The sequence below is a fragment of the Stenotrophomonas sp. Steno-C17 genome (assembly GCF_056393165.1).
The window spans coordinates 57672-115342 of sequence record NZ_JBWJPD010000007.1; the positions used below are offsets into that span (position 1 = coordinate 57672).

Sequence of the window (57671 nt, forward strand, 5' to 3'; positions counted from 1 at the left end):
CGGCCGCATCGATGCCGACGGCAAGGAAGGTTTCTTCCTGCAGCTGGCCCAGCAGATCAACGGCCTGCTGGACGCCAACGCCGGCAGCATCGAGCAGATTTCCGGCCTGCTGGCCGCGCTGTCGCAGGGCGACCTGACCGTGCGCATGCACGGCGACTACCAGGGCGTGTTCGCCCGCATGCGTGACGATGCCAACGCCACCGCCGCGCAGCTGAGCGAAATCGTCACCCGCATCAAGCAGTCCAGCCGCGCGATCAGCTCGGCCGCCGGCGAAATCGCCTCGGGCAACAGCGACCTGTCGCGCCGTACCGAGCAGCAGGCCGCCAACCTGGAAGAAACCGCCGCCTCGATGGAGGAACTGACCTCCACCGTGCGCCAGAACGCCGAACACGCCCGCCAGGCCAACCAGCTGGCCATCGGCGCGCACGGCGTTGCTTCGCAGGGCGGTGAAGTGGTCGGCCAGGTGGTCACCACCATGTCGGCCATCGAAGCCTCGTCGAAGAAGATCGCCGAGATCATCAGCGTCATCGACGGCATCGCGTTCCAGACCAACATCCTGGCACTGAACGCCGCCGTGGAAGCCGCGCGTGCCGGTGAACAGGGCCGTGGTTTCGCCGTGGTCGCCAGCGAAGTGCGCACCCTGGCCCAGCGTTCGGCCGCTGCCGCCAAGGAAATCAAGGGCCTGATCGATGACTCGGTCGGCAAGGTCAGCGACGGTTCGGCACTGGTGCACAAGGCAGGCGCCACCATGGGCGAGATCGTCGCCTCGGTGCAGCGCGTGACCGACATCATGGCCGAGATCTCCGCAGCGTCGCAGGAACAGAGCGCCGGCATCGAGCAGGTCAACCAGACCGTGGTGCAGATGGACGAAACCACCCAGCAGAACGCCGCGCTGGTGGAAGAAGCCACGGCCGCTGCCCGCGCCATGGAAGAACAGGCCGGTCACCTGAGCGAAGCCGTCTCGATCTTCGTGCTGGACGAATCCGAAGCCGTGGCCGCCCCGCGCGCCCCGGCACCGCGTGCAGCAGCACCGGCCGCACCGGTCGCAGCCGCCGCACCGGCCCGTCGCAGCACCGGCGGTCGCCCGATGGCCACCGAGCTGGCCGACGGTGACTGGCAGGAGTTCTGATTCCTGCCCGGGGTCGGATCCCTCTTCCACCGAAAAAGGGCGCTGACCCCAGCATTCCGAAGACGCCCTGGCCCGTGCCGGGGCGTTTTCGTTTGCGGGGTATCCATAGATCCAGCCAACGGCGAAGCCCCTCGGGGTGGACGCTCTTGTGCTGGGCTTCGTGGGGTGGCCGGGTGGGTGGGCCGCGCAGGGGACGCTGCAAGTACGTCCATGTAAGCTCGTAGGCGCCATCCATGGCGCCTGCGCCCCTGCGCAACCCACCCACCCGGCCTCGGACAGTTCCCCGCGCGTCCACCCCGGATTGAAGAAAGAAGAGCAAGAGCAACAGCTGCACGCTGCGGGGTCTCTGAGGGGTCAGAGCCCTTTTCCGCTGGAAAAGGGATCTGACCCCACCCAGCCTGCATCCCGCCCCGGGGGTCGGATCCCTTTTCCAAAGGAAATGGGCTCTGACCCCAATTCCCCACCCGATAACAACAAACGCTCCTGCCGTCCGCCGCCGCGATGCATGAAGAGGCGGGTCGGGGTGGGCAGGCGGGACCGCAGGCGCCATGGATGGCGCCTACGAGCCCCCATGGATGGGTTAACGGCGTGTTCCGCCTGCCCACCCCGACCCGCCTCCCCCAAACCAACAAACAGCCGACCAACCGCTGTTGCTGTTGCTGTTGCTTAAAAAGCCTGCCGCAGGCAGCGAAGCAGCCGCCGCTGCAGGGGAACCTGAATACGCTCATAGCGCCACCCTCAAATCTCCCCGCCCCCGGCCGATAACCGTTCTGTCACGGCCGGTCGCGCCGTGGCCGGTACTGGCGCCGCCCGCCCGTCTCGACCTGGTCCCGCTTCATGAACCTCCTGCATCGCTGGCAACACTACTTCAGCAACCTCTCCGTCCGGCGCAAGCTCAACCTGCTCACGCTGATGATCGCGATCGGCGTGATCGCGCTGTCGGTGATCGCCGCCCGCATGCAGTACCTGGACCTGACCGAGACCCGCAAGGACGCCCTGCGCACCCAGGTCGAACTGACCTACGGCGTGCTGGACCACTACAAGCGCCTGGCCGGTACCGGCGAACTCACCGAAGAAGCCGCCAAGGCCGCCGCGCTGCAGGCGCTGGAAGTCATGCGCGCCAACAACGATGCCGACTACTACAACGTGCTGGACACCCAGTACCGCGTGCTGATGCACCCGTTCGCGCCCAAGCGCGTGGGCACCGTGCAGAAGGACTACACCTCCGATGACGGCGTGCCGATCTACTACCTGCAGGTCGGCATGGCCCGCCTCGGCGGCGGCTACACCTACTACCAGACCACCAAGCCCGGCAAGGAAGGCCTGATCGACAAGATCACCTACGCCGGCATGTACGAGCCGTGGAAGTGGGTGGTCACCACCGGCGTCTACATGGACGACGTGCAGAGCGACGCCTGGGCCTTCACCGGCGTGATGGCGCTGTCCGGCGGCCTGCTGGTGCTGATCGTGCTCGGTCTGAGCTGGATCATCGGCAACCGCATCGCCCTGCCGCTGAAGCAGGCCACCGCCGTGGCCGAAGGCATCGCACGCGGCAAGCTGGACAGCCATATCGGCCCGCAGCCGCACGACGAACCGGGCCGCCTGCTCGAATCGATGTCGCGCATGCAGCAGCAGTTGCACGCGGTCATCACCGCCCAGCGCGAAATGGCCCGCCGCCACGATGGCGGTGAGCTGAGCTACCGCATCGACGCCGCCGCCTTCCCCGGCGAATACGGCCTGATGGTGCAGGAAACCAACACCCTGGTCGGCAGCCACGTGCAGACCCTGCACGATGTGCTGGACGTGGTGCAGCAGTACGCCGTGGGCGACCTCAGCCGCGACGTGGCGCGCTATCCGGGCGAAAAGGCCGCCATGACCACCACCGTCGATACGGTCAAGGCCAACCTGGGCCGCATCAACGCCGAGATCAAGCAGCTGGCCGCCGCCGCCGCCGCCGGCGACTTCAGCCAGCGCGGCGACGCGCAGCGTTTCAACCACGATTTCCGCGTGATGCTGGAAAACCTCAACGCCATGATGGCGGTGAGCGATGACAACCTGGGCAAGCTCTCGCAGCTGCTCTCTGCCATTGCCGAAGGTGATCTGACCACCCGCATGCACGGCGACTACCAGGGCGTGTTCGCGCGCATGCGTGACGATGCCAACAGCACTGTCGCCCAGCTGACCCAGATCGTCGGCCAGATCCAGGCCAGCACCTCCAGCATCACCCTGGCCGCCGGCGAGATCGCCTCCGGCAACAGCGACCTGTCGCGCCGTACCGAGCAGCAGGCCGCCAACCTGGAAGAGACCGCCGCCTCGATGGAGGAACTGACCTCCACCGTGCGCCAGAACGCCGAACACGCCCGCCAGGCCAACCAGCTGGCCATCGGTGCACACGGTGTCGCCTCGCAGGGCGGTGAAGTGGTCGGCCAGGTGGTCACCACCATGTCGGCCATCGAAGCCTCGTCGAAGAAGATCGCCGAAATCATCAGCGTCATCGACGGCATCGCCTTCCAGACCAACATCCTGGCGCTGAACGCTGCCGTGGAAGCCGCGCGTGCCGGTGAACAGGGCCGTGGTTTCGCCGTGGTGGCCAGCGAAGTGCGCACCCTGGCCCAGCGTTCGGCCGCTGCGGCCAAGGAGATCAAGGGCCTGATCGATGACTCGGTCGGCAAGGTCAACGAAGGCTCGGCACTGGTCCACCAGGCCGGTGCCACCATGGGCGAGATCGTGGCCTCGGTGCAGCGCGTGACCGACATCATGGCCGAGATTTCCGCGGCCTCGCAGGAACAGAGCGCCGGCATCGAACAGGTCAACCAGACCGTGGTGCAGATGGACGAAACCACCCAGCAGAACGCCGCGCTGGTGGAAGAAGCCACCGCCGCCGCGCGTGCCATGGAAGACCAGGCCGCACAGCTGGCCGATGCGGTAGCCATCTTCCGCCTGGACAACCAGGTATCGGCAGCGGTGAAGGCCGTGGCCGCCCGCGTCGCACCGCCCGCACACACCATCGTGCGCGCCCCTGCCCGCCCGCAGGCCGTGCGCACCGCGGCACCGCGCACGCCCTCCAGCCCGGTCGCGTCCAGCGACGGTGACTGGCAGGAATTCTGATCCCCCGCGGCGGCTTCGGCCGCCGCCCACCCGATGGACACCTCCCCCGTGCAGAGCCCAACCCCCATCGTGACCGGCCCCCGCGAATTCGAGTTCGCCGACCGTGATTTCCGCCGCGTCTGCGACCTGATCTACCAGCGCGTGGGCATCGCCCTCGCCCCCGCCAAGCGGGACATGGTCTACGGGCGCCTGTCGCGGCGCCTGCGCGCACTGGGCATGCGCAGCTTCCAGCAGTACCTGGACCACCTGGAACAGGGCGAAGGCGAGGAATGGCAGGCGTTCACCAACGCGCTCACCACCAACCTCACCTCGTTCTTCCGCGAGCCCCACCACTTCGACAAGCTGCGCGAAGAACTGCAGAAGCGCACCGGTCGCGGTCCGCTGCTGCTGTGGTCGTGCGCGGCGTCCACCGGTGAAGAGCCCTATTCCATGGCCATCACCGCGTGCGAGGCGTTCGGCACATTGAAGCCGCCGGTGCGCATCATCGCCACCGACGTCGACACCCAGGTGCTGGCCACCGCCGGCCGTGGCGTCTACAACATCGACCGCGTCGCCAGCCTCGACCCCGAGCTGCGCCGCCGCTACTTCCAGCGCGGCAGCGGCCCCAACGAAGGCCAGTGCCGGGTCCTGCCGGCCCTGCGCGAACTGATCGAGTACCGCCCGCTGAACCTGCTGGCACCCCGCTACGACGTGGGCGGTCCGTTCGATGCGCTGTTCTGCCGCAACGTGATGATCTACTTCGACAAGCCGACCCAGCGCGGCATCCTCGGCCGCCTGGTGAACCACCTGGCCGACGATGGCCTGCTCTACACCGGACACTCGGAGAACTACCTGCACGCGGCCGACCTGATCCAGCCGTGTGGCCGCACGCTGTACCGACGCGCACAGGGAGCCGGCGCATGAATGCTTCACTGCGTACCGATGATGTGATGCGCTACCAGGATGCGCGCTTCAAGACCGTGGCCGCCAAGCTGCTGCCCACCCAGTACCTGGTGGTGGACGACACCACGGCACTGACCACCACGCTGGGTTCCTGCGTGGCGGCCTGCCTGCGTGACCCGGTACTGAAGATCGGCGGCATGAACCACTTCCTGCTGCCCGAGGGCAATGCCGGCGATGGCGCCCCGGCGCGCTACGGCAGCTACGCCATGGAACTGCTGATCAACGACATGCTCAAGCGCGGCGCGCACCGCAAGCGCATCGAGGCCAAGGTGTTCGGCGGCGCCAACGTGCTCAAGGGCTTCACCAGCAATCCGGTTGGCACCCGCAATGCCGAGTTCGTGCGCCAGTACCTGCAGGCCGAACACATTCCGATCATTGCCGAAGACCTCTGCGGCATCCATCCACGCAAGATCTGGTTCTTCGCCGATACCGGCCGCGTGGTGGTGCAGCGCCTGCCGCACGCGCACGAGGCCGAAGTGGCCGCCACCGAATCGGCCGTGCGGGCCCGCCTGTCCAAGGCCCCGGTCACCGGCGGCGTGGAGCTGTTCGAATGAACGCGCCCGGCAACGCCCCCTGCCGGGTCCTGATCGTCGACGATTCTGCCGTGGTCCGGCAGATGCTCACCGAAATCCTGTCCAGCGACCCCGGCATCGACGTGGTCGGCACCGCCGCCGACCCGTTGCTGGCGCGCGAGAAGATCAAGCGCCTGGCCCCGGATGTGATCACCCTGGACGTGGAAATGCCGCGCATGGATGGCCTGGCGTTCCTGGAAAACCTGATGCGGCTGCACCCGCTGCCGGTGGTGATGATTTCCTCGCTCACCGAGCGCGGCGCCGACACCACGCTGCAGGCGCTGGCCCTGGGCGCGGTGGACTTTGTCTCCAAGCCCAAGCTGGACGTGGCGCGCGGGCTGCAGGGCTATGCCGAGGAAATCATCGGCAAGGTGAAGATGGCCGCGCGTTCGCGCGTGCGCCCGCTGGTGCGCGCCGCCGCCCCCAAGCTGCAGCTCGACGCTGCACCCTCGCTGCGCCCGGCCGCGCCGCAGTTCCGTACCACCGACCGGCTGATTGCCATCGGTTCGTCGGCCGGCGGCACCGAAGCCCTGCGCGTGGTGCTGGAAGGCATGCCGGCCGACGCCCCGGCGGTGGTGATGACCCAGCACCTGCCGGCCAGTTTCAGCACTGCGTTTGCCGAACGCCTGGACCGCCATTCGGCCATGGCCGTGCGCGAAGCCACGGATGGTGAAGCCGTGCTGCCCGGCCACGCCTACCTGCCGCCCGGCGGCAAGCACCTGCGTATCATCCGCGATGGTGCGCGCTGGCGCTGCCGCATCGACGACGGCCCGGCGGTGAACCGGCACAAGCCCGCCGTCGATGTGCTGTTCCGATCGGTGGCACAGAGTGCCGGCGGCAACGCCATCGGCGCCATCCTCACCGGCATGGGCGACGACGGTGCGCGCGGCCTGCTGGAGATGCGCCAGGCCGGCGCGCCGACACTGGTGCAGGACGAGGCCACCAGCGTGGTCTGGGGCATGCCCGGCGCGGCGTTCAAGCTGGGCGCGGCCGAAGAGCAGGTGCCGCTGGAACGCATCGCCGAGCGCCTGCTGGCACTGGCCCGGGGCTGACCGCGCAGGCGAGTTCACCCACATAACCCAACGTCATCCGCAGGCGGCCCGATCAGGGCCGTCTGCGTTGTTTCGCTTTTCAAGGAGTTTCACCATGGCATTACGCCTGATTCCACTGCGCGGCGTGCTTGCCGCCGCCAGCCTGCTGCCGGCGCTGGCCAGCGGCACCGTTCGCACCGATGCCCCGCCAGTGGCACCCACGCCGGCCCCCGCCCGCTGGACCGAACACGTGGCGATCAGCGCCGGCGCCGGTCAGCATATTCACGATCATCACCCCGATGTCGTACTGCGCATCGTCACCCCCGAAGACGGCGAGCGCATCACCGGCGCGGCCAAAACCGGGCAGTTCGTGCGCCAGGTCTTCGGCGCCAGCGCCACTACCCGGCTGGATCCCAAGCATCTGCGCGGGACCGAAATACACGCTGTGCCCAGCCCAGCCATGGAGCTCATGCCCAGCTTGTTCAATGACTGGCTGCAGCAGTACTTCACCCTGTTCCCCGGTGCAATTCCGCAGGGTCGAACGCTGTTGAGGATCGAGGCGAATGAGTGGGCGCTGATCTACCAGAAGCCCAAGGCAGGGCAACAGCGCTACCAGCTCAATCACTTCACCCGTCTGCGCCTGCAACAACCCGACGGCAGTACGGTGGATGCAGCGTACTGCAACGATCCCGGGCGCGATGCCACGCTTGAAGAGTGGCAGGCCAACGACTACGCGCGACTTCGCGCCAGTGCCCGCGAACTGGCCGCCTCCTGCGTCCAGCGCTTCGTCAGCAAGCTGCCACAGTTCTTCCCGCAGCCGCTACCCACAGCGGGCAGCGGTGGCGGCACGGCACGCGTGCGCGTCATCAACTCGGCAACGGAACGGGTCACCATGCTCGGCGATGCCTACTGCCTGGCCGACGGCAGCCGGCGCTTCGATGACCCGCGTTGGCCGACCTCAAGCAACGCCGACACGCAGGACAGCGAGGCAGGCAACCTCAGCCTTGGCATCGCCGAAACCGAAACCCTGCGCACTCTGAAGTCGCCGAAGTATCGCGAATATGCCGTGCAGGCCGGGCAGCCGTTGATCTTCGATGCGGACGTCCGCCACCGCGGCGCGTTCTGCACCGGCACGCTGGCTGTACAGATCGTGCCGGTTACCGGTGTGGATTACGAAGTGAAGATGGATATCGTCGGCCAGGTCTGCAGGCTGAACGTCCACAGCGTCGATGCCGAAGGTGTCCGGCTCGTGGTGCCGGCCAGGCGCGCGCCGGAGACGTGCACGCGTCCTGACGTGGACTACACCACCCTCACAGCGAAGACCCCGCGTGAACCGCTGGACGCCATGGGCGTCTTTTTGTTCACCGACGGCGCGTTGCAGGTACAGCCTGCGGACAGGAACAGTCCCTCACTGCAGCTGGCCGACGGCCCTGCCGATGCTGCGCGGCTGCAGACGCTGTTGCAGCAGATGCTGGCCACGCCGGGAACCCGCGCCTGCGTGATCGTGCCTGCGCAGGACCACGCCAGCCCATTGAACACGCTGCTGCGCGACCATGTGCTGGAGCACGGGGCGGCATCGCCTGGCCTGTGGGAGGCCGCCGGGACGGTCAATCTGGCGCGCCAGGCAGACCCGGCCGCTCCGCTGGATCTGCAGGCCGCCGTACAGCATTGCCAGACCCTGCCCCGCCTGGACTTCCGCGTGCAGTAGCGCATCGTCTGACACGGTTCTGCCGGCCCCGGACGGGCCGGCGTGGCTGTTTCTGTTTTTCAAGGAGCTTGACCATGGCCCTGCGCCACTTCCCCTCCCGCACCCCGCTGCTGGCAGCGGCCCTGCTTGCACCGCTGCTGGCCACCGCGGCAGCCCAGCCGACATCGCCACAGGCGCCCTCTTCGCCCGCCACCGACGGTGCCGATGCGTGGAGCGAACGCGTTCAGATACTCAGCGGTCCGGATACCGCCGCCAAGCCGCTGCATGCACCGGACGTGGCGCTGCGCATCGTCTCCCCCGACGACAGCGAGGCACTGACGCCGAAGGGACTGTCCCTGCTGTTCAGTGGCAACGAGCCCGACTACAGCCGGCGCAACCAGCTGCCCGGCACCATCATCGAAGGCCAGGCCAGCCCGGCCATCACGCTGATGCCGAACGTTGCCAAGGCGCTGGTGGGCGGTTATTTCCGCTATGCGCCCGACGCACTGCCGACCCAGACCAGCACCCTGCGCTTCAGTGCCGACACCTGGGCGCTGGTGCACCAGGGCAACACGCGCAAGGATCCGCTGTATCGCCTGAACCACACCAGCACCATCGAGCAGCGCCGCGCCGATGGCAGCCTGGCCGAGATCATCCGCTGCAGCGACAGCGACGACCGCGCGACCCTGGCGGCGTGGCAGGCCGAGGACTACGCCCGGCTGAAGAGCGCCGCGCAGATGATCACCATGAAGTGCATCGAAAAGCTGGTGAAGCGCATTCCGGCCATGTACCCGCGACCGTTGGCGGCCGAAGACCTCAGTGCCTACGCCGGCGGCGCGGTCCCGTCGGCACGCGTGCGCGTCTACGCCGGCTTCGGGCGGACCACCACGTTGTTCACCGATGCCTCCTGCCGCACCGACTACCGTGACCGGATCGACGTCAAGTACAACAACGCCGGTGACAAGGGCCTGCTGGGCATTCCCAGTACCGAGGCACTGCGCAGCAGACAGAACGAGCGATTTTCCACCCTCAGCTACCAGGAATACGAAGTCCCCGGTGGCAAGCCGCTGATCTTCGAGGCCGCCTTTGACCCGACAAGCGGCCTCTACTGCACGGGCACGCTGTCGGGCCAGTTCGTGGCCAAGCCTGGGCAGGATTACGAAGTGGAATTTGAAGTGGCCGACAAGATGTGCCGACTGCATATCCGCCAGGTGCATGCCGATGGCAGCGTGACCCCGCAGCAGGCGCGGGCCACCCCCACCATCTGTGAAGGCGCCCGCGCGCCGGTCCGCGTCGAACCGCGCCAGGACATGCAGGTCCTGCTGTTCAGCCCCGGCCAGCTGCAGATCCAGGATGCAGCACTTGAAAGCGCTCCCCAGCAGCTCAGCGACACGGCCAGCAGCAGCGACGCCCTGCAACAGCTGCTGCAACAGGCCAGCAGCCAACCCGGCACCCGCCTGTGCGTGGTGGTACCGGCATCGGATTACCGCAGCGTCCTGCACGATGCCGTGCGCGAACGCGTGCTGGACGCACCGCAGGTCCTGCCCAGCCTCTGGGAAGAAACCGCGTCGGTGAACCAGCGCCGCAGTGCCGCCGCCCATGCCCCGGTTGATATCACCGCCGCCGTCGAACGCTGCAAGGCCTTCCCGATCAAGGAGTTCGCTGGGCAATAAGCCGCAGCGCACCTCCGTCCCGCTTTCCCAAGGAGTACCACCATGGCATTACGCCCCACAGGCCTTACCGCCACGCTGGCGGCCAGCCTGCTGCTGGCCACCGCCGCCCGCGCCAGCGACGAACCACCCGCGCCCGAACCCGCAACCGAAGCCATGGCGGAACCGGCCGCCGAGCAGAGTGCCGTGGCGGTTACGGTCCCCGTGCCGGACTACGGCAGCCTGCAGCGCATCAAGATCACCTCGGGGCTGGGCATCGGGCCCGACGGCAACCGCTACGGCGATCCTGCCCTGCGCCTGGTGATGCGCGGTGACACCGCCGGCGCAACCGCCGCCAAGGTCGGTCTGTTTGCGCTGGGCACGCTGGCCGGCATCGGCGGCCACACCAGCACCTTCAGCAAGAACAACGTGCGCGGCGACAGCATCGGCGCCGTGCCCAGCCCGTCGTATGGGCTGTTGCCCGGCATGATCCGCGAACAGCTGGCGATCTACTTCGCCGCCCATCCCGGCGCCATTCCCAGCGACGAGCGCACCATCGAAGCCAGCGCCGGCCAGTGGTCGCTGGTGTACCAGACGCTCAGTGATGCGCAAACGCCGTACGAGCTGCGCCACGACGCCACCATCGGCTTCCCGGTGGTGCGCAAGCTGTTCCGCAGCGCAAGCGGCGGCCAGGGCGTGCATTGCCAGGACGAGGCGCGTGTGGCCTCGCTGCAGGATTGGCAGGCCGACGACTATGCCAAGGCGAAGGCCGCCTCGCGCGACTTCGCCGAGGCCTGCATCGCCCGCTTCGTCGCCGAACTGCCGCGCCTGTTCCCCGACCATGGCGCGTTGCCGGAAACCGCCGCAGAACCGGAGCCGCCGGCAGACGCACCCGACGTCACCGAGGTCTGATACCCGCCCGGGGTCGGATCCCTTGCCGCAGGCAAGGGCTCTGACCCCAGATGCATCCTGCCGGCCATGGGGTCGGATCCCTTGCCGCAGGCAAGGGCTCTGACCCCAGACGCATCACGCGCGCCGCCATCCACGCATGGCGTGGATCTACTGCCCGGGGTCAGACCCCTTGCCGCAGGCAGGGGCTCTGACCCCGGATGCATCGCGCGCGCCGCCATCCACGCATGGCGTGGATCTACTGCCATGGGGTCAGACCCCTTGCCGCAGGCAAGGGCTCTGACCCCAGATGCATCACGCGCGCCGCCATCCACGCATGGCGTGGATCTACCCGCCCCAGTACAACCGCATCGGGTTGTCCACCAGCAGCCTGCGCTGCAACTCGGGCGTCGGCGCGATGTGCGGAATCACGTCCACCAGATGCCCATCATCGGGCATATGGTCCTTCATGTTCGGGTGCGGCCAGTCGGTCCCCCACAGCACCCGGTCCGGGAACTGCTGCACCAGATGCCGGGCGAACGGCACCACATCGGCGTAGCCGGGCGGCCCCACCCGCGACAGTCGCTCCGGGCAGCTGACCTTGCTCCACACGTTGCCGTGCTCGGCCATCAGTCGAACGAAGCGCTGGAACTCCGGCCCGTCCACTGGTTGGCTGACATCCGGACGGCCCATGTGGTCCACCACCACGGTGGTTGGCAGCGTGGTGAAGAAGTTCCAGCGCTCGGCCAGATCGGCCGCCTCGAAGTACACCACCACATGCCAGCCCAGCGGCGCGATGCGATCGATGATCGCGTGGTAATAGGCATCTGGCTTCGGATCCACCAGGCGGCGCACGAAGTTGAATCGCACGCCACGCACACCGGCGGCATGCAGCTGCTGCAGTTCTTCATCGCTGACGGTATCGCGCACGGTCGCCACGCCCCGGGCCAGGCCGCCGCTGGCCTGCAGCGCGTCCACCAGGGCGCGGTTGTCGGCGCCATGGCAGGTGGCCTGCACGATCACGTTGCGGCTGAATCCCAGGAAATCGCGCAGCGCGAACAACTGCGCCTTGCCCGCGTCGCACGGCGTGTACTTGCGCTCGGGCGCATACGGGAACACATCGCCCGGCCCGAACACATGGCAGTGCGCGTCCACCGCACCGGGCGGCGGCACAAACTGCGGGCGGCTCGGCTGGGCGCAGTAGTCCAGCCAATCAGCATCGTTCTGGAACGCGGCCATCACAGCCCCCTGGCCTTCAGCTGCGCATCCAGCCGCGGGTAGACCCGGCGCGCATTGCCTTCGAAGACCTTGTAACGGTCGCCATCGGACAGCGCCAGGGCATCGACGTAGCGGCGGGTGTCATCGAAGAAGTGACCCGTCTGCGGGTCGATGCCGCGCACGGCGCCAACCATTTCCGAGCCGAACAGGATGTTGTCGATGTCGATCACCTCGAACAGCAGGTCGATGCCCGGCTGGTGGTAGACGCAGGTATCGAAGTAGACGTTTCGCATCACATGCTCGGCCAGCGGCGGCTTGCCCAGCATGTCCGCCAGGCCACGGAAACGCCCCCAATGGTACGGCACCGCACCACCGCCATGCGGGATGATGAAGCGCAGCGTGGGGAAGTCACGGAACAGGTCACCCTGCAGGAACTGCATGAAGGCCGTGGTATCGGCGTTCAGGTAGTGCGCGCCAGTCGCGTGGAAGTTGGCGTTGCAGCTGCCCGACACATGCACCATGGCCGGCACGTCCAGCTCCACCATCTTCTCGAAGAACGGATACCAGGAACGGTCGGTCAGCGGCAGGCCATCCCAATGGCCGCCGGACGGATCGGGGTTCAGATTGCAGCCGACGAAGCCGAGTTCGTTCACGCAGCGCTCCAGCTCGGCCACCGCGTGGGCGATCGGCACACCCGGCGACTGCGGCAGCTGGCAGACGCCGATGAACTGCTGCGGATACAACTGCACCACCCGCGCGATCAGGTCGTTGCAGTGCCGCGTCCATTCGGCACTCACCTGTTCATCGCCGATGTGGTGGGCCATGGTGCTGGCACGCGGCGAGAAGATGGTCATGTCCGCACCGCGCTCGCGCAGCAGGCGCAGCTGGTTGGCTTCCACGCTGTCGCGCAGTTCGTCGTCGCTGATGGTCGGATAGACCGCCGCCGGCAGCGAGCGGTCGTTGAAGTGGGCCACCTGCGCCTTGCGGAACGCATCGTGGCCGGCGGGGGCCGTGGTGTAGTGGCCGTGGCAGTCGATGATCATGGGGGATCTCCTGGGGCGATGGATCACCAGCCAAACAGCTGGGCGAAATGCACATCCACGCGCAGGCCAACAATCAGCGCATCGGGGATGTTGGTCGTGCGCGTGGGCGCGTAGATCGGGTCGGGGTTGAGGACGTACTGCAGGTTGGGCATCAGGCGGATGCCTTTCTTCACCGCCCAGCCGTAGCTGAGCTCGGTGATGATTTCATCGGCGTGCGGCGCACCCGTGCCGCCATGGCGGCTGCGGCGGTCACGCAGGAAGCCGATCTGTTCATCGCTGAAGTGGGTGTTGGACACGAACAGGGCCAGGGTGTCCTGGTCCCGGCCGGCGAACGTGCCGGTCTTGACGAAGCCGGCCGACACGAAATGATCGACCGGCGCCTCGTTGCCGGTGTTGAGGTAGACACGCCCGAACACCGCCAGGTTGCGCTTGCCGTCGCCGCGCCACACGGTCTGGTCGCCCATCGCGTACCAGCCCATGCGTGCGCCATCCTGCGCCGCGGTCGGCTTGCCGCTCAGCGCGGCCGAGTTGCCGTTGGCATCGAAGTACGGGCTCTTGCCACCATCGCTGTTGCGGTACATGCCCAGCCGGTAGGTGCGCGGCAACCGGTCGTTGGCAAACGTGGTCTGGTAGCCCACTTCGTAGGCGCTGATGGTGCCGGTGCCCTCGCCCACCGAGAAATCCAGGCCGTTCTTGCCCGCCTCGTTCAGCGTGTTGTTGTAATCGAACACGCCCGCCTGGGCGTACCAGCGATCATCCACGTCGTAGCGCACGATGCCCGCCCACGAGGAATTCGGGTAGGCGGTAATGCCCAGGTCGGTGATCGCACCGTAGGGGGTCAGGCACATCGCATTGCTCATGAACACGCAGTTGAGCGGCGAGTTGTTGAAGTAGCTGTTCACCGGCGCGCGGCCAGCAGTGATGCTCAGCCCGTTGTCGAAGCGGTGGCGCACGGTCAGCCGGGTCAGGCGGCCACCGGCCACCGGCCGCCAGGTCTGCTGTGCGCTGATCGAATTACCGATCTTCTCGCGCGCCAGGTTGCGCCCGGCAAACCAGGCCCATTGCGCGTCGACGTCGGTGCCGTGCACGCCGAACAGTTTGTCCAGGTCGAACTTCGACTGGGCCATTACCCAGTACGAACCTTCGGTGCCCTGTTCGACACCGCCCACCGGGTTGTGCGCCACGTTGCCGACCAGGTCCAGGGTCAGGTCGATGCCCTCGGGCACGCTGCGTTCAGCGGCGAAGGCCGGTGTGGCCAGCACACTGGCCAGCAGCAGGTACAGCGGGGTGCGCAGGAACTGCGACATGTTCTCTCCCTTCCCGGCGCCGCCGGCGCCAGGTCGATGCATTCAATGGAGGCCACCGGTGGTGGCCGTCAGGACTCAGGCCATCGCCTCAGGCAGGCTGTGCGCCCAGCAGGCGCTGGCGCGTGCGGCGGGTGCCGATCTGCGCCGCCATGGTCTTCTCATCAAGCTTGCCTTCCCACTTGGCGATCACCAGTACCGCAATCGCGTTGCCGATCAGGTTCACGAAGGTCAGCCCTTCGGCCAGGATGCGGTGGATGCCGAGGATCAAGGCAATGCTGGCCACGGGAATGGTGCCGGTGGTGCCCAACGTGGCCGCCAGCACCACGAACGCCGCACCGGCCACGCCGGCCGCGCCCTTGGAGGTCAACAGCAGCACCGCGATCAGCCCCAGCTGGTGCCACACGGTCAGTTCGGTGTTGGTGGCCTGGGCCAGGAAGATCGCCACCGTGGTCAGGTACAGGCAGGTGCCATCCAGATTGAACGAGTAGCCGGCGGGAATCACGAAACCGACCACCCCTTCCTCGCAGCCCAGCTTCTTCATCTTTTCGATCAGGCGCGGCAGCACGGTCTCGGTGCTGGTGGTGGCCGCCACGATGATGATCTCATCGCGCAGGTAGCCCAGCAGGCGCCACAGGCTGGCCCCGGTCCACCAGCACACTGTACCCAGCACCAGTACGGTGAACAGCCCGCAGACCACGAAGAACTCGATGATCAGCTCGCCGAGTGACAGCAGCGAGGCGGCGCCGAACTGCCCCACGGTGAAGGCGATGGCGCCGAACGCACCGATGGGCGCCACATACATGATGTAGCCGATGATCTTGAACAGCGCGCCGGAAGCACTCTCGATCACGTCCATCACCGGCTTGCCGCGTTCGCCGACGGCGGCCAGGGCCACACCGAACAGGACCGCCACGAACAGCACCTGCAGCACGTGCGCTTCGGTGAACGCACTGACCAGCGTGTTGGGGATGATGGCCATGATGTAGGCCACGATCGACTGGTCGTGGGCGGTGTGAACGTAGCCCTGGATGCTGGCCATGTCGATGGTCGCCGCATCGATGTTCATGCCGGCGCCGGGCTTCCACAGATCCACCGCCACCAGGCCGACGATCAGCGCCAGGATGGTGATCACCTCGAAATAGATCAGCGACTTCAGCGCCAGCCGGCCCACGCTGCGCATGTCACGCATGCCGGCGATGCCGTGCACCACGGTGACGAAGATGATCGGCCCGATCATCATCCGGATCAGCTTGATGAAACCATCGCCCAGCGGCTTCATCGCCGAACCAAGGTCCGGCTGCAGCCAGCCCAGCAACACGCCGATCACGGTGCCGGCCAACACCTGGAACCACAACTGGCCCAATATTCCAAAGCGGCCCGGCCGCTTCCCTACCACTGTCATAACAACCCTCCCAGGTCGCAGAGAATAGAAAGGCGTCGCCTGTTCAGTCGAACAGTTCGCCGTCGAACAGCTTCCGTGCGGTGCGCAGCATGGCCGCGCGGGCCACCTGCCCGTCCTCATCCAGTTCAATCACGCAGGCGGTCGCCCCGCTGGGGTGCTCCACCGCCAGCGTCTGCACCGGCCCACCCGGCAAGCGGGCCAGGGCATGGGCCGGCGAGCCCGGCAACAGGCAGGCGGTGGCCACCGTCACCGCGCCCAGCACGCCGATGGAGGCGTGGCAGCGGTGCGGGATGAAGGAGCGCACGCAGATCGCCCCACCGTCGGCCGGCGCGGCCACCAGCATCATCTTCGGCACGGATTTCTCGGCCACGTCGCCCAGGTTCATCTTCGGCCCGGCCTGCAGGCGGATCGCCTCCAGGCGGGTCTTCAGTGCATCGTCGGCATCCAGGGTGGCGCGGTCCTCATGCCCGCTGATGCCCAGATCCGATGCCTGCAGCACCACGCAGGGCATGCCGTTGTCGATCAGGGTGGCCTGCACGCCGTCGATCACATCCACGGCGTTGCCGGTCGGCAGCAGCGCGCCGCAGCTGGAACCGGCCGTGTCCTCGAACGCCAGCGGCACCGGCGCGGCGGTGCCCGGTACGCCGTCGATGCGCGCGTCACCGGCGTAGCTCACCACGCCCCCCGGTGTCTGCACGCTGGCGGTGGCCAGGGTGCCGGTGTTGGCCATGAAGATGCGCACCGCGGTCACGCCATCTCGCGCTGGCAGCAGCCCGCGTTCAATCGCGAACGGGCCCACGCCGGCCAGCATGTTGCCGCAGTTCTGCGCGTCGCTTACCAGCGCCTGGTCGACGAAGACCTGCAGGAACAGGTAATCGACATCGGCGTCTTCGCGCTGCGAGGGCGCCACCACAGCCACCTTGGAGGTGAGCGGGTCACCGCCGCCCATGCCGTCGATCTGCCGCACGTCCGGCGAACCGTAGGCGCGCAGCAGGAAGGCATCGCGCGCGGCGGCGTCGGTCGGCAGGTCCTGGGCCAGGAAGAACCCGCCCTTGGACGTGCCGCCGCGCATCCACATCGCGCGCACGCCCTTACTCATAGCGCAGGCCCTTGGCTGCCAGGCGCTCACGCATCGCGTAGATGTCCAGGCCCAGTTCGCCACGGGCCAGGCGCTCGCGCTTGTCGGCCTCGCGTGCCTCGCGTGCCTGCGCCTCGGCCGCCACCCGTGCCGCTTCGGCACGCGGCACGATGCAGACACCATCGTCGTCGGCGATCACCACATCGCCGGCATTCACCAGGGCGCCGCCGCAGACCAGCGGCACATTCACCGAACCCAGCGTTTCCTTCACCGTGCCCTGCGCATGGATCGCACGGCTCCAGACCGGAAAGCCCATCGCGGTCAGTTCGCGCACATCGCGCACACCCGCATCAATGACCAGACCGCGGCAACCGCGCGCCTGCGCCGAGGTGGCCAGCAGGTCGCCGAAGTAGCCATCGCTGCAGTCGCTGGTCGGCGCCACCACCAGGATGTCGCCCTCGCCAAGCTGTTCGATGGCCACGTGCATCATCCAGTTGTCGCCCGGCGGCACCGACACGGTGACCGCGCTGCCGGCGATGCGCGCGCCGCTGTAGATCGGGCGCAACCGCGGGTGCAGCAGGCCGCTGCGGCCCTGCGCCTCGTGCACGGTGGCCACGCCGGCCTCGGCCAGCGACTGGATCAGCGCCGGTGCGGCGCGCTCGATGCGGGTGATGACGCGGGACATCCATCCATCCTTCGTTGGCGATGGCGCAGTCTGTTCCGCCGCGTGCGGACCCCTCAAGATCGTTTTTCGTCCATGCCATTCAATCTGGTTATAGTTGTGCCATGAACGCGCTGCCCGAGCTGAACCTGAAGCATCTGCACGCGCTGCTGGCGGTGCATACCCATGGCGGCATCAGCGCGGCGGCACCGCACATCAACCTGTCGCAGCCGGCGCTCACCCAGGCCATCGCCCGGCTGGAGCGGCAACTGGATGCGGCGCTGTTCGACCGGCAGCCCGGCGGCATGGTCGCCACCGGGGCCACGGTGCTGCTGGTGCCACGCATCGAGCGCGCCCTGGCCTACCTGGCCCGCGGCGTGCGCGCCGCCCGGCGCGCCGCGCGGCTGCCGGCACTGGCTGCGGTCGAGCGCCGGCTGACCCTCAGCCAGCTGCGCGCGCTCACTGCGGTCGACAGCGCCGGCAGCTTCACCCTGGCTGCAGCGCGCGCGGGGATCTCGCAACCGGCCATGCATCGCGCCGTGCGCGAGCTGGAAGCGGTGATTGAAGTGCCGCTTCTGCAGCGGCGCGGCAAGGCCCTGCTGGCCACGCCGGCCGCCACACGCCTGCTGCGCTGGGTGCGGCTGGCGCTGTCCGAACTGTCCACCGGCGTGGACGAGCTGGCCGCCCTGCGCGACCAGCATGGCGGGCGCCTGGCTATCGGGGTGATGCCGCTGGCCCGCGCACTGCTGCTGCCGCAGGCACTGGCACGCTTCGCCCGGGCCTGGCCGGCCGCCACGGTGAACGTCGTGGAAGGGCCGTTCTCGGAACTGCTGTCCGACCTTCGCCAGGGCAGCCTGGACCTGCTGGTCGGCGCCATGCGTGATCTCAGCGCGGTGCCCGACGTGGTGCAGGAAGGCCTGTTCGACGATGACCCGGTCATCGTCGGTCGCGCAGATCATCCGCTGGCCGCCCAGCAATCCTGGCGTTTCAAGCAGCTGCTGGACTACCCGTGGGTGATCCCCGCCACCGGCGCACCGGTACGGGCGCGCTGGGAAAAGATGTTCCGCGACAACGGCCACGAACCGCCGGTGCTGCGCATCGAATGCGGATCGCTGGTGATCACCCGCGGCCTGCTGCTGGAAGACGACTGGCTGACCCTGATGTCACGCGACCAGTTCCTGATCGAGCGCCAGGCCGGTCTGCTGGCCGAACTGGGCCTGGCCGGGCAGGCCCTGCGCCGCCGCATCGGTCTGACCACCCGCGCCGACTGGCACCCCACGCGACCGCAGCAGGCCTTCCTGCAGGTCTTCCGCGAGGTGTGCGCCGAACGCAGCAGCGATGGCCCTGACGCCTGGCCATTCCGCTACCGCTGAGACGACGGGGGTCAGATCCGTTTTCCAAGGGAAAACGGCTCTGACCCCAATTGAACGACCACAAAAAACCCCCGGCTCGCACCGGGGGTTCTTCGTTTACCGCATCAACCGATCAGCAGGATCAGGCAGCGACCGTCTTGGCCACGTCCTGGTATTCCTCGATCTGGTCGAAGTTCATGTAGCGGTAGATTTCCGCACCGCTCTTGGCGATCACGCCAATATCGGCCATGTACTCTTCCTTGGTCGGGATGCGGCCCAGACGCGAGCAGATCGCGGCCAGTTCGGCCGAACCCAGGTACACGTTGGTGTTGCGGCCCAGACGGTTCGGGAAGTTGCGGGTCGAGGTCGACATCGCGGTGGAACCTTCGCGGATCTGCGCCTGGTTGCCCATGCACAGCGAGCAGCCCGGCATTTCCATGCGAGCGCCGGTGGCGCCGAAGGTGCCGTACACGCCTTCCTTGGTCAGCTCCGAAGCATCCATCTTGGTCGGCGGGGCCACCCACAGGCGGGTCGGCAGGTCACGCTTGCCGTCCAGCAGCTTGGCCGCGGCGCGGAAGTGGCCGATGTTGGTCATGCACGAACCGATGAACACTTCGTCGATCTTGGCGCCGGCCACTTCGGACAGGGTCTTCACGTCGTCCGGATCGTTCGGGCAGGCCACGATCGGCTCGTGGATGTCGGCCAGGTCGATCTCGATGACGGCAGCGTATTCGGCGTCGGCATCCGGCTCCAGCAGCTCCGGGTTGGCCAGCCACGCTTCCATCTTTTCGATACGGCGCTGCAGCGAACGCGGATCCTGGTAACCCTCGGCAATCATCCACTTCAGCAGGGTGATGTTGCTGGTCAGGTACTCGATGATCGGTTCCTTGTTCAGGCGCACCGAGCAACCGGCAGCCGAACGCTCGGCCGAGGCATCGGACAGTTCGAAGGCCTGTTCGACCTTCAGTTCCGGCAGACCTTCGATTTCCAGGATGCGACCGGAGAAGATGTTCTTCTTGCCGGCCTTGGCCACGGTCAGCAGGCCCGACTTGATGGCGTACAGCGGAATGGCATTGACCAGGTCACGCAGGGTCACGCCCGGCTGCATCTGGCCCTTGAAGCGCACCAGCACCGATTCCGGCATGTCCAGCGGCATCACGCCGGTGGCGGCGGCGAAGGCGACCAGGCCCGAACCGGCCGGGAACGAAATGCCCACCGGGAAACGGGTGTGCGAGTCACCACCGGTACCGACGGTGTCCGGCAGCAGCATGCGGTTCAGCCAGCTGTGGATCACGCCGTCGCCCGGGCGCAGCGAGATGCCGCCACGGGTGGAGATGAACTCCGGCAGGGTGTGGTGGGTCTTCACGTCCACCGGCTTCGGGTAAGCGGCGGTGTGGCAGAACGACTGCATCACCAGGTCGGCCGAGAAGCCCAGGCAGGCCAGGTCCTTCAGCTCGTCGCGGGTCATCGGGCCGGTGGTGTCCTGCGAGCCGACCGAAGTCATCTTCGGTTCGCAGTAGGTGCCCGGGCGCATGCCCTGGCCTTCCGGCAGGCCACAGGCGCGGCCAACCATCTTCTGTGCCAGCGAGAAGCCCTTGCCGGTGTCGACCGGCTGCACCGGCAGGCGGAACAGATCGGTCGGGGCCAGGCCCAGCGCTTCACGCGCCTTGCCGGTCAGGCCGCGGCCGATGATCAGCGGAATGCGGCCACCGGCGCGCACTTCGTCGAACAGCACTTCGGACTTCACCTGGAACTCGGCGATCACTTCGCCGTTCTTCAGCGCCTTGCCTTCGTACGGACGCAGCTCGACCACATCGCCGTGCTCCATCTTCGACACGTCCAGCTCGATCGGCAGTGCGCCGGCATCTTCCATGGTGTTGTAGAAGATCGGGGCGATCTTCGAACCCAGGCAGACGCCACCGGCGCGCTTGTTCGGGATGAACGGAATGTCATCGCCGGTCCACCACAGCACGCTGTTGGTGGCCGACTTGCGCGAGGAACCGGTACCGACCACGTCGCCCACGTAGGCCACCAGGTGGCCCTTGTCCTTCAGGTCCAGGATCTGCTGGATCGGACCGCGCTTGCCGTCTTCTTCCGGGGTGAACGGCGCGTCGTCGCGCTTGTTCTTCAGCATCGCCAGGGCGTGCATCGGAATGTCCGGGCGGGTGGTCGCATCCGGTGCCGGCGACAGGTCGTCGGTGTTGGTTTCGCCCGGCACCTTGAACACGGTGACGGTCAGGCTCTGCGGCACTTCCGGGTTGTTGGTGAACCACTCGGCGTCGGCCCAGCTCTGCAGCACGGCCTGGGCGTTGGCGTTGCCGGCCTTGGCCTTTTCCTGCACATCGTGGAAGGCATCGAAGACCAGCAGGGTCTTCTTCAGGCCGTCAGCGGCCAGGGTGCCAACGCTGGCGTCGTCCAGCAGCTGCACCAGCGGGGCCACGTTGTAACCGCCCAGCATGGTGCCCAGCAGTTCGGTGGCGCGCTCGCGGCTGATCAGCGGGTTCTGCTCGCTGCCCAGCGCAATGGCGGCCAGGTACGAGGCCTTGACCTTGGCAGCGTCATCCACGCCGGCCGGCACGCGGTGGGTCAGCAGGTCGAGCAGGAACTCGGCCTCGCCCTGCGGCGGGTTCTTCAGCAGTTCGATGACATCGGCCGTCTGCTGTGCGCTCAGCGGCAGCGGCGGGATGCCAAGCGCAGCGCGCTCGGCGACGTGGTGGCGGTAGGCTTCCAACATGACAACTCCCGGGTAATGCGTAGGTTGAAAAAACAAAGTGGGCTCAGGCTTGCGGCACGATCAGCTTCAGGCCCTTGAAGTAGTCGCGGTAAAACGTGTCGTTCCAGGTGATCAGGCCATCGCACTGCAGCAGTGCATGGGCCCCGACCATGAATTCGTCCAGGCTGCGGCGGCTGCCGCTGCGCTGGCGGTGGCGGCGGTGCATCTCGCCGGCGCGCAGGGCGGACTTGGCTTCCATCGGGTTGAAGTGCACGCCCATTTCTTCCAGCGCTTCCAGCACTTCGGCACCGCCGCGCAGCGATGCGCAGACCTCGGCCAGAGTGGCGCCGCAGACCACCACGCGGCCACCCACCAGGCTCTGCCGCAGGATCGCTTCGACCGCATCGGCCTGCGGGCCGTTGCTCAGCAGTTCCACCAGCACCGGTGAATCGACGGCAATCATCACGCCTTATTCCTCGTCGCGCACCGCGCGTACCGCCGATTCGGCCGACTCGAAGCTGTCCAGCGCGAACTTGCCGCGGGCGCGCGAGATCGCATCGTCCACGCTCTTGCGCAGGATGATACGGCTGCCGTCCAGCTCGACCTTCAGCTGAGTGCCCTTGGTCAGGCCCAGGGCATCACGCACCGCCTTGGGCAGGGTGATCTGTCCGCGCTCTGCAACAGTGGCTTCCATCGGTAGGCCCTCTTCGGTATGCACAAATTATACATACTTTGCCGGGCATACTTCCACCCCGAACCCGGCCGGGCCCGCCCCGGCCCCTACAGCCGCAAAGGATCCGCCACATTCATGACATACGCCATACACCTGCCGCTGTAGTCTGGACCCGATGCCGCAGGCCGGCCCGCGCCCAGGTGAATGCGTTCATACTGGGGCGCACCGGGGCCAGCAGGTCCGCGGCGACCGCAAGCAGGCCCGTGTACGCACGGGCCAAAGCAAGCCATCCGCAAGAGGAGTCATCCGCATGAGCGATTCGTTCTCCACCCGCAGCCAGCTCGATGTTGGCGGCAAGGCCTACGATTACTTCAGCCTGCCCAAGCTGGGCCAGCGCTTCGACATCTCCCACCTGCCCTATTCCATGAAGATCCTGCTGGAGAACCTGCTCCGGCACGAGGATGGTGGCGCCACCGTGGGGCCTGAGCACATCGAAGCCGTGGCCCGCTGGCAGCCCACCGCCGAGCCGGACACCGAAATCGCCTTCATGCCTGCGCGCGTCGTGCTGCAGGATTTCACCGGCGTGCCCTGCGTGGTCGACCTGGCCGCCATGCGCGACGCGGTGGTCAAGCTGGGCGGCAAGCCCGAACAGATCAACCCGCAGATCCCCTCCGAACTGGTCATCGACCACTCGGTGCAGGTGGATGTATTCGGCAAGCCCGACGCGCTGGACCTGAACGGCAAGATCGAATTCCAGCGCAACCAGGAACGCTACGGCTTCCTGCGCTGGGGCCAGAAGGCGTTCGACAACTTCAAGGTGGTGCCGCCCAACACCGGCATCGTCCACCAGGTGAACCTGGAAAACCTGGCCCGCGTGGTGATGACGGCGCAGAAGGATGGTAAGGACGTGGCCTACCCCGATACCGTGTTCGGTACCGACAGCCACACCACCATGATCAATGGCATCGGCGTGCTCGGCTGGGGCGTGGGCGGCATCGAAGCGGAGGCGGCCATGCTCGGCCAGCCTTCATCCATGCTCATTCCGCAGGTGGTCGGTTTCAAGCTGACCGGCAAGCTGCCTGAAGGCGCGACTGCCACCGACCTGGTGCTGACCGTTACCCAGATGCTGCGCAAGCTGGGCGTGGTCGGCAAGTTCGTCGAATTCTTCGGTGACGGCCTGCAGCACCTGCCGCTGGCCGACCGTGCAACCATCGGCAACATGGCCCCCGAATACGGCGCCACCTGCGGCATCTTCCCGATCGATCACGAATCGCTGAACTACCTGCGCCTGTCCGGCCGCAGCGAAGAACAGATCAATCTGGTCGAAGCCTATGCCAAGGCGCAGGGTCTGTGGCATGAACCGGGCAGCGCGCCGGCGCAGTACAGCACCACGCTGGAACTGGACATGGGCACGGTCAAGCCCTCGCTGGCCGGCCCCAAGCGCCCGCAGGACCGCGTGCTGCTGGAAGACGTGCAGAAGAACTACCGCGAAGCGCTGGTCGGCCTGACCGCCAACCGCGACCGCAAGGACGCGGCCATCGCCAACTTCACCAACGAAGGGGGCGGCACGGCAGTCGGCAACGAACAACTGGCCAAGGGCCAGGCCGACATCGAGATCGAAGGCCGCAAGGTGCGGCTGAAGGATGGCGCAGTGGTCATCGCCGCCATCACCTCCTGCACCAACACGTCCAACCCGGCCGTGATGATCGGTGCCGGCCTGCTGGCCCGCAACGCGGCAGCCAAGGGCCTGAACCGCCAGCCGTGGGTGAAGACGTCGCTCGGCCCGGGCTCGCGCGTGGTCACCGATTACCTGGAAAAGGCCGGCGTGCTGACGGAGCTGGAGAAGATCGGCTTCTACGTGGTGGGCTACGGCTGCACCACCTGCATCGGCAATTCCGGCCCGCTGCCTACTGAAGTCAGCGCCGGCATCGCAGCTGGCGACCTGGCCGTCACCTCGGTGCTGTCGGGCAACCGCAACTTCGAAGGCCGCGTGCACCCCGAAGTGAAGATGAACTACCTGGCCAGCCCGCCGCTGGTGGTGGCCTATGCGATCGCCGGCACCACCGACATCGACCTGACCACCGAACCGCTCGGCACCGGCAGCGATGGCCAGCCGGTCTACCTGCGCGACATCTGGCCCAGCAACAAGGAAATCGGCGATGTCATCGCCGCTACCCTCGGCCCGGACATGTTCAAGCAGAACTACGCCGACGTGTTCAAGGGCGACAGCCGCTGGAACACCATCGCCTCGCCGGACGGCAACCTGTACGAGTGGAGCGATGCCTCCACCTACATCAAGAACCCGCCCTACTTCGATGGCATGACCATGCAGACCGGCAGCATCGACGACGTGCACGGCGCACGCGTGATGGGCCTGTTCGGCGACTCGATCACCACCGACCACATCTCCCCGGCCGGCAACATCAAGAAGGACTCCCCGGCCGGCCGCTTCCTGCAGGAACGCGGCGTGCAGCCGGCGGACTTCAACAGCTACGGCAGCCGCCGCGGCAACGACGATGTGATGGTGCGCGGCACCTTCGCCAACATCCGCATCAAGAACCTGATGTTCGGTGGCGAGGAAGGCGGCAACACGCTGTACTACCCGGCCAATGGTGGCCAGCCGGAAAAGCTGGCGATCTACGATGCGGCGATGAAGTACAAGGCCGACAACGTGCCGCTGGTGGTGCTGGCCGGCAAGGAATACGGCACCGGCTCGTCGCGTGACTGGGCCGCCAAGGGCACCCTGCTGCTGGGGGTGAAGGCGGTCGTGGCCGAAAGCTTCGAGCGCATCCACCGTTCCAACCTGGTCGGCATGGGCGTGCTGCCGCTGCAGTTCCGCAACGGCGAAAACGCACAGTCGCTGGGCCTGGACGGCTCGGAAGTGATCGACATCACCGGCCTGCAGGATGGCGCCAGCAAGCGCGCCACCGTCACTGCGACCAAGGCCGATGGCACGCAGAAGACCTTCGAGGTGTCGGTGATGCTGCTGACCCCGAAGGAAGTCGAGTACTTCCGCCACGGCGGCCTGCTGCAGTACGTGCTGCGCCAGCTCGCCAGCCGGTAATGGCCCGCCTTCTGTAGAGTCGAGCCATGCTCGACTGATCCCAACGTGCCAACCAAGGTTGGCACCTACCAGGGCAATGGCCCGGCTTCTGTAGAGTCGAGCCATGCTCGACTGATCCCAACGTGCCAACCAAGGTTGGCACCTACCGGGGCAATGGGCCGGCTTCTGTAGAGTCGAGCCATGCTCGACTGATCCCAACGTGCCAACCAAGGTTGGCACCTACCGGGGCACGGCGTGCCAACCAAGGTTGGCACCTACCGGGGCACGGCGTGCCAACCAAGGTTGGCACCTACCAGGGCGTGCGGCGTGCCAACCAAGGTTGGCACCTACCAGGGCGTGCGGCGTGCCAACCAAGGTTGGCACCTACCGGGGCATAGAGCGCCAACCCGGGTTGGCACCCGCCAGTCCGTCAACCCTTACAACCGCACGCCATAGATCCGCCACGGCGCCGCCGTCGACCCCACGTCATACACCAGCCCGCGCAGCCCCTCTTCCATCACGGTCTCGCCATCGGCGGCGCCGGTATTGACCACCGTCACCACCATCTCGAACGCCGGGTGCGGCGCCTGGCCGATACGCGAACACACCACGCCGCGGTTCTCGTAATGCACCACCGGGGTGAACCCGGCATCCTCGCAGTGGACCGCCACGAACCGGTAACCGCGGTCCTCGCTGCTGCCCGGCATCAGCGCGTGCGCCGCATACGACACCCGGCCCTGGCCGCCCGCATACGCCGGTACCTGCACCCGGAACTGCCCGGTTTCGCCGATCGCCAGCACCGGATAGTCCAGTTGCTGCATCGGTGGCGGCATCGGCGCCGCCGCTGTGGCCACCGCGGCACTACACAACAACAGGCAACCCACCCCAATACGCATCGCACTCTCCCTCTCGAAACGGCCTGAGATGGTGCAATACGGCAGCGTATGTCGTCTTTAGGACTGGCACGAAATCGAATGGATGAATTATGCGTTTCGCATATTTTTCACCATTCATGAAATTCATCCGGATCCGGTGTAGGCTGATCCCACAGGTCATCCCCTCTGGAGCCCGCCATGCTTCACCTGCCCGTCCGCTTCGACCCCATCAACGAGCTGACCCACACCACCGCTTCGTCGGTGAAGGAACACTGGCGCAAGGTCATGCAGGAGGTCCGCGACCAGCGCATGGTGGTGGTCACCAACCACAACGAGCCGCAGGCGGTCATCGTCTCCATCGAGCAGTACCGCGCCCTGCAGGCGCGCGTGGAGGCACTGGAAGCCTCGCTTGAGGAACTGCGCGACCAGGCCCCGGGCCTGGCCGAGCTGCGCGCCGGCTTCGACCAGCGCCTGGCCGTGCTGCAACAGGCCCAGGCCGGCAGCAGCGCACGCGACCTGCTGCGCCGCCCCGCCCGCCTGGGTGGGCAGGTCAAGGCCGGCACCGGCCACTGATGGCGCGGCCTTACCTGTACGTCCTTGCCGGCGTCAATGGCGCCGGCAAGAGTTCGGTGGGCGGCCATGTGCTGCGCGAGGCCGGGCTGGAATGGTTCAACCCCGACACCTTTGCCCGCGAACTGCGCGGTATCACCGGCCTGTCTCAGGCCGAGGCAAACGCGCAGGCGTGGCAGGAAGGCGTCAACCGCATCCGCGATGCGCTGGACCGGCGCCGCAACCACGCCTTTGAAACCACGCTGGGTGGCAATTCGATCGCCGCGCTGCTGCACGAAGCCAGCCACAGCCACGATGTGCTGATGTGGTTCTGCGGCCTGTCCAGCCCCGAACAGCACATCGCGCGGGTCCAGGCCCGCGTGCGTTCGGGCGGGCACCCGATCAATGAAGCCGATATCCGCCGCCGCTGGCCCCTGGCGCAGCAGAACCTGATCCGGTTGATGCCCGTCCTGGCCCAGTTGCAGGTCTACGACAACAGCGCCGAGGCCGCCCCCGGCGAAGCGGTGCCCGACCCGCGGCTGCTGCTGCAGATGGAAGAGGGCAAGGTGCACTTCCCGCAGCCGGACGACCTGGCACAGCTGGCGGCCACCCCGGCCTGGGCCACGCCCCTGCTGGAAGCCGCATTGCGCCTGTAAACCAAGGGGTCGGATCCCTTTCCAAAGGAAAGGGCTCTGACCCCGATCCCAAAGCTCGTCGAGCAAGCTCGACGCTACGAAACCGGCCTCCGCCCGCGCGCTGACACGGCCTTCACTTTTTATTGATTGGACGTTCAATCAACAAACGGCATACTGGCGACCTTCCCTACCGCCCCAGCCCCCATGCCCAAGAAAGGCATCGAGCCCCTGCGCCGCCAACAACTGATCGATGCCACCTTCCAGGTCATCCACGAAATCGGCCTGGCCGACGCCACCGTGGCCACCATCGCGCGCAAGGCTGGCCTGTCCACCGGCATCGTCGCCCACTACTTCGGCGACAAGGCCGGCCTGCTCAATGCCGCCATGCGGCAGATCCTGAGCCAGCTCAAGGACGCCTTCGCCGACCACCGTGGCCGCGCCGCCGCTGACCCGCGGTCGCAACTTCGCGCGCTGGTGGACGCCAACTTCGACCCCAGCCAGACCAGTGGCCCGGCCATGCGGGTCTGGCTGACGTTCTGGGCGGCCAGCATGCACCAGCCGGAACTGGCCCGACTGCAGCGCATCAACGACCAGCGCCTGTATTCCAACCTGGCCTACCAGTTCCACCGCAGCCTGCTGGCCGAGCCCGCCCGTGAAGCCGCCCGCGGCCTGGCCGCGCTGATCGACGGCCTGTGGCTGCGCGGCAGCCTGGTCGGCGGTCAGATCAACGGCGACAACGCCCGTCACATCGCCTACGCCTACATCGACTTCCAGTTGCAGGCCAACGCGCTATAAGCGCTGCAGGACCCTGCCCCTTCCAAGGAGTACCCCATGCCCACCCTGCCCGTGCAACAGCTCTACATCCATGGCCGCCGGGTCGACGCCAGCAGCGGCAAGACCTTCCAGACCGTGAACCCGGCCAACGGCCAGGTGCTGGCCGAGGTGCAGATCGCCAGTCAGGCCGACGTAGAACGCGCCGTGCGCAGCGCCAGCGAAGGCCAGCAGGCATGGGCCGCGCTGACCGCGATGGAACGTTCGCGCATCCTGCGCCGCGCCGTCGAGATCCTGCGCGAACGCAACGATGAGCTGGCCCATCTGGAAACCCTGGATACCGGCAAGGCCCTGGCCGAAACCACCACCGTGGACATCGTCACCGGCGCCGACGTGCTGGAGTACTACGCCGGCCTGGCCACGGCCATCGAAGGCATCCAGCTGCCGCTGCGCGAATCGAGCTTCTTCTACACCCGCCGCGAACCGCTGGGCGTGGTGGCCGGCATCGGCGCCTGGAACTACCCGATCCAGATCGCGCTGTGGAAATCGGCACCCGCGCTGGCCGCAGGCAACGCGATGGTGTTCAAGCCCTCCGAAGTGACCCCGCTGACCGCGCTGAAGCTGGCCGAAATCTACACCGAAGCCGGCGTGCCCGACGGCGTGTTCAACGTGCTGCAGGGCCCCGGTGGCGAGATCGGCAACTGGCTGACCGAACACCCGGTGATCGAGAAGATCTCCTTCACCGGCGGCGTGGCCACCGGCAAGAAGGTGATGGCGGCCGCCGCCTCCTCGTCACTGAAAGAAGTGACCATGGAACTGGGCGGCAAGTCGCCGCTGCTGGTCTGCGACGACGCCGACCTGGACCGTGCCGCCGATATCGCCGTGATGGCCAACTTCTTCAGCTCCGGCCAGGTCTGCACCAACGGCACCCGGGTGTTTGTGCCGCGCGCCATGCTGGCCGACTTCGAGGCGGCAGTGGTCGAACGCGTGCAGCGCATCCGCATGGGCGACCCGACCGCGCAGGACACCAACTTCGGGCCGATGGTCAGCTTCCCGCACATGGAAAACGTGCTGCGCTACATCGACAGCGGCAAGGCCGAAGGCGCCCGCCTGCTGACCGGTGGCGGCCGCGCCACCGAAGCCAGCCTGGCCGAGGGTGCCTACGTACTGCCCACCGTGTTTTCCGACTGCCGCGACGACATGAAGATCGTGCGCGAGGAAATCTTCGGGCCGGTGATGAGCATCCTCGCCTACGACGACGAGGACGAAGCGGTACGGCGTGCCAACGACACCCCGTTCGGCCTGGCCGCCGGCATGGTCAGCCGCGATATCAGCCGCGCCCACCGCATCATCCACCGCCTGCAGGCCGGCATCTGCTGGATCAACACCTGGGGTGAATCGCCCGCCGAAATGCCGGTGGGTGGCTACAAGGAATCCGGCGTGGGCCGCGAGAACGGCCTCTCTACGCTGGGTCACTACACCCGCATCAAATCGGTCCAGGTGGAACTGGGCGACTTCGCCAGCGTGTTCTGAGCAGCGCGCCCCGACCGCAGGAGACAACACATGAGCACCGCCAACGAGTACGACTACATCATCATCGGCGCCGGTTCGGCCGGCAACGTGCTGGCCACCCGGCTGACCGAAGACGCCGATGTGCGCGTCCTGCTGCTGGAAGCCGGCGGCCCCGACTACCGGCTCGATTTCCGCACGCAGATGCCGGCCGCACTGGCCTACCCGCTGCAGGGCAAGCGCTACAACTGGGCGTACAAGACCGACCCGGAGCCCTTCATGAACAACCGGCGCATGGACTGCGGCCGCGGCAAGGGCCTGGGCGGGTCGTCGCTGATCAACGGCATGTGCTACATCCGCGGCAACGCGATGGACTATGACAACTGGGCCAGCATGCCCGGCCTGGAAGACTGGACCTACCTGGACTGCCTGCCCTACTTCCGCAAGGCCGAGACCCGCGACATCGGCGCCAACGACTACCACGGCGACCAGGGCCCGCTGCAGGTCACCACGCCCAAGGCCGGCAACAACGAACTGTTCGCCACCATGATCGAAGCCGGCGTGCAGGCCGGTTACCCGCGCACCGATGATCTGAACGGCTACCAGCAGGAAGGCTTCGGCCCGATGGACCGCACGGTCACCGCCAAGGGCCGCCGTTCCAGCACCGCCCGCGGCTACCTGGATCTGGCCAAGCCGCGCCCGAACCTGACCATCGTCACCCACGCGCTGACCGACCGCATCCTGTTCTCGGGCAAGCGCGCGGTGGGCGTGCAGTGGCTGCACAACGACCAGCCGCAGCGCGCCACCGCCCGCCGCGAGGTGCTGCTGTGCGGCGGCGCCATTGCTTCGCCGCAGATCCTGGAGCGTTCGGGCGTGGGCCCGGCCGATCTTCTGCGCAGCCTGGACATCGACCTGGTGCATCACCTGCCCGGCGTCGGCGCCAACCTGCAGGACCACCTGGAGATGTACCTGCAGTACGAATGCAAGAAGCCGGTCTCGCTGGCGCCGGCGCTGAAGCTGTACAACCAGCCGGCCATCGGCGCGGAGTGGCTGTTCCTGGGCACCGGCATCGGTGCCAGCAACCAGTTCGAGGCCGGCGGCTTCATCCGCAGCGATGCCGAATTCGACTGGCCGAACCTGCAGTACCACTTCCTGCCGGTGGCCATCAATTACAACGGCTCCAACCCGATCAAGGCACACAGCTTCCAGATGCACGTGGGCTCGATGCGTTCGCCCAGCCGCGGGCGCATCCACGTGCGCTCCAAGGACCCGCGCGAACACCCCAGCATCCTGTTCAACTACATGTCGCACGAGCAGGACTGGCGCGAGTTCCGCGCCGCCATCCGCATCACCCGCGAGATCTTCGCGCAGCCGGCGCTGGCGCCCTACAGTGGCCGCGAGATTTCACCCGGCCGCGAGCTGCAGACCGATGCGCAGATCGATGGTTTCGTGCGCGAGCATGCCGAGACCGCCTACCACCCCTCGTGCACCAACAAGATGGGCCACGCGGATGATCCGATGGCGGTGGTCGATGGCCAGGGCCGCGTGCACGGGCTGGACGGCCTGCGCATCGTTGATGCCTCGATCATGCCGCAGGTGGTGACCGGCAACCTCAACGCGCCGACCATCATGATGGCCGAGAAGCTGGCCGACGTGATCCGCGGCCGCCCCGCGCTGGCCCGCAGTACCGCCCCGTACTACCAGGCCAACGGCGCCCCGGTACGCCGCCAGGGCTGACGCAAAAATCCCGCCCCGCGCCGGTAGGTGCCCACCTGGGTGGGCACGCACCCCAACGCCCAAACAAGCGGTAGGTGCCCACCTTGGTGGCCACGCACAACCCCACCCAAACGCCCGGTAGGTGCCCACCTTGGTGGGCACGCACCAGCCCACCCTGCCGACCAAGGTCGGCAGCTACCAACAACCGCCGCGCGGACCGCCACGCCCTCTTCGCGTTTTCCCTACGGAACGGTATGCTGCTGCGAGCGGTTCTGGCGGATACTGTCCGCGCCGCACCCATCACAACGATTCCTGGAGGGGGAATATGAGTCTGGATCGTCCCTGGCTGCAGAGCTATCCGAAAGGCGTTCCCGCCGAAATCGACGTCAACGAGTTCCATTCGGTAGCTTCGGTCTTCGACGCCTCCGTGGCGAAGTTCCGCGACCGCCCCGCCTACTCCAGTTTCGGCAAGGTGCTTACCTATGGTGAAACCGATGCCCTGGTCGAGCAGTTCGCGGCCTACCTGCTGGGCGAACTCAAGCTCAAGAAGGGCGACCGCGTCGCCCTGATGATGCCCAACTGCCTGCAGTACCCCATCGCGACCTTCGGCGTGCTGCGCGCCGGCCTTACCGTGGTCAACGTCAACCCGCTGTACACCGCCCGCGAGCTGAAACATCAGCTGGTCGATGCCGGTGTCACCGCGCTGGTGGTCGTGGACAACTTCGGCGACACCGTGCAGCAGGTCATCGCCGAGACCCAGGTCAAGCAGGTCATCACCACCGGCCTGGGCGACCTGCTCGGCGCCAAGGGTGCGATCGTCAATTTCGTACTGAAGTACGTCAAGAAGATGGTGCCCAACTACCATCTGAAGGGCGCCATCCGCTTCAAGCAGGCGCTCAAGCTAGGCAGCCGCCACACCCTGCCGAAGGTCGAGATCGATCACGACGATGTGGCGTTCCTGCAGTACACCGGCGGCACCACCGGTGTGGCCAAGGGCGCCATGCTGACCAACCGCAACCTGATCGCCAACATGCAGCAGGCCTCGGCCTGGATCGGCGCGTCGGGCATCGAGCCGGGCAAGGAGTGGATCATCACCGCCCTGCCGCTGTACCACATCTTCGCGTTGACGGCCAACGGCCTGGTCTTCATGAAGTTCGGCGGCTGCAACCACCTCATCACCAACCCGCGTGACATGAAGGGCTTCGTCAAGGAGCTCAAGTCGGTGCGCTTCACCGCCATCACCGGCGTCAACACGCTGTTCAACGGCCTGCTGAACACCCCCGGCTTCGATACCGTGGACTTCTCCTCGCTGAAGGTCACCCTGGGCGGCGGCATGGCCGTGCAGCGTGCGGTAGCCGAGCGCTGGAAGAAGGTCACCGGGGTCACCCTGGTGGAAGCCTACGGCCTGACCGAAACCTCGCCGGCCGCCTGCATCAACCCGCTGGACCTGAAGGAATACAACGGCGCCATCGGCCTGCCGATTCCCTCCACCGATGCCTGCATCAAGGACGACAGCGGCAACACCCTGGCGCTGGGCGAAGTGGGCGAGCTGTGCATCAAGGGCCCGCAGGTCATGAAGGGCTACTGGCAGCGCCCGGATGAAACCCGCCAGGCCATCGACGCCGATGGCTGGCTGCACACCGGCGACATGGCGCGCATGGATGAGCAGGGCTTCTTCTACATCGTGGACCGCAAGAAGGACATGATCCTGGTGTCCGGCTTCAACGTGTACCCGAACGAAGTGGAAGACGTGATCGCGATGATGCCCGGCGTGCTGGAAGTGGCCGCGGTCGGCGTTCCGGACGAAAAGTCCGGCGAAGTGGTGAAGGTCGTGATCGTGAAGAAGGACCCGAATCTGACCGCCGAAATGGTCAAGGAACATGCCCGGGCCAACCTGACCGGCTACAAGCACCCCAGAATCGTAGAATTCCGAAAAGAGCTGCCGAAGACCAACGTGGGCAAGATCCTGCGTCGCGAGCTGCGCGATACGCCCGCCACGTAAGGGTTTCCACAGGTTTCAACGCCGTCAGGCCCGGGTCGGAAACGCCCCGGGCCTTTTCGCATGTGAAAGGCCATCCCCGTTGTAGCATCGCGTCGTGTGTGGACCGTTCGGCCCGCCGGCCACCACGTTTTCACGCGGGCCGCCTGCCGAGGACCCTTCCATGAGCACCATCGAAAAACTGCCGACCAGCGGTTCGCCGTTTGCCACCATCCGTACCGAAGACAGCGACGACGGCGCTGCCCACTGGTTGTTCATGCATGCCGATGCATCCACCGGCATCCGCCCCTGCTGCCGCAAGGACATGCTGGACGAGATGTGGAGCTACATGAACGCCATCACCCGCAGCCCGGCCCAGCGCCACAGCGGGCAGCTGCGCCACTTCGTCCTGGCCTCCGATGCCATCGCCTACAACCTGGGTGGCGACCTGGATCTGTTCACCCGGTTGATCCGCGAGGGCAACCGTGACCTGCTGCTGACCTACGCCCAGCGTTGCGTGGAGGGCGTGCACCACCTGCATACCGGGTTCGGCGGCGACGTGCGTTCGATCGCACTGATCCAGGGCGACGCGCTGGGTGGCGGCCTGGAGATGGCCCTGGCCTGCCACACCATCGTGGCCGAGGAAGGCAGCGGCATGGGCCTGCCGGAGGTGCTGTTCGGGCTGTTCCCGGGCATGGGCGCCTACTCGTTCCTGTGCCGCCGCGTGGCCCCGCAGCTGGCCGAGAAGATCATCCTGGACGGCCGCATCTACAGTGCCGAGGAAATGCATGCGTTGGGGGTGGTGGACGTGCTGGTGAAGAAGGGCGAAGGCCGTGAAGCCGTGCAGGAAATGATCCGCCATCAGCAGCGCCTGCCGCAGTCCTACCTGGCCATGAACGCCGCGCGCAACCTGGCCCAGGCCGTGAGCTACGACGAACTGCTGGAGATCACCAAGGTCTGGGTCGATTCGGCACTGGCCCTGGGCGACCGCTCGCTGCGCACCATGGATCGATTGATCAAGGCACAGACCCGTCGTGCGTCGATGGACGCGGCCTGATTCCAGCCCTCCCCTGCTGGCTTGGAGCCCGGCTGGCCACCGGGCTTTTTTTTCGCGCGACCGCCGCCCCGTAGAGTCGAGCTTGCTCGACTGCCGCAACCCCGTAGAGTCGAGCTTGCTCGACTGCCGCAACCCCGTAGAGTCGAGCTTGCTCGACTGCCGTCGATAGTCGAGCAAGCTCGACTCTACGGAGCTGAGGCTCGAGGCTACGGCGCGTCGTCGGCTGCGCCGCGTGCCTTGCGTTCGGCGCGAGCGTCCAGCGCCTGCCGGCCTTCCTTGATCGCCCCCTGCAGCACCGCCAGGCGCGCCTGCCATTCGGCCTTCAACTGCCAGTCCGCCATGCGCATCAGCTCGCCCGCGCGGTTGGCCGCACGCACCAGACCCAGGTTGCCGGACACGCCCTTGATGGCATGCGACTGCTCGCGGAACTCGCTCCAGCGCGCGGCCTCGCCATCGGCCTGGGCCTTGCGCAGGCAGGCCTCGGCATCTTCCAGGCACTGCCGGATGAACTCCCGCTCGAAACCATCGCCCATGCCCAGCGATGCCAGCTCATCCAGCACGCCGGTATCGAGCACGCCATCCAGCTGCACCGGCGCACGCACCACCAGCGGTGCGGCGTTCTTCAGGTTGGCGTTGTTGGCGATCTCGGCCAGCGTATCCAGCAGGCGCACGGCCACCACCGGCTTGGCCAGGAACGCGTGCGCGCCGGCCTGCGTGCAGCGCTGGATCGCCTCGGGGGTCACGTCGGCACTGAGCACCATCACCGGCGTGCGCGGGCCGCCGCCGGACTGCATCACGCGCAGTTCCTTCAGCATGTCCAGGCCACTCATGCCCGGCATGTGCAGGTCGACGATGGCCGCATCGAACTCGCTCTCGGCCAGTGCATCCAGCACCGCCTCGCCGCCGTCCACGCACATCACCCGGTGCCCGGCCTTCTGCAGCAGGCGCTGCAGCACCATGCGGTTGGCTTCGTGATCGTCGGCCACCAGGATCTGCATGCTGCGCACGCGTGCGCGGTGGCGCAGGAACGGATCGGCAAAAGCGATCACGTTGCCGCCCGGGCCGATGTCCTCGGCGGCGGCCACGCTGGGCACCAGGCCCGGCTCGATCGGCTGCGGCGGCGCAAACGGCAGCTCCACCCAGAAGTGGCTGCCCTGCGGTGGGTTGTCCAGGTAGCCGATCTGGCCGTCCATCGCTTCGACCAGGCCCTTGGCGATGGTCGTGCCCAGACCGGTGCCTTCGTGGCGGCGGGCCATGCTCACATCGGCCTGCTCGAAGGCCTCGAACAACCGTGGGCGCATGGCCACCGGCACGCCAATGCCGGTATCGATGATGTCAAAGCGCAGGCGCACCGCGCCGTGGGTATCAGCGTGCACCACGCTCACCCGGATTTCCACCCGGCCCTGGTCGGTGAACTTCACCGCGTTGCCGGCCAGGTTCAACAGGATCTGCCGCAGGTGGCCGACATCGCCGCGCAGCATCTTCGGCACCGTATCGCCCACCTTCACCCGGTAATCCAGGCGCTTGGACTTGGCCTGCGGCAACAGGATCAGGCCGATGGCCTGGATCACGTCGGACAGCACGAAATCTTCGGCCACCACGCGCAGCTTGCCGGCCTCGATGGCCGAGATGTCCAGTACTTCCTCCACCAGCGCCAGCAGGCTGCGGGAAGAGGCCTGGATGGTATTCAGGCACTCGCGCTGTTCTTCATCCAGGCGCGTGGTCGCCAACACTTCGGTCATGCCATTCAATCCATTGAGTGGGGTGCGGAATTCGTGACTCATGTTGGCCAGGAAGCGGCTCTTGGCCTCGCTGGCCCGGCGCGCTTCGGCCATGGCGTGGGTCAACTGGCGCAGCAGCGTCGAGAAATACAGCGGCACCGCCGCCAGGCCCAGCCACAGGCCGATGGCCAGCCGCATGTTCTGCTGCCAGTACGGGGTCAGCAGCGCGGTGGCGCCGAAGCTGGCCATGGCCATCGCCACGGCCACGTACAGATAGGTGTTGCCAAAGCGCATGCCGTTGCCGACGGTCACCCACATCACCACGATGTAGACCCACGACAGCGGCTCGCCCATCTGGATCATGCCGGCGGCGATCAACCCGTAGTCGGCCAGCATGCCCAGCACGCGGCGCGGGTCGGAACGGCCCGGCCGCCACAGCAGCCAGCCGAACGCCAGCAGCGACAGGCTCAGGCCGGTCAGCACGATGACCAGCACGCCCACGTACTGGTCGTGCGGCAGATCGAAGCGCACGCTGGGCAGCAGCACGTAGCCCAGGATCAGGCTGATCAGCACGATGCGGACGATCTGCTGCCCATGCTCGCTGTCCTGCCGGTTCGACAGGCGCTGGCGCAGCCGCGACAGCAGCCGCTTCACGCGCCCATCCCCGGCCGCGCCGAGGCGGTGGAATGCTCGGCGCAGATCTGCTCCAGCTGGTTGCGCCCGCGCAGCAGTGCATCCACGCAGCGCGGGTCGAACAGCCGCCCGCGCTGGGCATACAGGTAGGCCAGGGTCGCCTCGAAGGTCCACGCTTCCTTGTAGGGCCGCGGCGAAATCAGCGCGTCGAACACATCGGCCACGGCCACGATGCGCGCTTCCAGCGGAATGGCATCACCGACCAGACCGTCGGGGTAGCCGCTGCCGTCGTAGCGCTCGTGGTGGCGCAGCGCGATCAGCGCGCCGACCTGGATGAAGCGGTTCTGGCTGCCGCTGAGCAGTTCGTGGCCGATGCGCGGGTGCCGGCGCATGATCGCCAGCTCGTCATCGGTCAGCTTGCCCTGCTTCAGCAGCACGGCATCGGGAATGGCGATCTTGCCCATGTCGTGCAGGGGCGCGGCCATCTCGATCAGTTTCACTTCGTCTTCGGGCAGCCCCAGCTGCTCGGCAATCAGCCCGGCCACCCGCGCCATGCGCTCAAGATACGCGCTGGTGCCGGCATCACGGAACTCGATTGCCCGCGCCAGCCGCGAAAGGGTTTCGCGCTCGCGCTCTTCCACCTCGTGCATGCTGGCCAGCAACCGCTGTTCCAGCGACAAGGCCCGTTGCTTCACGTTCTCGCTCTGCTGGCGCAACTGCAGCAGGTTGTAGCAGCGCGCGCGCAGTTCACGCGGGCGGATCGGCTTGACCAGGAAATCGATCACCCCCGCTTCCAGTGCGGCCTGGCGGATCGGTTCGTCGCCCACCACGGTGATCAGGATCACCGGAATGTCGCGATGCTTGGGCAGGCGGCGGAAACGGCGGGCGAATTCCAGCCCATCCATTTCCGGCATGCGGTAGTCCAGCAGCAACAGATCGACCGGGTGCGCTTCGCACCAGGCCAGGGCCGTAAGCGGATCGCCAAAGTCATACACGGACAGTTCCGGTGCGATGTCTTCAATGACATGTCGCAGCATCGTCCGTGCGGAAGTCTGGTCGTCGACAATGACGATGTTCAACGCGCTCTCTGCCTTCCTTCTCGACCACGCTGGAAACTCAGCCGGCGAGGATACTCCGCCGCTGTGCACACTGGCACCCTGCATCGGTCCCACTCCCGTCACGATGTCGCCGGTTCATGATCGTCATCACAATGTGAAGCCGGTCCTTCGCATTGCCTCCACCCCGATCCCTGTTTGCCACAGGGGATGTCAAGGCGGTGCAATCACCATACGCCGTGTGCGGAAAGCGTCAATCGCGCCATCCCATTCCGGGACGGCGCGCACATGCAGAGTGCGAACCCGAGCTTAGTGCTCCGGACGCATGTAAGGGAACAGCAGAACGTCACGGATCGAGCTGCTGCCGGTCAGCAGCATCACCAGACGGTCCACGCCGATGCCCAGGCCGCCGGTCGGGGCCATACCGTACTCCAGCGCACGGATGTAATCGGCGTCGTAGTGCATGGCCTCGTCGTCGCCGCCTTCCTTCGCGGCCACCTGGGCCTGGAAGCGCTGCGCCTGGTCTTCAGGGTCGTTCAATTCGGAGAAACCGTTGGCCAGTTCCTTGCCGTTGATGAACAGCTCGAAGCGGTCGGTGTAGCCCGGATCGTTGTCGTTGGCGCGGGCCAGCGGCGAAACCTCCACCGGGTGATCGGTGATGAAGGTCGGCTGGATCAGGGTGTGCTCGACGGTGGCCTCGAAGATTTCCAGCAGCAGCTTGCCCCAGCCGTAGGACGGCTTGACGCGGATCTTCAAGCGCTCGCAATGGCGCAGCAGCGCGTCGCGATCGGTGCAGTCGGCTGCGGAGATTTCCGGGTTGTGGTGGCGCACCGCCTCGTCCATGCGCCAGCGGCGGAAGGCCGGGCCCAGGTCGATGTTGGCGCCGTCCCATTCCACCGTGGTGCCGCCGTTGACGGTCTGCGCCACATCACGGATGACACCTTCGGTCAGGTCCATGATCTCGTTGTACGTGGCATAGGCCTCGTACAGCTCCATCATGGTGAATTCCGGGTTGTGGCGGGTGCTGACGCCTTCGTTGCGGAAGTTGCGGTTGATCTCGTACACCCGCTCCAGGCCGCCCACGGTCAGACGCTTCAGGTACAGCTCCGGCGCCACGCGCAGGTACAGGTCCAGGTCCAGCGCGTTGTGGTGGGTGGTGAACGGCTTGGCCGCCGCGCCGCCGGGGATGTAATGCATCATCGGCGTCTCGACTTCGAGGAAGTCGCGGTTGTCCAGCCAGGCACGCATGGCGCGGATGATCTTCGAGCGCTTGATGAACACCGCGCGCGATTCCGGGGTCACGATCAGGTCGACATAGCGCTGGCGGTAGCGCTGTTCCACATCCGACAGACCGTGCCACTTGTCCGGCAGCGGGCGCAGCGACTTGGTCAGCAGGCGGATCGATTCGGCCTTGACCGACAGTTCGCCGGTCTTGGTACGGGTCAGGCCGCCTTCCACGGCGATGATGTCGCCCACGTCCCAGCCCTTAAAGGCGGTGTAGGCATCGCCCAGCACGGCGCCCTGCAGGAACAGCTGGATGCGGCCGGATTCGTCCTGGATCTGGGCGAAGCTGGCCTTGCCCATGATGCGCTTGGCCATCAGGCGGCCGGCCATCTTCACGGTGCGGCCGGTAGCTTCCAGCGCCTCGGCGGTCCACTGCTCGGCATCGGCGAACTCTTCCTGCAGACGGCCGGCGAACTCCTGGCGACGGAAATCGTTCGGGTACGCGATGCCCTGCCCACGCAGCGCTTTGAGTTTCTCACGGCGCTCGGCGATCAACTTGTTTTCGTCGACGGGGGGGGTATCGGTAGCTTCGCTCATGGATCTGCGGGAATCGTGTAGTGAGGGGGGATGCTGCGCCGGCACAGCCGGTTGGACAGCATACCAAAACCGCCCTGCCCCGGCCCCGGCAGCGCCCGGCCCCGGTAGCCGCCAACCTTGGTTGGCGTTCCCTGTGTCGACCAAGGTCGACACCTACCAGATCCCGGGCGCCGGCGATCGTCAGCCGTTCCCCGGGAACGCCTGGCGCAGCTCGTCCACCAGCACCCGCTGGTTCTCCGAGTAATCCACCGGCACCGACACCAGGTGCACCCCGCCCTCGTTGAAGGCCGCCTCCAGGGTCGGCATGAACTGCTCGATGGCCGTCACCTCATGGCCCTTGCAGCCATAGGCCTGCGCGTACTTCACGAAATCGGGGTTGCTGAAGGTCATGCCGTGGTCGGCGAAGCCATCCACCGCCTGCTTCCAGCGGATCATGCCGAACGCCCCATCGTTGAGGATCAGCACCACCAGGTTCAGGCCCAGCCGCCGCGCAGTCTCCAGCTCCTGGCTGTTCATCATGAAGCCGCCATCGCCGCACACCGCCAGCACCCGCCGCTGCGGATACAGAATCGAGGCCATGATCGCCGACGGCAGGCCGGCGCCCATGGTCGCCAGCGCGTTGTCCAGCAGCAGCGTGTTGGCCACCTGGGTGCGGTAGTTGCGCGCGAACCAGATCTTGTACATGCCGTTGTCCAGCGCCACGATGCCGTCCGGCGGCATCACCTGACGCACGTCATGCACCAGCCGCTGCGGGGTGAAGCCGGGCTCTTCGGCACGGTCAGCCAGATGGTCCAGGATCGTCGCACGCAGCGGCAGCAGCGCATCGGCGTGCGGCACCTGCCCTTCGATGCGCTCAGCCAGCTGGGTCAGTGATCGGCCGATATCACCGATCACCTCCACCTGCGGGAAGTACACCTGCTCCACCGCCGCCTGCGAATAGCCGATATGAATGACCGTCGGCCCACCGGGGCGCATCACGAACGGCGGCTTCTCGGTCACTTCGTGGCCGATGGTCACGATCACATCGGCCTGGTCGATGGCCATGTGCACGTAGTCGCGCTCGGTCAGCGCGGCCGTGCCCATGTACAGCCCGGAACCACCAGCCACCGCGCCCTTGCCCATCTGCGTGGTGAAGAACGGAATGCCGGCGCGCTGCACGAAGGCCGACAGCGCCTCGCTGGACTGCGGTCGCGAGGCAGCCGAAGCGATCATCAGCAGCGGTCGCTTGGCCGTGCGGATGATCTGCGCGGCCCGGTCCAGCGCTTCCGGGCTGGCGATCGGCCGGTCCACCGCATGGGTGGGAATGAGCGAAACGCCTTCCACCTCGGTGGCGGCGATGTCCTCGGGCAGTTCCAGCAGCACCGGGCCGGGCCGCTCTTCCTGGGCCACCCGGAACGCCTCGCGCACGATGGTCGGGATGGTGCGCGCCGACACGATCTGCCGCGCCAGCTTGGTCAGCGGCTTCATCGTGCTGACGATGTCCACGATCTGGAAGCGGGCCTGCTTACTGGCCACGATGCCCTTCTGCCCGGTGATCATGATGACCGGCCACGCACCCAGCAGCGCGTAGGCGGCACCGGTAGTGAAGTTGAGCGCCCCCGGGCCAAGCGTGGCCAGGCATACGCCCGGCTTGCCGGTCAGGCGGCCATAGGTGGCGGCCATGAACACCGCCGCTTGTTCGTGGCGGGTGATGACCAGCTCGATGCTGGAATGGCGCAGTGACTCGACCACGTCGAGGTTTTCTTCGCCGGGAATACCGAAAATGCGCTCGACGCCTTCGTTCTCAAGTGCGGCGACAAGCAGATCTGAACCCTTGGACATCGGAATGCCGTCCTTTCGCTGGACTGTGGGGGGGATGGTTGCAGGTGGGGTGGGAGCCGGGTGTCAACGCTTGTCGAACCAGACCGTCTGCGCGTTGACGAACTCGCGGATGCCGAAGTGCGAGAGCTCGCGGCCGAAGCCGCTCTTCTTCACGCCACCGATCGGTACCCGCGGATCGGACGCGGAGAAGCCGTTGACGAACACGCCGCCGGTCTGCAGCCGACGCGCCAGCTGCATGGCCCGCGCGCGGTCGCCGCTCCACAGGTTGCCGCTCAGGCCGAACTCGCTCTGGTTGGCCAGCTCCACCGCATGGTCGGCATCGCGGGCGCGGCTGATCGAGGCGACCGGGCCGAAGGTCTCGGTATCGAAGGCCTGCATGCCCGGCTCGACGTCCACCAGCACCGTCGGCGCGTAGAAGGCACCCGGCCGGTCCAGCTGATGCCCACCCACCCGCAGCTGGGCACCGGCGTCCACCGATGCCTGCACCTGTGCGTGCAGCTGGTCCAGCAGGTCCTGGCGGGCCATCGGACCGATGCGGTTGCCCGGCTCGCGACCGTCGCCGATCGTCAGCACCTGCACCTTCTGGCAGAACTGCGCCACGAAACGGTCGTACACCGCGTCTTCGACGATGATGCGCTTGCCGGCAATGCAGACCTGCCCGGTGTTCTGGAAGCGTGAGGCCACGGCCGCATCGACGGCGGCGTCCAGATCGGCGTCGGCCAGCACGATGAACGGATCGGAGCCGCCCAGTTCCAGCACCACCTTCTTCAGCGCCTGCCCGGCCTGGGCGGCGATACTGCGGCCGGCGGCCACGCTGCCGGTAAGGGTGACCGCGGCAATGCGGTCATCGGCAATGGCAGCGCTGGTGCCCTCGCGGCTGATGTTGGCGGCGATGAACGTGCCCTCGGGCAGGCCGGCCTCGCGCCAGGCGGCGTCGAGCAGCCGCGCGGTGCCGACGATGTTCTCGGCCGGCTTCAGCAGGAAGCCGTTGCCGCCCATCAGGATCGGCACCGCCGCGCGCATCACCTGCCAGTACGGGAAATTCCACGGCATGATGCCCAGCACCACGCCCAGCGGCAGGTAGGACACATACGCCTGGTCGCCCGGCACCTGGGTGGGTTCATCGCGCAGGAACGGCGCACCGTGCTCGGCGTACCAGTCGCACAGCACGGCGCATTTCTCGATCTCGGCCAGGGCTTCGGCCTGCACCTTGCCCATTTCAGCCGTGGCCAGCGCGGCCAGCGGTTCGCGGTCACGGCGCAGCACGGCGGCCATGGCGCGCAGCACGCCGGCGCGCTGTTCCAGGGTATGGCCGCTCCAGGCGGCAAAGCCGGCCTGGCCGCGCTGCAGGATCGATTCCAGTTCAGCGGCGCTGGCGAAGGGGTGCTCGGCGATCACCTGGCCGGTGGCCGGGTCGCGGGAGATGGCGGTGGTGGGGGCAGCGGACATGCAGGTCTCCTGTTGTCTCGACAGCGGGCAGGCAGCCCGTGTCCTGCACAGGAATGTGGACCTGTTCGATGGCAGCAACAAGGCGTCTGCTTATCCTGTGACCTGCACTTACCTGTATAGGGAGGGGGGTGGCAGGGCTTGCAGCCCTGCACCCGCTGTAGAGTCGAGCCATGCTCGACTGAAGCAACGTCAAATGCCTGCATTCCATGGGATGGCGGGGCGGTGTGGGTAGGCAGGACACGCCGTTAACCCATCCATGGGGGCTCGTAGGCGCCATCCATGGCGCCTGCGGTCCTGCCTACCCACACCGCCCCGCCTCTGACAGTTCCTCGCGATCTGTCGGAACGGTATGACGCTGCTGGTGGTGGGTGCCGACCGTTGGTCGGCGCGGGGCCCGTCGGAACGGGGATGTGCTCGGGTAGGTGTCGACCTTGGTCGACACAGTAGAGCCACGCCATGCGTGGATGAATCTGTCAGATATCGGAATCAATCTGGGGTCAGAGCCCGTTGCGCAGCAACGGGATCCGACCCCGTGCCGTCCCCACAGATCGCGGGATTCTGTCCGAGGCGGGGCGGTGTCGGATTGCGGGGTGTCAGCCGCATGGATGCGGCTGCCAAGCCTACAAGGACGTACTTGCGGCGTCCCCGCAATCCGACACCGCCCCGCCCACTCGCGAAGCCTGCTCTTGCTGTTGCTCCGGCCGTTGCCGTTGCATTGAGCAGGTGCAGGGCTGCAAGCCCTGCCGCACACCCTCTACCTGCGCGGCAGGTAGGTCACCAACGAAAGGTCATGCCGGCTCTCCGGCACCAGCGCCACGTACTGCAGGTCCAGCAACCCACGCACGGGGTGGTTCAGCTTCTTCGCACCCTCGTCGAAACGACGCACGTCATGCTCGGGCCACCACAGCCGGAACTCCTCGCTGTGCGCCGCAATGTCTTCGGCCAGTGCCAGGAACGGCGCCTTGTCCGGCGCCTGCGCCATCGCCGCACGGAACCCGGCCAGCAGGCCACGGGTCATTTCTTCCCAGTTGAGAATCAACGTGCGGTACGGCGCGTACAGGAACATCAGCCGCAACGTGTTGCGCTCGTGCGGCGGAAACTGGCTGTAATCCACGAACAGCTCAGCGATGGCCGGATTCCAGGCCAGGATATCGAAGCGGGTGTTGCGCACGTAAGCCGGGATCGGCTGCATCGCCTCCACCAGCTGGCGCAGGCCATCGGTCACGCTTTCGTCCGGCGATTCCAGCGGCACGCCGTAGCCGGACAGCGCAAAGGCATACGCGCGCTCGTCATCGCTCAGGCGCAGTACCTTGGCCAGGCGTTCCAGCACTTCCGGCGAAGCACGCACTTCGCGGCCCTGTTCGATCCAGGTGTACCAGCTCACGCTGACCCCGATGGCCAGCGCCACTTCCTCGCGCTTCAGGCCCGGGGTGCGCCGGCGCCCGGCCGGCAGGCCGAGCGTGGCGGGATCGACACGGGCGCGGCAGGCTTTCAGGAAGCCGCCCAGCTCCTTGCGTTCACCTTCACTGCGCATCATCGCCCCCCGTTGCAGGGGACGATGATATCCGCGCAGGCGCGCCGATCAGGCATCGATGCGCTTGGAACCCACGGCCAGGCCGGCCTTCAGGCTGGCCTCGACGAACTCGTCCAGGTCGCCATCCAGCACCTTCTGCGTGTCCGAACGTTCGATGCCGGTGCGCAGGTCCTTGATACGGCTCTGGTCGAGCACGTAGTTGCGGATCTGGCTGCCCCAACCGATGTCGGACTTGGTGGCTTCCACCGCATCCTTTTCGGCGTTGCGCTTCTGGATCTCCAGCTCGTACAGCTTGGCGGCCAGCATCTTCATCGCGTTGTCGCGGTTCTGGTGCTGGCTGCGGCCGGTCTGGCAGGCCACAACGATGTTGGTCGGGATGTGGGTGATACGCACCGCCGACTCGGTCTTGTTCACGTGCTGGCCACCGGCACCGGACGAACGGTACACGTCGGTGCGCAGATCGGCCGGGTTGATGGTGATATCGATGTTGTCATCGATTTCCGGCGACACGAACACCGAGGTGAAGCTGGTGTGGCGGCGGTTGTCCGAGTCGAACGGCGACTTGCGCACCAGGCGGTGCACGCCGGTCTCGGTCTTCAGCCAGCCATAGGCGTAATCGCCTTCCACGCGCAGGGTGGCCGACTTGATGCCCGCGACGTCGCCGCCGGACACTTCCATCAGCTCGGTCTTCCAACCGCGCGACTCGCACCAGCGCAGGTACATGCGCAGCAGGATTTCGGCCCAGTCCTGGGCTTCGGTACCACCGGCACCGGCCTGGATGTCGACGAAGGCCGCCGCATTGTCCATCTCGCCGGAGAACATCCGCTGGAATTCCAGCTTCTCCACGTGCGCCTGGTGCTTGTCCAGATCGGCAACCACGGCCAGGGCGGTGTCTTCGTCCTGTTCGGACTCAGCCAGTTCCAGCAGCTCGGTCGCGTCGGTCAGACCGTCCAGCACCGAGGCGATGCCGCCCACGGTCTTTTCAAGGCTGGAGCGTTCACGGCCCAGGTTCTGCGCGTACTCGGCGTTGTTCCAGACGTCGGGGCTTTCCAGCTCCCGCGTTACTTCTTCAAGACGCTCTTTCTTGGCGTCGTAGTCAAAGATACCCCCTGAGCGACACCACACGATCGGTCAGATCGGCGATGCGCTGGCGGACAGGATTCAGTTCGATCATGTCGGCGGTTATGCACTAAATAGATGACTGCCTATGATACCGCAGGCCGGGGTTCCCGGCATGAGGCCCGCTCCCCCGCCCGCTCGCGCCGACGCCGGGGCCGATCCGGGTCTTGGTAGAGTCGACTGTCAGTCGACTGTTCTCCGTTCAGGTTGTGGTGAATGCCGCGCTGCGCGCGATAGTCGATAGTCGACTGACAGTCGACTCTACCAGCCGGCCCCATGCGCCCCGCCCAGCGCCTGTCGCAGCAACGGCAACTGCCGCCGGCTGCACGGCACCCTCGCCCCGTCCGCCATGTGCAGCAAGGCCTCGCCACCCTCCAGCGGCTCGATCGAGCGCAACTGGTCGCGGTGGATCAGCCAACTGCGGTGGGGACGCAGGAACACCACCGGGTCCAGCCGCTGCTCCAGCGCCGCCATGGTGATCCGCAGCGGGTAGTCGTGCCCGCGTACCCGCAGGTTCACATAGTTCCCGGCGGCCTGGGCGTACTCCACGTCGGCGGTGCCCACCAGGAACTCCTTGCCCAGCTTGCGCACCAGGAAATGCTGCGGGCGCTCGACCGGCTCGACCGGTGGGCCCTCGTCGGGCGGCGCCAGCAGGTGCGCCTCGCCCTGCCGCTGGCGACCGAACCAAGCCACGGCATGCACGGCGATCACCAGCAGGCTGTAGGTCTGTACATCCTTGAAGAACTCGTAGAACCACTGCGCCGGCCAGTCGCCATACACGTAGTGCCGGCCCGCCAGGGCGAAGGCGAGCTTGCGCAGCAGCACCATGGCACTGACATGCAGCAGCCACCAGGCAATGGCCCCCAGAACATAGAAGGCGATCCGGCGTCGCCAGGTATCGGCATGCAGCGGCCATCGTCGCGCCGCCGCCTGCAGCAACGCCAGCAGTCCCAGGGTCGCCAGCGCGCTGCTGAACTCCTCGATGGAGGTCGCCAGCCCGGCAAAGAGCTGCCCGTCGCGGACCGCCCGCATCCACTGCGCCAGCACGTTGCCCGCGGCGGTACAGAGGAACAGCAGCGACCAGAACATCACGTCCTTGCCGGGTCGATACGCCACCTGGGCGGTTGCAGCAGCACGCGCCGCCGGATTTCCATTTTCCATGCCGCCATTGTTGCCCATCCGCACCCGCGTGCATCGGCCATTGGTCCCTGCAGCCCCGCCATTGGACCCAGAACCCCCGCCGCTGCGCCCTTTGCGCTGGTGGGGTGAGGGCCAGCGAGCGAAGGTGCAGCGCCCCCCTGATGCCCAACGCCATGCACCGACGCCACGATCTGGACACCCTGCGTATCGCCGCCTTCGCCCTGTTGATCCTCTACCACGCGGCCATGGCCTACGTGGACGGCTGGGACTTCCACCTGAAAAGCGCCTACACCGCGCAATGGCTGCAATGGCCGATGATCGCCCTGAACCGCTGGCGGATGCCGCTGCTGTTCGCCATCAGCGGCATCGCTCTGGGCATGTCCCTGCCCAACCACGGCCGCCTGCCGCACACCCTGCGCCGCTGCGGGCGCCTGCTGCTGCCTCTGCTGTTCGGCATCGTGGCGGTGGTCTCGCTGCAGGCCTACTGCGAAGCCATGGACAAGGGCGATGTGGCGCCAGGGCTTGGCCGGTTCCTGTGGCGGTACTGGCAGTTCCGGCCATGGCCGGGCGCGCACTTCACCGGCTCCCAGTACGGCTTCACCTGGAACCACCTGTGGTATCTGGCCTACCTGCTGCCCTACACCGTGCTGGCCGTGGTGCTGGCCAGCCTGCTGCGACCGGCAGCCAAGGCGCTGCCTGACCTGGCGGTAGGAGACCGCCTGTTGGGGGCCGCGCTGCTGGTGCTCCCTGTGGTCTGGCTGAGCTGGGCGCTGTTGGTGCTGATGCCGCGCTGGCCGCCCACCCATGCGTTGCTGGACGACGTCTACGTGCGCGCCGAGTCGCTGCCGCTGTTTCTGGGCGGCTTCCTTGCCGCACGCTGGCAGCGCGGCTGGAACCTGCTGGTGCGCGGCCGCCGGCTGACCCTTGGCCTGGCCGTGCTGGGGCTGAGCCTGGAACTGGGCATCCGCGCGCTGGCCCGACTGCCGGAGGCGGGCAACGTCAACCCGTGGATCCTGGCGCTGCCGTGGGCGCAGACCGAACGCGTCGGCCGCGCGCTCTACACCTGGTGCATGGTGCTGGCGCTGTTCGGCTGGGCCCGTGTGCTGTTGTCGCGCCCGTGGCCGGGCCTGGCCTACTGCCGCGAGGCGGTGTTCAGCTGGTACATCCTGCACCAGACCGTGTTGATCGTGCTGCTGTATGCGCTGCGACCACTGCAGTTGGGGCCGTGGCTGGAACCGGCGCTGCTGGTGGCCGGCACCGTCGGCGGCTGCCTGTTGATCCACGAACTGTTGATCCGTCGCGCGCGTTGGCTGCGCCCCCTGTTCGGACTGCGCGCCCATCCGCTATCGTCTGCCACTGCACGCGCCGCACCGGCGCAGTGAGGAAAACGGATGTTCCAGACGCAGTGGCACCTGTGGTTGCAGCACACCTTCGACGCCAACTGGATGCTGGCGGTGATGCAGTTCATCAGCCTGCTCGGCTACGAGTTGGGCTATACCGCGCTGATCCTGGTGTGCGCCTTCGGCGCGCGACTGCGCGCGGGCCTGTGCGTGATGCTGGCGGTGCTGCTGATGGCCTGCGCCACGCATGCGATCAAACAGAGCGCCGCCCTGCCCCGCCCCTCCGACGTGGATGCGGCGGTACTGGACAAGGGCGAGCCCTCGCACCCGTTCGTGGTCGATGGCGGTGCCCGCACGTTCTGGTCGCTGCCCGATGCGCAGGCCACGGCAATGCTGCGTGCGCAGCCGCACGCCGACTATGGTTTCAACAGCGGGCACGTGGGCATCACCACCGCCGCCTGCGTCAGCCTGCTGCTGGCGTTCGGCATCCGCCGGCGATGGCTGCGCTGGGTGCTGGTGCTGGGTTGGCCGTTGCTGATGGCGATTTCGCGCATGTACCTGGGGCGGCACTTCCTGGCCGACGTGGTGGCGGGGTGGCTGATCGGCATCGGTGTGGCCGTGCTGGCCTGGCAGCTGATGCCGGGGCTGCGTGGGGCGCGCCGATGGCAGTTGCCGGCGCTGCTGAGCCTGGGCGTGGCATTGGCGTGGGCATCTTTGTGGACCCCCTTGGTGCCGCTGGGCGAAGCCTCGCGCCTGCTGGCACTGGCCCTGCTGGTCGCGTGGCTGCAGTGGCGCGGCTGGCCGGTTGATCCACAGGGCATCGTGCAGCGGGTGGTGCGCGTGCTGGGCGTGGTGGTGATCTACCTGCTGGCGCGGCCGTTGATTGATTGGTTGGCGACCCGCATTCCGCTGCCCGATCTGCCGATGACCGAATTGCTCTGGCATAGCGTTGGCACCCTGCTGATCCTCGGCGGCGGCGTGGCGCTGGCGCGGTGGATTCCGCGCAGCCACGCCATGCGTGAATGACCTGGTTCGGTAGCGCCGGGCCATGCCCGGCGGGCGCGGTGGATTCTGCTCAGCCACGCATGGCGTGGCGCTACTGGACTTCGAATTCGCCTACCAGGATGGTCTCCGAGCGGTCCTTCAGGCGCATCGTGACCGTCTGGTCCTGCTGCTTCGGCGTGCCCCAATGGGTGGTCAGGCGCAGCATCAGGGTCGTCGCACCGGTCACCAGTTGCTGGCGGCTGCCGAAGTAGTTGGCCTCCACCTTGTACTTTCCGGGCTTGGCATCGCGCAGCGAGAACTGCTCGGGGCCATAGCCGCCGGTGAAGTCCTGCGACATCTGCCCGCCCTGCCAGGTCAGGCGGTTGCCGTAGTACGCACGCTCGCCATTCGGGTCGGTCACCCACAGGTCCATGTCGCTGTTGTCGGCATCCCAGGCCAGCACCACGCGCAGGTCCAGTGGCATGGCCTGCAGCAGTCGCGGATCGATGCCGCGGGTATCCAGCCGCGGCGTGCTGCGTGCGACCAGGTTGGTCAGCTCATCCAGCACGATCAGCGCGATGCCGTCAAAGCGCTGATCCCACGGGCGCACCACCACCTGGTACAGCGGGTCCAGTGCCTGCTGCGGCTTGCCGGCCGCCGCCAGGGCCAGGCCCAGATCGCGGAAACTCTGCGGCTCTTCCTGGCCCATCGCCAACACCTGTTCGAACACCGGTACCGCCAGTGCGGGCGCATGCGCCTGCATCAGCCGATAGCCAAGCACGCGCAGCAGGTGCCGGTTGTCCAGGTCCATCTCGGCCAGGTTGGACAACACACGCAGCGCCAGTTCGCGCTGGCCCTGTTCCAGCAACAGATCGGCCACGTCAAGGAAGAACGCACTGCTGTCCGCGTGTGCATCACGTTCGGCCAGGTAGCGGTCGTACAGCTGCGCGGGCGGGCCCTGGCGCAGGCGCCGGGCGATAGCCGAGTCCGGCTGCCAGGCGGCCAACTGGATCCCGAGCTCGCCCGCGTTGGCCGCACCGGCACGGCCGCTGGTGACGGCGAGCACATCCAACGCGCTGGCCGAGGCGGAGGCCGGGCGACGGGCGCGCGCGCTGCTGGCCTGCACGCGCTGCTCGGCTGCCGCCGCCATCGGTGCGGGCGCCGGCGGAGCCGGTGGCGCGGGGGCGGCCAGCATCGCCACCGGCGCGGCGCCGGCCGCCGAATCGGCCGCTGCCACCTCCATCGTACTGACGCTCACCGGCGGCGGTGCGCCCTTGGGCCAGCTGCGGCTCCACCACTGATGCCGCTCCTTCCAACGGCTGGCGACCTGATCCAGACGCTCGCGGTCGGCGGCTGCGCGATCAACCACCTGCCGTGCGAAGCGGGCGTCATAGTCGGCACGCAGCGCGCCCGACGGACGGATGGCATAGCGCAGGTAGTCGTCCAGCGTTTCCAGCACGATCAGCGAAGTGTCCGGCCCGACCAGGCCAAACTGCTGTGACAAGCGCTGCATCGCCTCGCGGTTGCTGCGCCGGTCCAGCGCCAGCTGCTGCAGGCGCGCCTGCGCCCACAGTCCCGCCAGCAGCGCATCGTCACCGCTGCGAGTGGTTGCCGGCAGCGCCTGCCAGGGGCCGCCGTCGATGCGCACCCGCATCGGCACGCCGTCGGCGGCCAGACGAGCGTGCAGCCACAGCCAGCCCTGCGCTTCGCTGCGGCGATCGATCACCACGTCCTGCACGCCGCGACCGGCATCGATCTGCACATCCAGCGGCGCCGACAGCAGTTCGCGCGCGGCGGCGTCCACGTCCGTTCCCTGCGCGACGAAACGACCACCATGGGATTCGCTCCAACCGCGCAGGCGCGGGCTGTCGGTGCGGGCACCGGCGCTGCTGATCGCAAACAATCGCTGCCCCTCGGCCAGTGCAGGCAAGGCTTCCGGCCCGTAGGTCAGCAGTCCGTCACTGACCAGCAGGTATTCCTTTACGCCGGGCTGCGGCTGCCAGTTGGCCAGCGCGCTGGCGCCATCGGGGCGCACCGCCTGCAGGGCCTGCCGCAGTGCACTCCAATCACCCTTGTGGATGCGGAAGCGGCGTTCGGCGTCCGGGCGGTCGCGCAGCACGGTCAGCATGACGTTGCCTTCGTCCATCGCCGCGAAGTAGCGGTCCAGCAGCGCGAATTCGCGCGTGCGGTCGCGCTGCCCAGCCGAACCGGAGCCATCCCAGAGCAGGCCCACCTCGCGCGGCGGCGTGCGCGGCGTGGTGCGTGTAGCTACCGGCAGCTGTGCCAGCAGGTAATGACCGTCCTGCCCGTTCGCCACCTGCACCTGTGCCTGGCGCGCGGCCGGCAAGGTCCACTGCAGTTGCGCCGGCAGTTGTGCGCCGCGGCCCTGCCAGTGCAGTTGGCCCGCTTCAATGCGGAACGGTGCCGCGCCCGCCGTCGCGTGGCCCGGCGCCTGCAGCCTCAGCTCCACCGATGCCGCGCCCGCGGCGAACTGCAGTGGCAGCGCCCAGTGCCAGCCGTTGCCGGCGTAGGCCAGCGGCTCGCGAATCACCAGCTGCACCCGGCGGCTGCCACCGGCAGGCAGTGGGTAGACGCGCAGGCGGAACTGGTTGCCCGCCGTCTGTTCCAGCAGGCCCGGATCGACGCCACGGCGCGCAATCTCCTCGAACACCTGGCGGCCGCGGTCCTTCGGCACCGGCACCGCGTCACGCATCTCGCCATTGATATCCAACGCGAAGCCGCTGATCTGCTGGCCATCGCCCAAGGGGAACTGCAGCTCGCCCTCCAGCACGCGGCTGTTCGGGTTGTGGAATTCTAGGGTGATGCGGGTCTGCGCGATGCCGGCCTGCACTTCGCCCTCGATGCGGGCCTGGCGCAGCAGCACCGGTCGTTCGGCGGCCGGGGCAACCAGCAAGGGCGGGCTGGGTTGCGGGCGCGTGATGCGGGGCGACTGCGCGTCGACGGACCCGGCCGCCGCCATCAGCACCAACAACAGGACACGACGGGCAGACTGCATGGCACGGCTCCACTGGGATCGTGGACGGTTCAACGCACCACCACGCCAGGTGGGGTTAGCGGTCGAGCGTCGATGCATCCCGCCGGGCATGGCCCGGCGCTACCGCAGCGTGCGGGGCTCCTGGTAGCGCCGGGCTATGCCCGGCGAACGCAAAGCGCGGCGCCCCGCCATCAGGCGGGCAGGCAATGCTCCACGATCAGCTGGATCGCGGTGCCGCCGCGGTAGTCATCGCAGGCCAGCCGGTAGGCCAGATGCACGTAGCGGCCGGGCGCATTGCCATGCCAGCCGCCAAAATGGATGGCATTGATCGTGCCGGCAACGCCAGGCAGGCGCAGTTCCAGCTTCAGATGCCGCTCTTTCAGTACACGCCAGTTGGCCACTTCGAAATGGCCGTCGAACAGCGGCTCGGGGAAGCCCTGCCCCCACGGTCCGGCCAGGCGCAGGGCATCGGCGTGGCGATGGTCGAGTTCGTTGGGGGCCAGTTCGCCATCGCTCAGCACCTGCTGTTGCAGCGCCGCCGGGTCCAGCACCTCCTGCACGATGGTCACGAAGGCGGCCTCGAAGTCCGCCAGGTGGTCCAGGCGCAGGCTGAGGCCGGCCGCCATGGCGTGGCCGCCGAAGCGCTCGATCAAGGTGGGATGGCGCGCATCAACCAGCGCCAGCACGTCACGGATATGCAGGCCGGGGATGGATCGCGCAGATCCGCGCAGCGTGTCGGCACCCGGCTCGGCCGGGGCAAAGGCAATCACCGGCCGATGCAGGCGGTCCTTCATTTTCGACGCCACCAGGCCGACCACGCCGGGGTGCCACTCGGCGTCGAACAGGCATGCCGCGACCGGGCGCTGGCCCTGCTCGTGCAGCACCACGCGCGACAACGCCTGCTCGGCGTCATCGGTCATCGACTGTTGCACCGCGCGGCGTTCCGAATTGATCTGCTCCAGGGTCTGGGCGATCTCGCGCGCCTGGCGCGGGTCTTCGGTCAGCAGCAAAGCGATACCCAGCGCCATGTCCTCCAGCCGCCCGGCCGCGTTCAGGCGCGGGCCCAAGGCGAAACCGATATCGGTGGACGTCAGGCGCGCGGCGTCGCGTCCGCTGGCTTCGATCAGCGCCTTCAGGCCGACGCAGCCCTGCCCCGCGCGCAACCGGCGCAGACCGGCACTGACCAGCGCACGATTGTTGGCATCCAGTGCAACCAGATCGGCCACGGTACCCACCGCCACCAGGTCCAGCAGCGTGGTCAGGTCCGGGCCCTTGCCATCGGCGAACACGCCGGCCTCGCGCATGCGACGGCGCAGGGCCATCAGCACGTAGAAGATGACACCAACCCCGGCCAGCGACTTGCTGGGGAAATCGTCACCGTCCAGATTCGGATCGACGATGACATCGGCCGGCGGCAGCTGCGGCCCCGGCAGGTGATGATCGGTGACCAGCACCTGCCAACCGCGCGCCTTGGCGGCGTTGACACCGGCGTGGCAGGCAATGCCGTGGTCCACCGTGACCAGCAGGTCCGGCTGCAGGACCGCCAGTTCGTCCACCAGCGACGGCGACAGGCCGTAGCCATGCACCATGCGGTTGGGCACCGCGTGGAAGACGTGCTGCGCACCCAGCATGCGCAGGCCGCGCACACCGACGGCGCAGGCGGTGGCCCCATCGCAGTCGAAATCGCCGACGACCAGGATGCACTTGTCGTTGGCGATTGCATCGACCAGCAGGTCGACCGCAGCATCGATGCCGGTCAGCAGTTCGGGCGCATGCAGGTTGCCCAGGCGCGGCAACGCCAGTTCGGGCGTCAGCGCACCGCGATTGGCGTACAGGCGCGCCAGCAGCGGCAGGGTGTCATCCGGCCAGGCACCCGGCTGCACCGGCTCGCGGCGGCGGATCTGCAGGGTATCGGACACGGGCAGCGCAGCATCGGCGGCAAGGGACATCGGCATCGCCGGGTTGCGGAAGACGCCTCCATGATAGCGCGGGGTCAGATCCCTCTGCTCGCAGAGGGCTCTGACCCCATCGGAATCATTTGGAATCGATCGCCATTTATTTCATGCTTGTCGGCCCCGAAATGGATTTCTCTTCATGCGCCACACTTTGTTCCTGGCCCTCGCCCTCGCCCCGGCCGCCCACGCGGCTGCATCCGATCCGAAGGCCGGCGTCGATTTCACCCACAACGACTGGTCACTGGCCTGCGACAACACCCGCACCTGCCGCGCAGCCGGCTACAGCCCGGAAGACCCCGGCAACCTGCTCAGCCTGATGCTGGAGCGTGCGGGCGGCCCCGGCACCCAGGTCGTCGCCCGGCTGCGCAATGGCGAGGGCGATGACCCGTCGCCCACCGGAGCGCTGCGCCTGCGCCTGAACGGCAAGGACCTGGGCCCGGTGCGCGATACCGGCGAGGGCGAGAAGGTGCTGCTGCAGCAGGCACAGACCGATGCACTGGTCGCCGCCCTGCCCCGCCAGGCGCGCATCGAGATCATCGATGGCAAGGGCAAGGCCTGGCCGATTTCGGACAGCGGCGCGACGGCTGTGCTGCTGAAGATGGACGAAGCGCAGGGCCGCCTGGGTACGCCGGGCGCGCTGGTGCGCCGGGGAGACAAGGCCGAGGCCAGCGTGCCGGCGGCGCTGCCGATGCCGGTGGTGGTGCACGGCAAGCTGGCGCCGGCGCGCAGCACCGATGCCGCCCTGGCCGACGCACCGGGCCTGCGCAAGGCACTGCTGGCCAGCCTGCCCAACGCGGATGAATGCCGCCGCCTGAGCGAAGGCGAGAAGGACGAGATCGACATCGTGCGCCTGGACGCCTCGCACGTACTGGCCAGCACCAGCTGCTTCATGGGCGCCTACAACTTCAGCAGCGGCTACTGGGTGGTGCAGGACAAGGCACCGTACCAGGCGCACTTCGTCACCTCCGATGCGGAGGATTTCGACACCGAGGACATGGCGCTGCGTGGCCGCTTCCGTGGTCGCGGCATCGGCGATTGCTTCTCCGGCCATGACTGGGTGTGGGATAGCCAGCGCTTCGTGAAAACCAGCGCGTTCACCACGGGCCAGTGCCGTGGCGTGGCCGGTGGGCATTGGACGCTGCCGACGATCGTCAGCACGGTGAAGTAAGGCGCCCTGCCCGCCCCTGTAGAGTCGAGCCATGCTCGACTGATCCCAACGTGCCAACCAAGGTTGGCACCTACGGGGGCGTGGCGTGCCAACCAAGGTTGGCACCTACCGGGGCGTGGCGTGCCAACCAAGGTTGGCACCTACCGGGGCGTGGCGTGCCAACCAAGGTTGGCACCTACCGGGGCGCGGCGTGCCAACCAAGGTTGGCACCTACCGGGGCGTGGCGTGCCAACCAAGGTTGGCACCTACCGGGGCGCGGCGTGCCGACCAAGGTTGGCACCTACCGCATGGGGGGTCAGAGCCCGTTGCGCAGCAACGGGATCTGACCCCGCTCAGTCGTGCAGCTGGCGGGGCTTCTTCCAGAATTGCCAGCGCTGGCCGCGATCGAGGCGGAACTGCAGGCCGTCTTCGAAATCCAGCACGAGATGCTGCAGTTCGCCGCGACGCAGTGCCGCCAGGAGCGGAACAATCGCTTCGCTGCCCAGCTGCTGCAGCGAGCGCAGTTGCCGCAGGTCCACCAGGGCATCCACGGCCTGCTCGCCGTCCACCGCCACACCGGCGGCCTGGGCCAGGCCCTGCAGCAGCGCGTCGCGGCTGCGCACCTGGGCATGCGCGGTGGTCACCGAAACAGGCATCACGCCGCCACCCCAGAACCACAGCGAATTGATCGGCTGTTGCCCCTGCGCGGCACGCTGCTGGTTCCAGGAATGGTTGTGCAACAGCACCTGCGCCTCGGTCATCAGCGCACGCCAGCGGCGACCGGCCGGGCCTTCGGGCAGGTGCGAGAACAGATCATCACCCAGCACATCGTCGGGGCTGTCGAAGTCGGGCAGCTCGATGTCGATGGGCAGGCGCAGGTACCAGCGCGCCGGGTCCGGGGCATCCAACACGAAACCTGCATCGGCGAACAACGGCTGCAGTACCGGCAGCAGGGCCAGACTGTCGGCCAGGGTGGGCCGCAGCGTTTCGCCGTGCCCCATCATTCGTGCGCCGTGCATGTCCGGCACCATGCAGGCCGGGTCGGCCCGCAGCCAGCAGGCGCCGGCGGCATCGCCGACATCGCGCTGGCGGGTCAGTGCGGCCACCGGCCAGTGCGGCGCGGCCACGCTGAAATGGCGTTGCAGCTGGGCACGTTCGCCCGCGTCCAGCTGCACGGCGGTGGCGCGGCCCAGGGCGCGCGCCACCTCGTCAGGCAATGCAGCCGCCGCAAAGCGGCTGCGCGCCGGCAACAACAGGGTCGCCGTTGCCACCCGGTCAGTCCAGGTAGCTGACGCTGACGATTTCGTACTCGCGCTGGCCGGCCGGCGCGTCGATCACGATCGAATCGCCTTCCAGCTTGCCGATCATCGCGCGGGCCACCGGCGAGGAAATGGCGATCAGGCCCTGCTTGATGTCCGCTTCCAGGTCGCCGACGATCTGGTACTTCTTCTCTTCGTCGGTTTCCACGTCGGCCAGGGTCACGCTGGCGCCGAACACCACCTTGGAGCCGGCGTTGAGCTTGCTCACGTCGATGATTTCGGCGTGCGACAGCTCACCTTCCAGCTGCTTGATGCGGCCTTCGATGAAACCCTGTTCCTCGCGCGCGGCGTGGTATTCGGCGTTTTCCTTCAGGTCACCGTGCTCACGCGCCTCGGCAATGGCAGCGATGACCTTCGGACGCTTGACCGACTTCAGGTGGTCCAGTTCGTCGCGCAGCTTCTGCGCGCCCTTCATGGTGATGGGGGCTCTCATGCATTCAACTCCTTGTGCAGTTCCTGCAGCGACCAGACGGGGCCGGTGCCACGGAATTCCAGTGAATCCACCAGCGCCTTGGCGCCGGCAATGGTGGTCGAGTAGGTGACGCGGTGCTGCAGCGCCTCGCGACGGATCGAGAACGAGTCGTTGATCGCCGCACGGCCTTCGGTCGTGTTGACGATGTAGACGATCTCGCCGTTCTTGATCGAATCGACGATGTGCGGACGGCCTTCCACCACCTTGTTGATGATTTCGCAGTCCATGCCGTGCTGCTGCAGCCACGCGGCGGTGCCACGGGTGGCCACCAGGCTGTAGCCACGCGCCAGCAGGGCCTTGGCCACCGGCAGCACGCGCTTCTTGTCCGGGTCACGCACCGAAACGAAGGCCTTGCCGATCGGCGGGGCCTTGATGCTGCCCGCTTCCTGTGCACGCGCAAAGGCGGCGTTGAAGGTGCGGCCCACGCCCATCACTTCACCGGTGGAGCGCATTTCCGGCCCCAGGATCGGATCGACGCCCTGGAACTTGGCGAACGGGAAGATCGCTTCCTTCACCGAGTAGTAATCCGGCACGATTTCCTTGGTGGCGCCCTGCTCTTGCAGGGTCTTGCCGGCCATGC

General features: G+C 67.2%; 43 protein-coding genes (2 of these 43 cut by a window edge). 20 read left to right on the forward strand and 23 right to left on the reverse strand.

Going from position 1 to position 57671, the window contains the following annotated elements:
* The 8 genes from AC06FA_RS08260 to AC06FA_RS08295 form a co-directional block, all read left to right on the forward strand.
* Positions 1 to 1129, forward strand: the end of a protein-coding gene (locus AC06FA_RS08260; protein ID WP_478067875.1) for a methyl-accepting chemotaxis protein. The gene continues 1241 nt to the left of window position 1, outside the view; 1129 of the gene's 2370 nt are visible here — the last part of the coding sequence; its start codon lies off the left edge, out of view; its stop codon occupies positions 1127 to 1129.
* An 837-nt stretch (positions 1130 to 1966) separates the two neighbouring features.
* Positions 1967 to 4237 (forward strand): methyl-accepting chemotaxis protein, encoded by a 2271-nt coding sequence (locus AC06FA_RS08265; RefSeq protein WP_478067876.1) that lies wholly within the window; start codon positions 1967 to 1969, stop codon positions 4235 to 4237.
* 33 nt (positions 4238 to 4270) lie between these two features.
* Positions 4271 to 5140, forward strand: a complete 870-nt coding sequence (locus tag AC06FA_RS08270) for a CheR family methyltransferase (protein WP_478067877.1) — start codon at positions 4271 to 4273, stop codon at positions 5138 to 5140.
* Positions 5137 to 5733 (forward strand): chemoreceptor glutamine deamidase CheD, encoded by a 597-nt coding sequence (gene cheD, locus AC06FA_RS08275; RefSeq protein WP_079221788.1) that lies wholly within the window; start codon positions 5137 to 5139, stop codon positions 5731 to 5733. The genes AC06FA_RS08270 and cheD overlap by 4 nt, the downstream gene beginning before the upstream one ends.
* On the forward strand, positions 5730 to 6803 hold the full coding sequence (locus AC06FA_RS08280) for a protein-glutamate methylesterase/protein-glutamine glutaminase (protein ID WP_478067878.1): 1074 nt from the start codon (positions 5730 to 5732) through the stop codon (positions 6801 to 6803). The genes cheD and AC06FA_RS08280 overlap by 4 nt, the downstream gene beginning before the upstream one ends.
* 94 nt (positions 6804 to 6897) lie before the next feature.
* The gene (locus AC06FA_RS08285; protein WP_478067879.1) at positions 6898 to 8490 is read left to right on the forward strand and encodes a hypothetical protein; all 1593 of its coding nucleotides are present in this window, start codon (positions 6898 to 6900) and stop codon (positions 8488 to 8490) included.
* Between the two features lie 74 nt (positions 8491 to 8564).
* The gene (locus AC06FA_RS08290; RefSeq protein ID WP_478067880.1) at positions 8565 to 10142 is read left to right on the forward strand and encodes a hypothetical protein; all 1578 of its coding nucleotides are present in this window, start codon (positions 8565 to 8567) and stop codon (positions 10140 to 10142) included.
* Between the two features lie 42 nt (positions 10143 to 10184).
* Positions 10185 to 11030: a hypothetical protein gene (locus AC06FA_RS08295; RefSeq protein ID WP_478067881.1), complete on the forward strand. Its 846-nt coding sequence runs from the start codon at positions 10185 to 10187 to the stop codon at positions 11028 to 11030.
* Positions 11031 to 11354: 324 nt separating this feature from the next.
* On the opposite strand, the gene AC06FA_RS08300 is transcribed toward AC06FA_RS08295, so the two are convergent.
* The 6 genes from AC06FA_RS08300 to AC06FA_RS08325 form a co-directional block, all read right to left on the reverse strand.
* A complete protein-coding gene (locus AC06FA_RS08300) occupies positions 11355 to 12245 on the reverse strand; it encodes an amidohydrolase family protein (protein ID WP_478067882.1) in 891 nt (296 codons plus the stop codon).
* Positions 12245 to 13267, reverse strand: a complete 1023-nt coding sequence (locus AC06FA_RS08305; protein ID WP_478067883.1) for an amidohydrolase family protein — start codon at positions 13265 to 13267, stop codon at positions 12245 to 12247. Before AC06FA_RS08305 ends, AC06FA_RS08300 begins: the two co-directional genes overlap by 1 nt.
* A 23-nt stretch (positions 13268 to 13290) precedes the next feature.
* Positions 13291 to 14574, reverse strand: a complete 1284-nt coding sequence (locus AC06FA_RS08310) for a carbohydrate porin (protein WP_478067884.1) — start codon at positions 14572 to 14574, stop codon at positions 13291 to 13293.
* A gap of 88 nt (positions 14575 to 14662) precedes the next feature.
* Entirely contained in the window at positions 14663 to 15976 is a 1314-nt protein-coding gene (gene dctA / locus AC06FA_RS08315; RefSeq protein ID WP_108761923.1) for a C4-dicarboxylate transporter DctA, read from the reverse strand.
* Positions 15977 to 16019: 43 nt separating this feature from the next.
* On the reverse strand, positions 16020 to 17075 hold the full coding sequence (locus tag AC06FA_RS08320; protein ID WP_478067885.1) for a 4-oxalomesaconate tautomerase: 1056 nt from the start codon (positions 17073 to 17075) through the stop codon (positions 16020 to 16022).
* Complete coding sequence (locus AC06FA_RS08325; RefSeq protein ID WP_108749521.1) at positions 17068 to 17739, reverse strand: 4-carboxy-4-hydroxy-2-oxoadipate aldolase/oxaloacetate decarboxylase; 672 nt, start codon at positions 17737 to 17739, stop codon at positions 17068 to 17070. Before AC06FA_RS08325 ends, AC06FA_RS08320 begins: the two co-directional genes overlap by 8 nt.
* A 101-nt stretch (positions 17740 to 17840) precedes the next feature.
* On the opposite strand from AC06FA_RS08325, the gene AC06FA_RS08330 reads away from it, so the two are divergent.
* On the forward strand, positions 17841 to 19088 hold the full coding sequence (locus tag AC06FA_RS08330; protein WP_478067886.1) for a LysR family transcriptional regulator: 1248 nt from the start codon (positions 17841 to 17843) through the stop codon (positions 19086 to 19088).
* Between the two features lie 121 nt (positions 19089 to 19209).
* On the opposite strand, the gene acnB is transcribed toward AC06FA_RS08330, so the two are convergent.
* From acnB to AC06FA_RS08345, 3 genes are read right to left on the reverse strand one after another with little or no spacing between them, the layout of a single operon-like run.
* Positions 19210 to 21801 (reverse strand): bifunctional aconitate hydratase 2/2-methylisocitrate dehydratase, encoded by a 2592-nt coding sequence (gene acnB, locus AC06FA_RS08335; protein ID WP_478067887.1) that lies wholly within the window; start codon positions 21799 to 21801, stop codon positions 19210 to 19212.
* A gap of 43 nt (positions 21802 to 21844) precedes the next feature.
* A complete protein-coding gene (locus AC06FA_RS08340) occupies positions 21845 to 22243 on the reverse strand; it encodes a type II toxin-antitoxin system VapC family toxin (protein ID WP_008267153.1) in 399 nt (132 codons plus the stop codon).
* Positions 22244 to 22249: 6 nt separating this feature from the next.
* On the reverse strand, positions 22250 to 22474 hold the full coding sequence (locus tag AC06FA_RS08345) for an AbrB/MazE/SpoVT family DNA-binding domain-containing protein (RefSeq protein ID WP_478067888.1): 225 nt from the start codon (positions 22472 to 22474) through the stop codon (positions 22250 to 22252).
* 289 nt (positions 22475 to 22763) lie between these two features.
* Here AC06FA_RS08345 and acnA point away from each other — a divergent pair, with 289 nt between their 5' ends.
* Positions 22764 to 25517, forward strand: coding sequence for an aconitate hydratase AcnA (acnA, locus tag AC06FA_RS08350; protein WP_478067889.1), 2754 nt, complete (start codon positions 22764 to 22766; stop codon positions 25515 to 25517).
* Positions 25518 to 25933: 416 nt separating this feature from the next.
* Here the strand turns inward: acnA and AC06FA_RS08355 are convergent, their stop codons facing one another.
* Positions 25934 to 26392, reverse strand: a complete 459-nt coding sequence (locus AC06FA_RS08355; RefSeq protein ID WP_478067890.1) for a hypothetical protein — start codon at positions 26390 to 26392, stop codon at positions 25934 to 25936.
* 177 nt (positions 26393 to 26569) lie between these two features.
* Here AC06FA_RS08355 and AC06FA_RS08360 point away from each other — a divergent pair, with 177 nt between their 5' ends.
* From AC06FA_RS08360 to AC06FA_RS08390, 7 genes are all read left to right on the forward strand, one after another.
* A complete protein-coding gene (locus tag AC06FA_RS08360) occupies positions 26570 to 26944 on the forward strand; it encodes a type II toxin-antitoxin system Phd/YefM family antitoxin (RefSeq protein WP_108752998.1) in 375 nt (124 codons plus the stop codon).
* A complete protein-coding gene (locus AC06FA_RS08365) occupies positions 26944 to 27576 on the forward strand; it encodes an ATPase (protein WP_478067891.1) in 633 nt (210 codons plus the stop codon). Before AC06FA_RS08360 ends, AC06FA_RS08365 begins: the two co-directional genes overlap by 1 nt.
* A gap of 183 nt (positions 27577 to 27759) precedes the next feature.
* On the forward strand, positions 27760 to 28350 hold the full coding sequence (gene betI / locus AC06FA_RS08370) for a transcriptional regulator BetI (protein WP_478067892.1): 591 nt from the start codon (positions 27760 to 27762) through the stop codon (positions 28348 to 28350).
* Positions 28351 to 28386: 36 nt separating this feature from the next.
* The gene (betB, locus tag AC06FA_RS08375; protein WP_478067893.1) at positions 28387 to 29859 is read left to right on the forward strand and encodes a betaine-aldehyde dehydrogenase; all 1473 of its coding nucleotides are present in this window, start codon (positions 28387 to 28389) and stop codon (positions 29857 to 29859) included.
* 30 nt (positions 29860 to 29889) lie between these two features.
* Positions 29890 to 31572 (forward strand): choline dehydrogenase, encoded by a 1683-nt coding sequence (betA, locus tag AC06FA_RS08380; protein ID WP_478067894.1) that lies wholly within the window; start codon positions 29890 to 29892, stop codon positions 31570 to 31572.
* A 304-nt stretch (positions 31573 to 31876) separates the two neighbouring features.
* A complete protein-coding gene (locus AC06FA_RS08385; RefSeq protein WP_478067895.1) occupies positions 31877 to 33553 on the forward strand; it encodes a long-chain fatty acid--CoA ligase in 1677 nt (558 codons plus the stop codon).
* Positions 33554 to 33713: 160 nt separating this feature from the next.
* A complete protein-coding gene (locus AC06FA_RS08390; RefSeq protein WP_312710179.1) occupies positions 33714 to 34586 on the forward strand; it encodes a crotonase/enoyl-CoA hydratase family protein in 873 nt (290 codons plus the stop codon).
* Between the two features lie 206 nt (positions 34587 to 34792).
* On the opposite strand, the gene AC06FA_RS08395 is transcribed toward AC06FA_RS08390, so the two are convergent.
* The 8 genes from AC06FA_RS08395 to AC06FA_RS08430 form a co-directional block, all read right to left on the reverse strand.
* Positions 34793 to 36961, reverse strand: coding sequence for a response regulator (locus AC06FA_RS08395; RefSeq protein WP_478067896.1), 2169 nt, complete (start codon positions 36959 to 36961; stop codon positions 34793 to 34795).
* Positions 36958 to 38103, reverse strand: a complete 1146-nt coding sequence (rpfG, locus tag AC06FA_RS08400) for a cyclic di-GMP phosphodiesterase response regulator RpfG (protein ID WP_478067897.1) — start codon at positions 38101 to 38103, stop codon at positions 36958 to 36960. The genes AC06FA_RS08395 and rpfG overlap by 4 nt, the downstream gene beginning before the upstream one ends.
* Before the next feature lie 201 nt (positions 38104 to 38304).
* Positions 38305 to 39816 carry a lysine--tRNA ligase gene (gene lysS / locus AC06FA_RS08405; RefSeq protein ID WP_478067898.1) on the reverse strand — a complete coding sequence of 504 codons (1512 nt, stop codon included), beginning with the start codon at positions 39814 to 39816 and terminating at the stop codon, positions 38305 to 38307.
* A gap of 180 nt (positions 39817 to 39996) precedes the next feature.
* Positions 39997 to 41637 (reverse strand): acetolactate synthase large subunit, encoded by a 1641-nt coding sequence (locus AC06FA_RS08410; protein WP_478067899.1) that lies wholly within the window; start codon positions 41635 to 41637, stop codon positions 39997 to 39999.
* A 63-nt stretch (positions 41638 to 41700) separates the two neighbouring features.
* A complete protein-coding gene (locus tag AC06FA_RS08415) occupies positions 41701 to 43086 on the reverse strand; it encodes an NAD-dependent succinate-semialdehyde dehydrogenase (protein WP_478067900.1) in 1386 nt (461 codons plus the stop codon).
* Positions 43087 to 43840: 754 nt separating this feature from the next.
* Positions 43841 to 44623 carry a helix-turn-helix transcriptional regulator gene (locus tag AC06FA_RS08420; RefSeq protein ID WP_478067901.1) on the reverse strand — a complete coding sequence of 261 codons (783 nt, stop codon included), beginning with the start codon at positions 44621 to 44623 and terminating at the stop codon, positions 43841 to 43843.
* 45 nt (positions 44624 to 44668) lie between these two features.
* A protein-coding gene (prfB, locus tag AC06FA_RS08425) for a peptide chain release factor 2 (RefSeq protein ID WP_108749502.1) occupies positions 44669 to 45794 on the reverse strand; the annotation gives its coding sequence in 2 pieces (ribosomal slippage) (positions 44669 to 45718 and positions 45720 to 45794; 1125 coding nt in all).
* 206 nt (positions 45795 to 46000) lie between these two features.
* Complete coding sequence (locus tag AC06FA_RS08430; protein WP_478067902.1) at positions 46001 to 46900, reverse strand: LytTR family DNA-binding domain-containing protein; 900 nt, start codon at positions 46898 to 46900, stop codon at positions 46001 to 46003.
* 152 nt (positions 46901 to 47052) lie between these two features.
* On the opposite strand from AC06FA_RS08430, the gene AC06FA_RS08435 reads away from it, so the two are divergent.
* Positions 47053 to 48261 carry an acyltransferase family protein gene (locus AC06FA_RS08435; protein ID WP_478067903.1) on the forward strand — a complete coding sequence of 403 codons (1209 nt, stop codon included), beginning with the start codon at positions 47053 to 47055 and terminating at the stop codon, positions 48259 to 48261.
* Positions 48262 to 48270: 9 nt separating this feature from the next.
* On the forward strand, positions 48271 to 49245 hold the full coding sequence (locus tag AC06FA_RS08440) for a phosphatase PAP2 family protein (RefSeq protein WP_478067904.1): 975 nt from the start codon (positions 48271 to 48273) through the stop codon (positions 49243 to 49245).
* Between the two features lie 70 nt (positions 49246 to 49315).
* On the opposite strand, the gene AC06FA_RS08445 is transcribed toward AC06FA_RS08440, so the two are convergent.
* Both AC06FA_RS08445 and recJ read right to left on the reverse strand, forming a co-directional pair.
* A complete protein-coding gene (locus tag AC06FA_RS08445) occupies positions 49316 to 52219 on the reverse strand; it encodes a VIT domain-containing protein (RefSeq protein ID WP_478067905.1) in 2904 nt (967 codons plus the stop codon).
* Positions 52220 to 52389: 170 nt separating this feature from the next.
* Entirely contained in the window at positions 52390 to 54147 is a 1758-nt protein-coding gene (recJ, locus tag AC06FA_RS08450) for a single-stranded-DNA-specific exonuclease RecJ (protein WP_478067906.1), read from the reverse strand.
* 145 nt (positions 54148 to 54292) lie between these two features.
* Between recJ and AC06FA_RS08455 the strand changes: the two genes are divergently transcribed.
* Positions 54293 to 55321, forward strand: coding sequence for a DUF1176 domain-containing protein (locus tag AC06FA_RS08455; protein ID WP_478067907.1), 1029 nt, complete (start codon positions 54293 to 54295; stop codon positions 55319 to 55321).
* A 332-nt stretch (positions 55322 to 55653) separates the two neighbouring features.
* Here the strand turns inward: AC06FA_RS08455 and AC06FA_RS08460 are convergent, their stop codons facing one another.
* The 3 genes in view from AC06FA_RS08460 to carB are tightly spaced (at most 8 nt apart) and all read right to left on the reverse strand, a layout consistent with a single transcriptional unit that may run on beyond the window.
* Complete coding sequence (locus AC06FA_RS08460) at positions 55654 to 56571, reverse strand: phosphoglycerate mutase (RefSeq protein ID WP_478067908.1); 918 nt, start codon at positions 56569 to 56571, stop codon at positions 55654 to 55656.
* Positions 56572 to 56575: 4 nt separating this feature from the next.
* Positions 56576 to 57040, reverse strand: a complete 465-nt coding sequence (greA, locus tag AC06FA_RS08465; RefSeq protein ID WP_303639167.1) for a transcription elongation factor GreA — start codon at positions 57038 to 57040, stop codon at positions 56576 to 56578.
* An 8-nt stretch (positions 57041 to 57048) separates the two neighbouring features.
* Positions 57049 to 57671 carry the 3' end of a carbamoyl-phosphate synthase large subunit gene (carB, locus tag AC06FA_RS08470; protein ID WP_478067909.1) on the reverse strand. The gene runs 2620 nt beyond the window's last position, so the window shows 623 of its 3243 coding nt (coding positions 2621-3243); its start codon lies off the right edge, out of view; the stop codon is at positions 57049 to 57051.

Excerpts from the sequence above, each read along its gene's own strand:
- AC06FA_RS08265 (WP_478067876.1), top strand. The coding sequence starts at position 1,967 with ATGAACCTCCTGCATCGCTGGCAACACTACTTCAGCAACCTCTCCGTC.
- AC06FA_RS08270 (WP_478067877.1), top strand. The coding sequence starts at position 4,271 with ATGGACACCTCCCCCGTGCAGAGCCCAACCCCCATCGTGACCGGCCCC.
- cheD (WP_079221788.1), top strand. The coding sequence starts at position 5,137 with ATGAATGCTTCACTGCGTACCGATGATGTGATGCGCTACCAGGATGCG.
- AC06FA_RS08280 (WP_478067878.1), top strand. The coding sequence starts at position 5,730 with ATGAACGCGCCCGGCAACGCCCCCTGCCGGGTCCTGATCGTCGACGAT.
- AC06FA_RS08285 (WP_478067879.1), top strand. The coding sequence starts at position 6,898 with ATGGCATTACGCCTGATTCCACTGCGCGGCGTGCTTGCCGCCGCCAGC.
- AC06FA_RS08290 (WP_478067880.1), top strand. The coding sequence starts at position 8,565 with ATGGCCCTGCGCCACTTCCCCTCCCGCACCCCGCTGCTGGCAGCGGCC.
- AC06FA_RS08295 (WP_478067881.1), top strand. The coding sequence starts at position 10,185 with ATGGCATTACGCCCCACAGGCCTTACCGCCACGCTGGCGGCCAGCCTG.
- AC06FA_RS08300 (WP_478067882.1), bottom strand. The coding sequence starts at position 12,245 with ATGGCCGCGTTCCAGAACGATGCTGATTGGCTGGACTACTGCGCCCAG.
- AC06FA_RS08305 (WP_478067883.1), bottom strand. The coding sequence starts at position 13,267 with ATGATCATCGACTGCCACGGCCACTACACCACGGCCCCCGCCGGCCAC.
- AC06FA_RS08310 (WP_478067884.1), bottom strand. The coding sequence starts at position 14,574 with ATGTCGCAGTTCCTGCGCACCCCGCTGTACCTGCTGCTGGCCAGTGTG.
- dctA (WP_108761923.1), bottom strand. The coding sequence starts at position 15,976 with ATGACAGTGGTAGGGAAGCGGCCGGGCCGCTTTGGAATATTGGGCCAG.
- AC06FA_RS08320 (WP_478067885.1), bottom strand. The coding sequence starts at position 17,075 with ATGAGTAAGGGCGTGCGCGCGATGTGGATGCGCGGCGGCACGTCCAAG.
- AC06FA_RS08325 (WP_108749521.1), bottom strand. The coding sequence starts at position 17,739 with ATGTCCCGCGTCATCACCCGCATCGAGCGCGCCGCACCGGCGCTGATC.
- AC06FA_RS08330 (WP_478067886.1), top strand. The coding sequence starts at position 17,841 with ATGAACGCGCTGCCCGAGCTGAACCTGAAGCATCTGCACGCGCTGCTG.
- acnB (WP_478067887.1), bottom strand. The coding sequence starts at position 21,801 with ATGTTGGAAGCCTACCGCCACCACGTCGCCGAGCGCGCTGCGCTTGGC.
- AC06FA_RS08340 (WP_008267153.1), bottom strand. The coding sequence starts at position 22,243 with ATGATTGCCGTCGATTCACCGGTGCTGGTGGAACTGCTGAGCAACGGC.
- AC06FA_RS08345 (WP_478067888.1), bottom strand. The coding sequence starts at position 22,474 with ATGGAAGCCACTGTTGCAGAGCGCGGACAGATCACCCTGCCCAAGGCG.
- acnA (WP_478067889.1), top strand. The coding sequence starts at position 22,764 with ATGAGCGATTCGTTCTCCACCCGCAGCCAGCTCGATGTTGGCGGCAAG.
- AC06FA_RS08355 (WP_478067890.1), bottom strand. The coding sequence starts at position 26,392 with ATGCGTATTGGGGTGGGTTGCCTGTTGTTGTGTAGTGCCGCGGTGGCC.
- AC06FA_RS08360 (WP_108752998.1), top strand. The coding sequence starts at position 26,570 with ATGCTTCACCTGCCCGTCCGCTTCGACCCCATCAACGAGCTGACCCAC.
- AC06FA_RS08365 (WP_478067891.1), top strand. The coding sequence starts at position 26,944 with ATGGCGCGGCCTTACCTGTACGTCCTTGCCGGCGTCAATGGCGCCGGC.
- betI (WP_478067892.1), top strand. The coding sequence starts at position 27,760 with ATGCCCAAGAAAGGCATCGAGCCCCTGCGCCGCCAACAACTGATCGAT.
- betB (WP_478067893.1), top strand. The coding sequence starts at position 28,387 with ATGCCCACCCTGCCCGTGCAACAGCTCTACATCCATGGCCGCCGGGTC.
- betA (WP_478067894.1), top strand. The coding sequence starts at position 29,890 with ATGAGCACCGCCAACGAGTACGACTACATCATCATCGGCGCCGGTTCG.
- AC06FA_RS08385 (WP_478067895.1), top strand. The coding sequence starts at position 31,877 with ATGAGTCTGGATCGTCCCTGGCTGCAGAGCTATCCGAAAGGCGTTCCC.
- AC06FA_RS08390 (WP_312710179.1), top strand. The coding sequence starts at position 33,714 with ATGAGCACCATCGAAAAACTGCCGACCAGCGGTTCGCCGTTTGCCACC.
- rpfG (WP_478067897.1), bottom strand. The coding sequence starts at position 38,103 with ATGCAGGGTGCCAGTGTGCACAGCGGCGGAGTATCCTCGCCGGCTGAG.
- lysS (WP_478067898.1), bottom strand. The coding sequence starts at position 39,816 with ATGAGCGAAGCTACCGATACCCCCCCCGTCGACGAAAACAAGTTGATC.
- AC06FA_RS08410 (WP_478067899.1), bottom strand. The coding sequence starts at position 41,637 with ATGTCCAAGGGTTCAGATCTGCTTGTCGCCGCACTTGAGAACGAAGGC.
- AC06FA_RS08415 (WP_478067900.1), bottom strand. The coding sequence starts at position 43,086 with ATGTCCGCTGCCCCCACCACCGCCATCTCCCGCGACCCGGCCACCGGC.
- AC06FA_RS08420 (WP_478067901.1), bottom strand. The coding sequence starts at position 44,623 with ATGATGCGCAGTGAAGGTGAACGCAAGGAGCTGGGCGGCTTCCTGAAA.
- AC06FA_RS08430 (WP_478067902.1), bottom strand. The coding sequence starts at position 46,900 with ATGGAAAATGGAAATCCGGCGGCGCGTGCTGCTGCAACCGCCCAGGTG.
- AC06FA_RS08435 (WP_478067903.1), top strand. The coding sequence starts at position 47,053 with ATGCACCGACGCCACGATCTGGACACCCTGCGTATCGCCGCCTTCGCC.
- AC06FA_RS08440 (WP_478067904.1), top strand. The coding sequence starts at position 48,271 with ATGTTCCAGACGCAGTGGCACCTGTGGTTGCAGCACACCTTCGACGCC.
- AC06FA_RS08445 (WP_478067905.1), bottom strand. The coding sequence starts at position 52,219 with ATGCAGTCTGCCCGTCGTGTCCTGTTGTTGGTGCTGATGGCGGCGGCC.
- recJ (WP_478067906.1), bottom strand. The coding sequence starts at position 54,147 with ATGTCCCTTGCCGCCGATGCTGCGCTGCCCGTGTCCGATACCCTGCAG.
- AC06FA_RS08455 (WP_478067907.1), top strand. The coding sequence starts at position 54,293 with ATGCGCCACACTTTGTTCCTGGCCCTCGCCCTCGCCCCGGCCGCCCAC.